General features: G+C 45.8%; 44 protein-coding genes and 4 pseudogenes. 39 read left to right on the top strand and 9 right to left on the bottom strand.

Annotated elements, in window-relative coordinates; genetic code table 11:
* The 4 genes from L693_RS0100310 to L693_RS0100295 form a co-directional block, all read right to left on the bottom strand.
* Positions 1-573, bottom strand: a 573-nt coding sequence (locus L693_RS0100310) for a FecCD family ABC transporter permease (RefSeq protein WP_025715565.1), incomplete at its 3' end; no start/stop codon positions are given.
* A complete protein-coding gene (locus L693_RS0100305) occupies positions 570-1,535 on the bottom strand; it encodes an ABC transporter substrate-binding protein (protein ID WP_025715564.1) in 966 nt (321 codons plus the stop codon). The genes L693_RS0100310 and L693_RS0100305, both read right to left, overlap by 4 nt.
* Positions 1,536-1,690: 155 nt before the next feature.
* On the bottom strand, positions 1,691-2,425 hold the full coding sequence (locus L693_RS0100300; RefSeq protein ID WP_025715563.1) for a response regulator: 735 nt from the start codon (positions 2,423-2,425) through the stop codon (positions 1,691-1,693).
* On the bottom strand, positions 2,418-4,091 hold the full coding sequence (locus L693_RS0100295) for an ATP-binding protein (protein ID WP_025715562.1): 1,674 nt from the start codon (positions 4,089-4,091) through the stop codon (positions 2,418-2,420). Before L693_RS0100295 ends, L693_RS0100300 begins: the two co-directional genes overlap by 8 nt.
* Before the next feature lie 162 nt (positions 4,092-4,253).
* Here L693_RS0100295 and L693_RS0100290 point away from each other — a divergent pair, with 162 nt between their 5' ends.
* Both L693_RS0100290 and L693_RS0100285 read left to right on the top strand, forming a co-directional pair.
* A complete protein-coding gene (locus tag L693_RS0100290) occupies positions 4,254-4,547 on the top strand; it encodes a putative quinol monooxygenase (protein WP_025715561.1) in 294 nt (97 codons plus the stop codon).
* Positions 4,548-4,598: 51 nt separating this feature from the next.
* Positions 4,599-5,423, top strand: a complete 825-nt coding sequence (locus L693_RS0100285) for an aldo/keto reductase (protein ID WP_025715560.1) — start codon at positions 4,599-4,601, stop codon at positions 5,421-5,423.
* A 148-nt stretch (positions 5,424-5,571) separates the two neighbouring features.
* On the opposite strand, the gene L693_RS0100280 is transcribed toward L693_RS0100285, so the two are convergent.
* Both L693_RS0100280 and L693_RS0100275 read right to left on the bottom strand, forming a co-directional pair.
* Positions 5,572-6,225, bottom strand: coding sequence for an SdpI family protein (locus L693_RS0100280; protein ID WP_025715559.1), 654 nt, complete (start codon positions 6,223-6,225; stop codon positions 5,572-5,574).
* Positions 6,222-6,533 carry an autorepressor SdpR family transcription factor gene (locus tag L693_RS0100275; protein WP_025715558.1) on the bottom strand — a complete coding sequence of 104 codons (312 nt, stop codon included), beginning with the start codon at positions 6,531-6,533 and terminating at the stop codon, positions 6,222-6,224. Before L693_RS0100275 ends, L693_RS0100280 begins: the two co-directional genes overlap by 4 nt.
* Before the next feature lie 220 nt (positions 6,534-6,753).
* Between L693_RS0100275 and L693_RS0100270 the strand changes: the two genes are divergently transcribed.
* From L693_RS0100270 to L693_RS0100230, 9 genes and pseudogenes are all read left to right on the top strand, one after another.
* On the top strand, positions 6,754-7,365 hold the full coding sequence (locus tag L693_RS0100270) for an alpha/beta hydrolase (protein ID WP_025715557.1): 612 nt from the start codon (positions 6,754-6,756) through the stop codon (positions 7,363-7,365).
* 73 nt (positions 7,366-7,438) lie between these two features.
* On the top strand, positions 7,439-7,663 hold the full coding sequence (gene tlp, locus L693_RS0100265) for a small acid-soluble spore protein Tlp (protein ID WP_025715556.1): 225 nt from the start codon (positions 7,439-7,441) through the stop codon (positions 7,661-7,663).
* A gap of 239 nt (positions 7,664-7,902) precedes the next feature.
* Positions 7,903-8,859 (top strand): annotated as a pseudogene (locus L693_RS0100260) (ABC transporter substrate-binding protein); the annotation flags it as partial.
* Positions 8,855-9,451: pseudogene (locus L693_RS0100255) on the top strand (carbohydrate ABC transporter permease); the annotation flags it as partial. The pseudogenes L693_RS0100260 and L693_RS0100255, both read left to right, overlap by 5 nt.
* A 181-nt stretch (positions 9,452-9,632) precedes the next feature.
* Positions 9,633-10,919, top strand: coding sequence for a threonine ammonia-lyase IlvA (ilvA, locus tag L693_RS0100250; RefSeq protein ID WP_025715553.1), 1,287 nt, complete (start codon positions 9,633-9,635; stop codon positions 10,917-10,919).
* A 195-nt stretch (positions 10,920-11,114) separates the two neighbouring features.
* Entirely contained in the window at positions 11,115-12,089 is a 975-nt protein-coding gene (locus L693_RS0100245; RefSeq protein WP_025715552.1) for a glycoside hydrolase family 43 protein, read from the top strand.
* A gap of 209 nt (positions 12,090-12,298) precedes the next feature.
* A complete protein-coding gene (locus L693_RS0100240) occupies positions 12,299-13,384 on the top strand; it encodes a FecCD family ABC transporter permease (RefSeq protein WP_025715551.1) in 1,086 nt (361 codons plus the stop codon).
* Positions 13,384-14,409, top strand: coding sequence for an iron ABC transporter permease (locus tag L693_RS0100235; RefSeq protein ID WP_025715550.1), 1,026 nt, complete (start codon positions 13,384-13,386; stop codon positions 14,407-14,409). The genes L693_RS0100240 and L693_RS0100235 overlap by 1 nt, the downstream gene beginning before the upstream one ends.
* A 37-nt stretch (positions 14,410-14,446) precedes the next feature.
* Positions 14,447-15,406 carry an ABC transporter substrate-binding protein gene (locus tag L693_RS0100230; RefSeq protein ID WP_025715549.1) on the top strand — a complete coding sequence of 320 codons (960 nt, stop codon included), beginning with the start codon at positions 14,447-14,449 and terminating at the stop codon, positions 15,404-15,406.
* A gap of 104 nt (positions 15,407-15,510) precedes the next feature.
* Here the strand turns inward: L693_RS0100230 and L693_RS0100225 are convergent, their stop codons facing one another.
* A complete protein-coding gene (locus L693_RS0100225) occupies positions 15,511-15,942 on the bottom strand; it encodes a hypothetical protein (protein WP_025715548.1) in 432 nt (143 codons plus the stop codon).
* 195 nt (positions 15,943-16,137) lie between these two features.
* Here L693_RS0100225 and L693_RS0100220 point away from each other — a divergent pair, with 195 nt between their 5' ends.
* From L693_RS0100220 to L693_RS0100210, 3 genes are all read left to right on the top strand, one after another.
* On the top strand, positions 16,138-16,434 hold the full coding sequence (locus L693_RS0100220; protein ID WP_025715547.1) for a hypothetical protein: 297 nt from the start codon (positions 16,138-16,140) through the stop codon (positions 16,432-16,434).
* A gap of 251 nt (positions 16,435-16,685) precedes the next feature.
* Positions 16,686-17,510: an alpha/beta hydrolase gene (locus L693_RS0100215; RefSeq protein ID WP_025715546.1), complete on the top strand. Its 825-nt coding sequence runs from the start codon at positions 16,686-16,688 to the stop codon at positions 17,508-17,510.
* A gap of 92 nt (positions 17,511-17,602) precedes the next feature.
* A complete protein-coding gene (locus tag L693_RS0100210; RefSeq protein WP_025715545.1) occupies positions 17,603-18,394 on the top strand; it encodes a dioxygenase family protein in 792 nt (263 codons plus the stop codon).
* 106 nt (positions 18,395-18,500) lie between these two features.
* Here L693_RS0100210 and L693_RS0100205 read toward each other — a convergent pair whose 3' ends face one another.
* On the bottom strand, positions 18,501-19,019 hold the full coding sequence (locus L693_RS0100205; protein WP_025715543.1) for a DoxX family membrane protein: 519 nt from the start codon (positions 19,017-19,019) through the stop codon (positions 18,501-18,503).
* A 290-nt stretch (positions 19,020-19,309) separates the two neighbouring features.
* Here L693_RS0100205 and L693_RS0100200 point away from each other — a divergent pair, with 290 nt between their 5' ends.
* The 6 genes from L693_RS0100200 (at position 19,310) to corA (ending at position 25,924) form a co-directional block, all read left to right on the top strand.
* Positions 19,310-20,359: a DUF3048 domain-containing protein gene (locus tag L693_RS0100200; RefSeq protein WP_442950160.1), complete on the top strand. Its 1,050-nt coding sequence runs from the start codon at positions 19,310-19,312 to the stop codon at positions 20,357-20,359.
* Positions 20,360-20,546: 187 nt separating this feature from the next.
* A complete protein-coding gene (locus L693_RS0100195; protein ID WP_007428879.1) occupies positions 20,547-21,161 on the top strand; it encodes a DUF47 domain-containing protein in 615 nt (204 codons plus the stop codon).
* Between the two features lie 14 nt (positions 21,162-21,175).
* Positions 21,176-22,165: an inorganic phosphate transporter gene (locus L693_RS0100190; RefSeq protein WP_025715541.1), complete on the top strand. Its 990-nt coding sequence runs from the start codon at positions 21,176-21,178 to the stop codon at positions 22,163-22,165.
* Positions 22,166-22,405: 240 nt separating this feature from the next.
* Positions 22,406-23,854 (top strand): amino acid ABC transporter substrate-binding protein/permease, encoded by a 1,449-nt coding sequence (locus L693_RS0100185; RefSeq protein WP_025715539.1) that lies wholly within the window; start codon positions 22,406-22,408, stop codon positions 23,852-23,854.
* Positions 23,847-24,575 carry an amino acid ABC transporter ATP-binding protein gene (locus L693_RS0100180; RefSeq protein WP_025715538.1) on the top strand — a complete coding sequence of 243 codons (729 nt, stop codon included), beginning with the start codon at positions 23,847-23,849 and terminating at the stop codon, positions 24,573-24,575. The genes L693_RS0100185 and L693_RS0100180 overlap by 8 nt, the downstream gene beginning before the upstream one ends.
* Positions 24,576-24,964: 389 nt before the next feature.
* Positions 24,965-25,924 (top strand): magnesium/cobalt transporter CorA, encoded by a 960-nt coding sequence (gene corA, locus L693_RS0100175; RefSeq protein WP_025715537.1) that lies wholly within the window; start codon positions 24,965-24,967, stop codon positions 25,922-25,924.
* Between the two features lie 6 nt (positions 25,925-25,930).
* Here the strand turns inward: corA and L693_RS0100170 are convergent, their stop codons facing one another.
* Complete coding sequence (locus L693_RS0100170) at positions 25,931-26,446, bottom strand: hypothetical protein (RefSeq protein WP_025715536.1); 516 nt, start codon at positions 26,444-26,446, stop codon at positions 25,931-25,933.
* Between the two features lie 227 nt (positions 26,447-26,673).
* On the opposite strand from L693_RS0100170, the gene L693_RS0100165 reads away from it, so the two are divergent.
* The 19 genes and pseudogenes from L693_RS0100165 (at position 26,674) to L693_RS0100080 (ending at position 45,268) form a co-directional block, all read left to right on the top strand.
* Complete coding sequence (locus L693_RS0100165) at positions 26,674-26,964, top strand: YerC/YecD family TrpR-related protein (protein ID WP_007428885.1); 291 nt, start codon at positions 26,674-26,676, stop codon at positions 26,962-26,964.
* Positions 26,964-27,731 carry a sirohydrochlorin chelatase gene (locus L693_RS0100160; RefSeq protein WP_081752053.1) on the top strand — a complete coding sequence of 256 codons (768 nt, stop codon included), beginning with the start codon at positions 26,964-26,966 and terminating at the stop codon, positions 27,729-27,731. The genes L693_RS0100165 and L693_RS0100160 overlap by 1 nt, the downstream gene beginning before the upstream one ends.
* A 206-nt stretch (positions 27,732-27,937) precedes the next feature.
* Positions 27,938-28,819 carry a diacylglycerol kinase gene (locus tag L693_RS0100155; RefSeq protein ID WP_025715534.1) on the top strand — a complete coding sequence of 294 codons (882 nt, stop codon included), beginning with the start codon at positions 27,938-27,940 and terminating at the stop codon, positions 28,817-28,819.
* Between the two features lie 407 nt (positions 28,820-29,226).
* Positions 29,227-31,077 (top strand): 23S rRNA (uracil(1939)-C(5))-methyltransferase RlmD, encoded by a 1,851-nt coding sequence (gene rlmD, locus L693_RS0100150; protein ID WP_025715533.1) that lies wholly within the window; start codon positions 29,227-29,229, stop codon positions 31,075-31,077.
* Positions 31,078-31,371: 294 nt separating this feature from the next.
* On the top strand, positions 31,372-31,608 hold the full coding sequence (locus L693_RS0100145) for a helix-turn-helix transcriptional regulator (protein WP_025715532.1): 237 nt from the start codon (positions 31,372-31,374) through the stop codon (positions 31,606-31,608).
* Positions 31,609-31,612: 4 nt separating this feature from the next.
* Entirely contained in the window at positions 31,613-31,891 is a 279-nt protein-coding gene (locus L693_RS0100140; protein ID WP_025715531.1) for a hypothetical protein, read from the top strand.
* Positions 31,892-32,094: 203 nt separating this feature from the next.
* Positions 32,095-33,540 (top strand): IS66 family transposase, encoded by a 1,446-nt coding sequence (tnpC, locus tag L693_RS0100135; RefSeq protein ID WP_025715530.1) that lies wholly within the window; start codon positions 32,095-32,097, stop codon positions 33,538-33,540.
* 214 nt (positions 33,541-33,754) lie between these two features.
* Positions 33,755-35,252 (top strand): annotated as a pseudogene (locus L693_RS0100130) (N-6 DNA methylase).
* A complete protein-coding gene (locus L693_RS29725; RefSeq protein ID WP_025715529.1) occupies positions 35,242-36,525 on the top strand; it encodes a restriction endonuclease subunit S in 1,284 nt (427 codons plus the stop codon). Before L693_RS0100130 ends, L693_RS29725 begins: the two are co-directional and overlap by 11 nt.
* Before the next feature lie 16 nt (positions 36,526-36,541).
* Positions 36,542-39,583 (top strand): type I restriction endonuclease subunit R, encoded by a 3,042-nt coding sequence (locus L693_RS0100120; protein ID WP_025715528.1) that lies wholly within the window; start codon positions 36,542-36,544, stop codon positions 39,581-39,583.
* 63 nt (positions 39,584-39,646) lie between these two features.
* A pseudogene (locus L693_RS0100115) lies at positions 39,647-39,867 on the top strand (YdbC family protein).
* Between the two features lie 30 nt (positions 39,868-39,897).
* Positions 39,898-40,617, top strand: coding sequence for a hypothetical protein (locus L693_RS0100110; protein WP_025715527.1), 720 nt, complete (start codon positions 39,898-39,900; stop codon positions 40,615-40,617).
* Between the two features lie 230 nt (positions 40,618-40,847).
* Positions 40,848-41,816, top strand: coding sequence for a hypothetical protein (locus tag L693_RS28645; protein ID WP_231503480.1), 969 nt, complete (start codon positions 40,848-40,850; stop codon positions 41,814-41,816).
* A 15-nt stretch (positions 41,817-41,831) separates the two neighbouring features.
* The gene (locus tag L693_RS29720; protein WP_155983739.1) at positions 41,832-42,350 is read left to right on the top strand and encodes a DUF4355 domain-containing protein; all 519 of its coding nucleotides are present in this window, start codon (positions 41,832-41,834) and stop codon (positions 42,348-42,350) included.
* A 28-nt stretch (positions 42,351-42,378) separates the two neighbouring features.
* Positions 42,379-43,209 carry a P22 phage major capsid protein family protein gene (locus L693_RS0100100; RefSeq protein WP_025715526.1) on the top strand — a complete coding sequence of 277 codons (831 nt, stop codon included), beginning with the start codon at positions 42,379-42,381 and terminating at the stop codon, positions 43,207-43,209.
* A 101-nt stretch (positions 43,210-43,310) separates the two neighbouring features.
* Positions 43,311-43,526, top strand: a complete 216-nt coding sequence (locus tag L693_RS0100095) for a hypothetical protein (protein WP_231503478.1) — start codon at positions 43,311-43,313, stop codon at positions 43,524-43,526.
* The gene (locus tag L693_RS0100090; RefSeq protein ID WP_025715525.1) at positions 43,519-43,830 is read left to right on the top strand and encodes a phage head-tail connector protein; all 312 of its coding nucleotides are present in this window, start codon (positions 43,519-43,521) and stop codon (positions 43,828-43,830) included. The genes L693_RS0100095 and L693_RS0100090 overlap by 8 nt, the downstream gene beginning before the upstream one ends.
* On the top strand, positions 43,830-44,120 hold the full coding sequence (locus tag L693_RS0100085) for a hypothetical protein (protein WP_025715524.1): 291 nt from the start codon (positions 43,830-43,832) through the stop codon (positions 44,118-44,120). Before L693_RS0100090 ends, L693_RS0100085 begins: the two co-directional genes overlap by 1 nt.
* A complete protein-coding gene (locus L693_RS0100080) occupies positions 44,117-45,268 on the top strand; it encodes an Ig-like domain-containing protein (protein ID WP_025715523.1) in 1,152 nt (383 codons plus the stop codon). Before L693_RS0100085 ends, L693_RS0100080 begins: the two co-directional genes overlap by 4 nt.
* Positions 45,269-45,350 lie beyond the last annotated feature (82 nt).

The raw sequence follows: 45,350 nt of genomic DNA, 5'->3' as shown, positions 1-45,350 counted from the left end.
GCCCGGGGGGAGCCAATACAGTACATCGGATATTTGCTCGTTGAACACGAGCAGTCCCTGGGTAACGGAGGCCAGCAGCAGGTGCACGGCCATCCCGGCCAGTGCCAGCTTGACTGGCGTCATGCCTGCCGTTCCGGCCAGGGCATACACGAAGGAGCCGCCCGCGATAGCTCCGGCAAAAGCAAAATATATGCTGCTGGATGATCCGATGTTTGGCAGCAGCACAACAGACAGCACGACAGCCAGCGAAGCGCCCGAGCTGACCCCGAACACCTGCGGCGAAGCCAGCGGGTTGCGTGTAATGGCCTGCATCAGCGCTCCGGCCACAGCAAGGCCAGCCCCGACGAGCAGCCCGATGACAGCACGCGGCAGCCGAACCGTCAGGATAATGAGCTGATCCTTGGACGGGTGCTCGGTGAAAAGCGCGGTCAGCATGGTGGGGATATCCATCCTGACAGGGCCAATCGCCACGCTCAGCAGCAGTCCAGCCAGCAGTGCAAAAAGAAGTGCAAAGAAGACCGGCTTATTCAGCCGGTCGCGTGAGGCTTGTCCGTTTAACGGGAGTCGTCTCATTTGCTTTGCGCGGGATACAGAAGCGAAATGGCTTGCTCCAGTATTTTCTCGGCTGAGCCGAGTCCGCGGTACCGGGTCCATAATGCCCGGTTCACTTCGTAAACTTCCCCTTTTTTGACAGCAGTGATATTTTGCCACAGTGGATTCTGCTTCCATTCTGCAATCAGCTTCTCATCAGCCTCCACCAAAAAGATCACATCTGGATCAGCTTGTGCAATTTGCTCCAGCGTCAGCTTGACGGTGGGCTCGCTTGTATTTTGAAGGGCATTGCGGATACCTGCTTGCTCCAGCAGTTGTCCATCAAAGGAAGAAGCCCCGTGAGCAGATAGGGAATCAGAGCGGAATACCCCAAGCAGCACGCTGCGTGGCTCCCCGACTTTAATTCCTTTCTTCAACTGTTCCATTTTAGCTTTATGTGCGGCTAGAATCTGTTCGCCTTTTTCCTTCTCGCCCAGCGCATCAGCAATGACACCGAAGGATGCCAGATTTTGTTCATAGGAGGAATTGCGGCTCTTCAGAACAATGGTGGGAGCAATTTCACTTAGTTCTTTGTATATGCTTTTATGACGGTTCAGATCGGCAATGATTAAATCGGGCTTCAAGGAGCTGATGGTTTCCAGATTCGGCTGCTTGCGCGTGCCTACAGGCGTAAAGTCGATTTTCTTGCCGAGCAATCCAGCAATATCATCGTCATTTTCCTGAGCTATCCCGACAGGTGTTACACCCAGTTGGACTGCCGCATCGACAAAAGAGAATTCCAGCGTTACGATTCTTTTGGGTTTACCCGTAAGTTTGGTTTCTCCCATCTCATGCTTGATGATTCGGGTATCGCCGGTTGCTTGAGGTGCTGCTGCGCTGTTATCTTTTGACTGGCCACCACATCCCGCCATAATGACCGTCAGTAGTGCAAGGATCGCTGTAAGCAGCATGCCTGTGCGTAGTGGTTGCTTTGGTGTTGCCATATGCTGTCCCCCGTTCCCAAATATGCTTATCATACTTATTGATAATCATTATCAATTAATCAACTGTTGACCATTCTAGCAATCGGGAGGAGGGACGTAAACAATGTGTTCATTTAAACCATTTTGGCTTATAAAGTGAATTAAGTTCATTAAAATTATGTTTGTTCATTTCCCCGCTGGCGCCGATAGATACGCTCCGGTCTACCAACCGTTCCGTATACCTGATCGTGGTGGGCGTCACCACTCTCTACTAAATGCTCCAGATACCTTCTGGCTGTGGAACGACTCATGCCCAGCTCACTCCCCACCATACCCGTAGTCAGCTCGCCCCGACGATTCAGGAGATCAAGCACCTTCTCACAGGTAACTTTATCAATGCCCTTGGCCCATAGCTCTATCGTTCCGGCACCTGCCATCCGACCAGTGCTGGTACTTTGAAGCAGCTTGTCAATTTCAGATTGCTCCACTGTCGACGGCTGCTCCTGCCAAGCCTTGACCTGTCGCTGAAAACGGGCATATTCCTCCAGTGTGGCACGCAATCTCTCAAACACAAGCGGCTTTACGATAAAATCAAACACGCCTGCGCGAACGGCTTGTATCACGGTTTCAGCTTCTTTGGCGGCAGTCAGCATAATGACATCGGTGTCTGGATAGTGTTGCTTGATGAACGATAGCAGCGTTAAGCCGTCGGTATCTGGAAAATAAACATCCAGCACGACTAAAGGCGGACGCAGCACGTCCAATTGAAGCTTGGCCTCAAACTCGTTCGTTGCTATTGCACATACAGTGAACCCGTCTACCTTTTCAATAAATCGTCGGTTAATTTCCGCAATTCGCGGATCATCTTCAATAACAAGAACCTCAATATCCGATAAAACCCGCTCATTCATGGGTGTAACCTCCTGTTGCTTCATCACTTGTTACTGATGTATTTAAAGGTATGCGTATTGCAAAAATGGTACCTCCACCTGTCCGTTCATGTATTTTGATAGAGCCGCCCATTCGCTCTGCATACTCGTGCACGAGAGCAAGGCCGTAACCGTGCCCTGCTTCTGCTTTGGTCGATGCTCCTTTGACGAACAGCTTTTCCCGGATATCCTCCGCAATTCCCGCTCCGTTATCCGCAACTTCGACGGTTATGGCTTCAGCCGTTTCTTCAAGCCGGAACCAGACCTGTCCCTCAGGGATTGAGGGCATCGCGACTGCCTCCATGGCATTATCCAGCAGGTTTCCGGCCATGGCAGCGAGAAGCGACCACTCCAACGTGGGAGATAAGGTAGAGAATGCACCGCTAACCGTAGAATGTAATACAATTCTCTTGTCCAGCGCCTGTTTTTTCTTGCCAATCAGCAAGCTGGCAATGACCGAATCAGGTAAAAGAGTAGAGGCGGCGGGCTTGTGCACACGATATTCCTCTGATTCCTGAGTAATAAAGTCCACCGCTTCGTCATAACATTCCAGCTGAATCAAGCCGGATATGAGATACAGCCGATTGGCGTATTCGTGTGTTTGTGATCGCAGCCCCTCCGCGTAATCTTTGACCTCCGTCAATTGCCGCGTCATGCGGAGCAGCTCTGTTTTATCACGCAGACTGGCAACTGTGCCGATCATTTGCCCGGAATGATCCTTGATCGGCACACGGCTGACGACTACCACTCGTTGCTGCACCTCAATTTCCTCATTGAGCACGATATGTTCCTGGTCCGACTTTATATTTGCATGATTCACGGTAAAATCGGCAACAAGTACATCTGCCAGTTTACCTGCGACACCCGCTAAGTGTCGAAGCTCGTAACCGTCTATGGTAGTCTCCAGGGGAAGGCCGAGCAAGCGGACAGCTTGCGGATTGGCAAATGTGACTTGTCCACGGCTATTAACCGCGATAATCCCTTCGCCTATAGATTCGAGAATGGCTTGCTTTTCCTGGTACAAACGTCCAATTTCCACAGGCTCCAGCCCATGCAGCTCCCGGCGTACCCTTCGCGCTATTAGCAGGCTGCCTAAAATGCCGATCATAAGCGCCCAGATCATGAACCACAGCCATGCATAGGTATATGTACGAATATTTTGCTCCACATCTGTCATTAAGAAACCTACGGAAACGAGGCCGATAGCTTTGCCTTGTTCATCATAAATTGCAGTCTTGGCCCGCAGTGACCGCCCGAGAGAGCCTGTCGATTCCGTGATAAAGGACTGCCCGTGCAGCACCTTATCATTCATGGGGTTTAGCATAGGCGTACCGATGCGTTCTGGATTGACATGCCACTGCCGGATAAGATGGCGATCTGCAATCGTAATAAAATCAGCGCCGCTGCTCGCTTGGACTGGCTTTACGGCCTCATGGATTCGCAAACGCAGCTGCGCCGTGTCGGTCTGCTTCAGAGCTTCCCTAACCTGCGCATCTACCGCAAGCGTATTGGCAACGGTTAGAGCCCTTTTTCCCATTTCTTCGTTTAGAGCGGAGGTGATCATATATCGAAAGGATAATCCCAATAGCCCGGTAACCACCACCACTAAAAGGGATATGAATACCATTAGTTTAGTCTGAAAACGCACATGCCTTCACCACCGTCAAGCAAGATAGATGAGGAGCTGATCAAGCTGCTCATCTCCTCAATAAGATCCATTTTACTGTATTATAGGAACAGCCGCACTTTTAATCTGTCGGATGAATGGTCTATAATAGAAATAGTTACATAATGCGAGGAGGACGAAATCATGTTTATTATTCATGCTGATATGAAAGTTTTACCTGAAAAAAGAGAGGCTTTTCTGCAACAAACACAGGGATTGATTAGCGCATCACAGGCTGAAGAAGGCAATGTACGCTACACGCTGATGCAGGATCTGAACGATCCCAACGCATTTACGATGGTCGAAGAATGGAAGGATGCAGCGGCTGTAGATTTCCATAACAAGTCTGCCCATTTCCAGGCATTTGTTGCCGCAGCTAAGGAATTGTTGTCGGCTCCGCTGCAAGTGAATGCTTTTCAGGATGCAACCAAACTGTAATCACCCCGCTATATAAATCGTAATCATAATCAGGAACAGGAGGAGATAGATATGGGGAACATTGCGGATACAACTGTACTGAATAACGGAGTTCAGATGCCTTGGCTGGGTTTTGGCACGTACAAGGCGGAAGGCAATGAGGTCTACGAAGCGGTCAAAACAGCTATTGAGGTTGGCTACCGTAGCATTGATACGGCGGCGATTTACGGCAATGAAGAGCTGGTTGGACAAGCTATTCGCGACAGTGGGGCGGCCAGAGAAAATCTGTTTGTTACCACAAAGCTATGGAATCAGGATCAGGGCTACGATTCAACACTGCGTGCCTTCGAGGAAAGCCGCAAGCGGCTAGGCCTGGACATCATTGATTTGTATCTTATTCATTGGCCTGGCAAAGATAAGTACAAGGAAACCTGGAAGGCGTTTGAACGCCTGTATGAAGAGGGAAGCGTACGCGCTATCGGAGTAAGTAACTTCCAAGTTCACCATCTCGAAGACCTCCTGAAAGATAGCAACATTGTACCTGTCATCAACCAAGTGGAGCTTCATCCGCGTCTGACACAGCAAGAGCTGCATCAATACTGCCGCGATCACCAGATTCAGCTTGAATCGTGGAGCCCACTGATGAAGGGGAAACTGACAGAGCAGGCGGATATCGTTGAGCTTGCTGATAAATATGGCAAAACGTCGTCACAGGTTATTTTGCGCTGGCATCTGGATCGGGGAATTGTGACAATTCCCAAATCTGTAACCGCGCATCGTATCCGCGAAAATGCCGATTTATTTGATTTTGAACTGACGGTAGAGGATGTTAACCGAATCAACGCACTTCATCTGGATGAGCGTGTAGGCACGCATCCCGACAAGCTGTTGTTCTAATATTCAAGTATTCTAATTTACAAATGCACAAGGAACCTCCAAATCTGCGTTAACCGTAGGCTTGGAGGTTCTTTTTTTATTTATGCATCGGGGATCTTCTCATACGCTTTCGTCGTTCTGAACAGAGTTGCTACGTCCTGCATGCCTGCTATTGATTTAATTTGCGATGCAGGAGGAAAGAATAGAGGATGGGGGCGACGACGGATATACCCAGCCCAGCGAGAAAAATGACTGTTCCTGCCACTCCATCGACCCATGCCGCCACCAAGCCCGAGGCACCACCAAGCATCATCATAGGCCCGGCGAAACGGTGCGTTTTACGCCAGACCTCCGGGTTGGACAGAGTCCACGGTGTACGGATCCCGAAGGTAAAGTTCGGCTGTACCTGCGTCATATAATTACCAAGCACCAGCAGCAACAGCCCTAATACCCCGTAAATTATAGCAGTCATCTGCAACCGATAATTCAGGTTATACAGCAGCATTCCCCAACCGGCTATAGCGATAATGAGCGAAGTGCCTACACGCGTAACCTCATAGGCTTTAGCAAATTTCTCGAAATTTACTCTGTTGGGGTCCATGTAGCGGGATAGCCGAAGGAGCAAAGGCACCAGCCCCAACAGCACCATCATAAGAATAGATCCATTTTTACTCATATACCCGTCTGCTGTATTGTTAAAGCTAAAATGTGAGGCCATAACAGCAGGGAGTCGGTCGTACAGCAGCAAAGCCCCTATAGCAGGTGATAAAGCAATCAAAGTCGTCAATACCTCCGTAAAGCTCCAATGTAATCGAAATTTCATTCAGATTCCTCCGTATCCTTGGTATCCTTCGAATTTTGTTTTACAGGGGCATCAGATTGGGCGATGCTGAACATCCAGCCGATGACATCTGCCACAACCGTTGTATGCAAGGTGTAAATAATGCTTTGCCCCTGTCGCTCGTCCAGCACAAGCCCCGCCTGCTTTAGCAGATTCAAATGGTGGGATATGCTGGGCTTGCTGATTTGAAAATGCTCGGCGACATCGCCTGCGCTCATGCTTTTCTCTTTCAAAAGCTGTAATATTTTGCGCCGGGTCGGGTCGGCCAAGGCTTTAAAGGCATCATTCAAAGTTTGCTCACTCCTTTAGATATTTAGATAATTTCCTAAACATCTAAGCCAATATTAAAATAGTGCTGTGTTGTATGTCAACGGATCAATGCATTATTTTAAAAAAAAATTTTAGAGCAGGTTTGCAATTGGATTTGTAAAAGATAGAGAAGTTAGGTATAATCAAAATACACAAGAAATAAGATTCTTAATTTAAAGTTAAAATAAAGGAGGAATAGATATGAAACATATTTTCCGTAGAGGAAGTAATCCAGAGGCCCCGGTGATTTTGGTACTGCACGGTACTGGCGGGAATGAACAAGATTTGCTGCCATTGGCTGATTTGGTTGCACCAGGAGCATCTGTGTTAGGCGTAAGGGGGAATGTGCTGGAAAATGGAATGCCGCGTTTCTTCCGCCGTTTGGCAGAGGGGGTGTTCGATATAGAGGATCTTGTATTCCGTACCCAGGAGCTAAGCGAATTTGTGGATACTGCTGCGGAGCAATACAATTTTGACCGTAGCAACGTCGTGGCTCTTGGCTATTCCAACGGGGCGAACATAGCGGCCAGTATGCTCTTTCACGATGCAAAAGCGCTGCGCGGAGCCATTCTTCATCATGCGACGGTGCCGCTGCGCGGGCTGCAATTGCCGGATCTCAGCGGTGTCCCTGTATTTCTGTCTTCCGGTGAAAATGATCCAATCGTTCCAGTTGGGGAATCCCGTGAGCTGCACGCTTTACTGGAAGGAGCTGGAGCTCAGGTGGAAGCATATTGGGAACGCAATGGTCATCAATTAACCCGTACAGAAGCCGAAGCCGCAGGGAAATGGTTTGGAGAGCACTGGAATGCATAAAATCATGCAATAACGATCAAGCTACCGATTAGCGCTCCAGTGAGCGATTCCATAATTAGGAGGCGGCAACAATATGGCAAAACCGGATAATCGGGCCGATAATGTTGAGCATTTGCAACAAAATATTCAGAATACACAGCAGAATCTTCATGAAGCTGAAGGGTATCTGAACGAGTTTTCCTCTGAAATCAGTGACGAGGAGCGTAAGCAAATCGAAGAAAAAAATAATCGCCGTAAAGAAAGTATTAGAGCGTTTCGAGCAGAAGTGAAGGACGAAGCAGCACATTCTCAAGAATAGCTAAAAAAGAGCGACCCAACTCCAAGTTTCAATTCGAGTTGGGTCGCTTTTTTATGCAAAAATCATCATAACCCCATCCGATTCATTTTCTCCCTATAATGCAATGAAGACGCTAGTTTTGTACTAAAAATGAATTTTTATAAATAATGTTGTTGTAAACTAATTTGGCTTGATATTAAACAATAAAAGTAAGCGCAATTATTAGCGAATCATTTTTCATCATGCGAAGGGGGAAGGATATGCTGCTGCGAAGAAAAAGCATGTCGTTGATGCTCATGGCGGTGGTTTTAATGGCTGGACTGCTGCAAGGTTGTTCCTTGAAGGCCGACGAACAGGATGGGCCGGGAACAGAACTGGTTTTGTGGACGTTTAACGAGCTGCATGAGAAGTTTTTTCTGCAAATGGCTGACCAATGGAACCAACTGCACCCTGATGAACAGATTAATTTGAAAGCGGATACATTTCCTTATGACAACCACCACAGCAAGCTGTCGATTGCGTTGCAATCGGGGGTGGGGGCACCGGATATCGCGGATATCGAGGTCAACAAGATCGGCAACTTCCTCAAAGGGATACCGCAGCTGGTCGCGCTCAATCCGGTGATTGACCCGGAGATAAAGAACATTGTGCCTTCCAGAGTCCAGATTTACGGTAAAGACGGTAAGTATTATGGCATTGATTTTCATGTCGGGGCCGAAGTGATGTATTACAATAAAGAAATTTTGGACCAGGCGGGGGTAAACCCGGATTCCATCGTCACGTGGGCAGATTATGCTGCGGCTGGCAAGCAAGTGCTGGCGAAAACAGGCAAGCCCATGGCGACGATGGAAACGAATGACCTGTGGAATTATTGGCCGATGATTTCCCAGCAGAATTCGGACTTTCTGGATGACAAGGGCGAGCTGACGCTGGATAACGAAACGAATATTAAAACACTTGCGTTTCTTCAGCAGATGGTGAAGGACAAAATCGCCATCCCCGCACCCGGCGGCGGACATCATATGGAGGAATACTACGGGTTTATGAACAAAGGCGGGGCCGCTTCGGTATGGATGCCGATGTGGTACATGGGACGCTTTACGGATTATATGCCTGACCTGAAAGGGAAAATCATCATCAGACCGTTGCCGGCCTGGGAAAAAGGGGGCTTTCGCTCAGCGGGTATGGGCGGAACGGGTACGGTGGTCACGAACCGTCTTGTTTACGGTGCTATGTCTGATATTGTCCGCGATGGTGGGCTACGGGCTGGAGATGTACCGTTTTAGACTGAAAAATGTGATTTTTACGCTGGTGCTGGTCGTGATGATGATCCCGGTCGAAATTATTATGCTACCGCTTTACAAGCTGATGATCGGCATGAAGCTGATTAATACGGTATGGGGGGTGATACTGCCCTTCGTCGTTGCGCCGATCCCGATCTTTTTCTTCCGTCAATATTTGAGTGGAGTACCCAAGGACTTTATGGATGCCGCACGGGTTGACGGGTGCTCGGAATATGGTGTTTTCGTGCGGATTATGATGCCGCTGATGGCGCCTGCATTTGCGGCGATGGCTATTTTACAGGCGATGAACAGCTGGAACAACTTCCTGTGGCCGATGATCGTATTACGTACCAACGACATGCTGACACTGCCGATTGGTCTGTCTAGTCTGCTGACGCCATATGGCAACAATTATGATGTACTGATCGCCGGGTCGGTTTTGGCTATTTTACCGATTCTGGTCGTGTTCTTGTTCTTCCAGCGTTATTTCATAGAAGGTATGACGGCAGGCGGAGTCAAAGGATAATCGCTACAACAAAAATGTAACATCGAAAAAAGCAGGTCGGGCATCCCGGTCTGCTTTTTTTGATATTACTGATTTTCATTCTCATTTTCATGTCTATGACCTGCACAAGCTGTAGGGAAACGTGGTATGATATTTGAAAGATTTCAAATATAGAAATATTCAGGCGGAGCGTGGAGAACCTATGGAACCAACAGAAACCCAGAAAACTGGCCCGGCCACAGCGTCAACCGTTGGTATGGAGGATATTGTACGGGCGCATCATATGCTGCGTGAGGTGATTGTACGTACACCTTTACAGAGGGATGCCGTCCTGTCGGCCAAATATAACTGCAATGTATATCTAAAAAGAGAGGATCTCCAGGTTGTGCGGTCCTTTAAAATCCGCGGAGCCTACAATATGATCCGCAGTCTGACTCCTGAGCAAATGGAAAAGGGCATTGTGTGCGCTAGTGCGGGCAATCATGCGCAAGGTGTGGCTTTTTCATGTAATGCGCTGGGCATCCACGGTAAAATATTCATGCCAAGCACAACGCCTAATCAGAAGGTGAAGCAGGTTCGTCGCTTTGGCGGTAACAGTGTGGAGGCCATTCTGACCGGAGATACGTTTGACGATGCCTATGACGAAGCCATGAAGGTGTGCAGTGAGCAGACGATGACCTTTATCCATCCGTTTGACCAGCCGAAAATTATAGCAGGCAACGGTACGATTGCGATGGAAGTCATGGAAAGCCTGGATACACCTGCAGATTATGTGTTTGTGACGATTGGCGGCGGTGGCTTGGCGGCAGGCGTAGGCACGTATGTGAAAACTGTCAATCCGTCCACCAAGGTGATCGGCGTGGAGCCGCTTGGGGCAGCGTCGATGACGGAAGCGATGCGTCTGAACAAGGTGGTTACACTGGACCACATAGACAAGTTCGTTGACGGAGCTGCGGTGAAGCGTGTCGGTCAGCTGACTTACGACATTTGTAAAAATACGCTGGACGATATTGTGAAGGTACCGGAAGGTAAGGCTTGTACCGCAATTCTCGAGCTATACAATGAAAATGCGATTGTTGTCGAGCCTGCGGGCTCGCTGCCTGTAGCAGCACTTGATCTGTATCGTGAGCAGATTCAGGGCAAAACGGTGGTCTGTATCGTTAGCGGTGGCAACAACGATATTGATCGTATGCAGGAGATTAAGGAGCGTTCCCTGATCTATGAAGGACTGAAGCATTATTTTATGGTGAATTTCCCGCAAAGAGCCGGGGCGCTGCGTGAGTTTCTTCAGGATGTGCTTGGACCGGACGACGACATCACAAGGTTTGAGTATACGAAAAAGAACGATAAGGAAAACGGTCCCGCGCTGGTCGGCATTGAGCTGTTTCACAAGGAAGACTATCTTCCTTTGGTTGAACGGATGAACCGCAAGGGAATTAAATATACAGAACTGAACAAAAACGAGGATCTATTTAATATGCTGATTTAACAAGGAGCCTGCGGGCTCCTTTTTGTATGTATAACGTTATGCGTAGTTTATGGATTTCTTTTTATTTGAAATAAAGCGTTTACAAAACTGAAGTCGATAAGTTAATATATGTGTAACTTCATAAGTGTAAACACTAACGTAATCTATGTTTCACCTGATTCGCATCATATAAAATAAATTTGGAGGTGCGTAAGCTTGTTAAAAGCTTGGAAAAAATCAGTACAAGGTAAATTGGTCCGAACGGCGTTTGCCGCCGTAACCTCGGCGGCATTATTGCTGTCAGTGGTACCATCTGCATCGGCAGAGCACTGGGCATTAACGGGTGATGTGGCGACACATGATCCGTCCATCACAAAGGAAGGCAATGCATGGTATATTTTCTCGACAGGGCAGGGGATACAGGTCCAAAGGTCGGATGATGGACGTAATTTTTACAGATTGCCGCAAATATTCCTGTCGCCGCCATCATGGTGGAAATCGTATGTACCTAAGCAGAAGACTAATGATGTATGGGCACCGGATGCTCAAAAGTACAATGGACGTGTGTGGGTTTACTATTCCATTTCTACCTTCGGGTCACGCACTTCGGCCATTGGATTGACTTCAGCAACGAGTATTGGTGCGGGAAGCTGGAGAGATGATGGACTTGTGCTGCGAACGACGGATTCTAACGATTATAATGCGATTGATCCGAATCTGGTCATTGACGCTTCCGGTGACCCGTGGCTTTCCTTCGGCTCATGGAATTCAGGCTTGAAAATTACTCGTCTGGAAAAGAGTACAATGAAACCTACGGGCCAGATCTATTCTATTGCGAAGCGTACTGCTGGTGGTTTGGAAGCGCCACATGTTACTTACCGTGACGGCTACTATTATCTGTTTGCTTCCATTGATAACTGTTGCAAAGGCGTAGACAGTAATTATAAAATCATTTACGGCCGCTCCAAGAGTATCACTGGACCGTATGTGGACAAGAGTGGTAAAAACCTGATGGATGGCGGTGGAACCGTGCTGGATGCAGGGAATGACCGTTGGAAGGGACCAGGCGGACAATCTATTTATAATAACAGTGTTATTGCGCGTCATGCCTATGATGCTACGGATAATGGGAATCCAAAGCTTCTGATTAGTGATCTGAAATGGGATTCAGCAGGCTGGCCTACGTACTAAAAAAGTGGGATGTCTGGAGCCATCCGTATAGTCAGCTCACATAGATATAAGCGAAAAACTGCTCCTTCATATGGGGGACAGTTTTTCGCTTGCAATGTCATAGAAACATGCTATTATGAATCAAGCTGATAATAATTATCATTATCGTCATTAGATTTATGGAGATTTTCGGATCTGGTGATTCGGGTATGGAGGGAGTGACCTCAAGAATGCGGTCAAAAGGTCGGACGGACGAACGTTCAGCTCATACAGAAAGCACAATTTTCGATGCAGCCTCTGTAGCTCGCCCGTTGCTCCGGTCAGGCAGGATTCGGCAGGTATTATTATTCATAGCTTCTGCGGTATTATTAGCGTTGTCCATGTTTGCCGCTATCTCTTTTGGAGCTAAGGACTTGACTTTAAGCACAGTGTGGGCGGCAGTATTCCACTATGATCGTTCGCTAATGACACATCAGATTATTCATGAGCTGAGATTGCCGCGTGTACTCGGTGCAGCCGTTATTGGAGCCGCGCTGGCGGTGGCAGGCTCTCTGATTCAGGGCATTACACGCAATCCGCTGGGAGATACAGGGGTGCTAGGCATTAACGCAGGCGCGATGTTTGTAGTCGCTGTGAGCTTTGCCTTTTTCCCTAATCTGCCTTATGGCACGTTAATCATATTGTCGTTCCTCGGTGCACTGATGAGTACCTTGCTGGTATTCGGCCTCGGAGCCTCTGCCCCGGGGGGATTGACGCCAATGAGATTGACGGTGTCTGGTGCTGTGACGGCTGCCCTGCTAGGTTCCATGACTTCGGGGATTGCGATTTATTTTGATCTGAGTCAGGATTTGGCCTTTTGGTATGCGGGGGGTGTTGCCGGAATTAAATGGTCGCAGCTTGAGATCCTTGCGCCGATTTTGCTGTTGGTGATTGCCTGGTCTATGGGGCTGGCACGTTCCATATCGCTGATTTCAATGGGCGATGAGGTGGCGTTGAACCTGGGAATCAATCTCAAGCGTATCCGACTGCTTGGCCTGCTGACCGTGGTGGTGCTGGCTGGGCTATCTGTGTCGGCAGCCGGGGCGATCAGCTTTGTAGGGCTCGTCATTCCACATATCGCCCGCAAGCTGATCGGTGTGGATTATCGCCAGATTGTTCCGCTGTCTGCGCTATTGGGAGCTGTGCTGCTGGTGCTGGCTGATTTGGGGGCGAGAATGGCAAATCCACCGGAGGAGCTGGCTATTGGAATTATGGTGTCCTTTATCGGGGTACCCTTTTTCCTCTTTCTCGCCCGTAAGGAAAGGAGGGATTTGTAGTGAGTCGCTCTATAGGAACGGGAGATGCAAGAAAGACAAAGGCTTGGCTCGTCTGCCTGATATTGGCGGGGATCAGCTTTGTTGTCATTGTGTTGGGCCTGAATACCGGAACGATCCGTATTCCACCCCTGCGTGTGCTGGATACGCTGTTTGGCGGTGGCAGTGGACGTGATCATTTGGTCCTGTTTGAGTATCGTCTGCCGCGTATCGTCGTAACCGTGTTGGCTGGAGCTGGATTGGGCGCAGCCGGAGCTGTCATGCAAGGCTTGTCACGGAACGCGCTTGCTGACCCCGGAGTGCTGGGACTTCACGCAGGGGCTGCGCTCGGGCTGGTGATGTTCGTCAGCTTTTTTCGCGACCTGGAGGGCTCGGCAGCCGTGCTTATCCCCTTGTTTACCTTTGCAGGAGGACTCATTGCAGCGGTGCTGATTGTACTATTGTCGTATAGCCGCAGCAGAGGAGTCGTGCCCGTGCGTCTGATTTTGTCCGGTATCGGTGTAGCCTCGGGTCTCAGCGCAATAACGCTGTATTGGTCGTTGCGCCTCGATGAGGATACGTATGCATTTACTGCACGCTGGCTGGCTGGGAGCGTGTGGGGCCGGGACTGGGTGCATGCAGCGGCTTTGCTGCCATGGATCGTCATTGTGCTGCCCTATGTTCTGTCACAGACGCGCAGCCTGAATAACCTGTCGTTGGGCGACGAGACAGCAGCCGGAATCGGCACGAATGTGAGGCGTCAGCGCCTGCTGCTGCTGGGCGCAGCTGTAGCTCTATCGAGTGCCAGCGTGTCTATGGCTGGAGGTATCGGCTTTATCGGGCTGATCGCACCTCATCTGGCTCGCCGTCTGGTCGGACCGATGTACCAGCATTTGCTGCCCGTGGCCTGTTTTGTCGGGGTCGTCATACTGGTCACATCCGACACGATTGGACGTTCGGTGTTTCAGCCGAATGCGATTCCCGCAGGGGTGGTAGTTGCGGTGGTAGGGGCCCCGTATTTTTTGTTCCTGCTGTCCCGAACCAAATGACAGAAGGAATACATATAAAGCATAGGAGAGAATAATCATGAGAAAATGTGGATTTAAGAAATCAGATTTTAAGCGTTCTTGGGCAGCAATGATTCTTGTTTTGTGTATAATGATGCTGTCCGCTTGTGGACAAGCAGCAAACAAAGCTGCAGAATCCAAAGCTACAGATAACAAAGCAGCCAGCAGCGGTCAGACAACCATTAGTGCCGATTCGCGTATTGCTTCGATGTCGATCCATTTGACAAACAATCTGCTGGCACTTGGCATTACTCCGGCTGGCTCGGTCATTGGCGGAGATGTGAAGGATTTTCTGCCCCATGTAAAGGATCGTCTCCAAAATACCCGCAAGCTGGGTGTTGTCACAGACCCGGATATGGAAGCAGTGCTGGAGCTTCAGCCTGATCATATTTTTCTCGACAAAAAATATTCGGGTGCCGATGTTGCCAAGTTTGAAAAAATCGCCCCAACCGAAGTTTTTGATCTAGATGAAGGCACATGGAGGGAGCAACTGAAAAAAATCGCTGTCATGGTTAACCGCGAGGCCCAAGCCGACGCTTTTCTGAAGGATTATGATGCACAGAAGGAACGGGTTAAAAAGCTGATCCACTCCAAAATCGGAGATGGAACGGTTATGGCTGTACGTGTGACGGCGAAGGAAGTGCGTGTCATGGGCATGAAACGCCCGGTAGGGCCGTTGCTGTATCAGGACTTGGGCTTGAAGCCAGCCAAGGGTGTAGAAAAAATCGACAAGGCCTATCAGGTCGTGTCTCAAGAGGTTTTGCCTGATTATGATGCCGATGCTATCCTTGTCATTATCAGTAAAGGCGCCGATGCGCAAAAGGTATACAAGCAACTGGAGGGAAACGCAGTATGGCAAGGACTCAAGGCGGTTAAGCAGGGTCATGTCTACATGCTGGACGGACAGCCTTGGCTGGACTATTCCGCGATGGGGCACAAAGTCGCCCTGGATAATGCAGAGCAGCTATTTTCCAAATAAGCTTTAGAATACATCAATCCGTATTTCCACATGCATCTTCTTGCAGACGGGAATACGGATTTTTTGGGGTGATGAGGCGCTTCAGTACAATGAGGATTTGTGGATCAAGAACGCTTTTTACGCAGAAAAAGGGGTTTGAGTCCGATGAAGCCGATGGATGCGAGAATTAGATTTAACCAAGGTGTTATCCTGAACACAGGCAGTATACTGCGCAGTGCCAATCCGGAAACAAGAATCACGACAACCAGCACCACATACATCAAAATGGATTTGAAATTCAGCTGTGGCTTGACTGGAGCATGGCCAGACTGTTGCGTTTCCTCGTCTTCTCCAGGGCGGTCCATAAAATTCATCAATGCTTCAACCAGCAGAATCGCTCCTGCGGCGATGATGATCAGGGTGGACAGGTTAACTTTTTCAAAGGGTGTGATATCTCCGCCTGTAAATGTGATGAACCCTCCGATCATCGCCTGTGTCAAAAAAAACATGGATAAGGCAATCCATGCAATAAGCGTATAATATTTTGCTTTATTCATTTTTTCCTCCTGCTTTGCGGGCGCAACCCGCTGATGGAACCGGTATTTTGCAATAAAAACAGTATACGTGAGGAAGCGCCAGATGGCAAAAGGCTTTATGTGCAGAATGTATATTAGCACTGCATTCTCCTCAAACTGGATAAAGGGTGAGCACATGGAGCAACCTGAATATAAACGTTGAGAGGATGTAGCATCATGAAACTGGAGAATCAGGCAGATTATTCAGTCCAAAAACGACTGGCAGGCGCTCCGAACGGGAACGGGGTCTCCTTGTCTGCAAACGTGAGTCACCGGAGCATTCAAGGAGCATCTCCAACGTACCGCATACTGGACGATACTGAAGTGACTCAGGATGCAGAGTTTGCAGGGGAACTGGGTGAAGAGAGCTATCGCAGCTTGTGGCACGAGGATCATAATAGCGGTGCCTCTTGTAAACTGGAGTGGGAGGGACGAGTCGAAACCCACCAAATGTTCAGGCACAGCTACGAATAGAGAATCTTCTACACGAATGTGGGGTGTTCACCCTAATAAGTATGTCGTCTGGCGTTCTCCGGCATCGTGTCGGGGAGCGCCATTTGTTTACTTTTTTATCAGTACGGATGACAGGTTGACAAGGAAGCAGGGCGATGATAGACTGATTTTACTATAAAACTTATTAAACTTATCGGAATTAAAGTGAATGGGTATTTTGCTGAGTATCCGTGTTACAATATACGTTTAAATTGTTCAGGGGGAGAATCATGATGGAACGGCAAATTGGAATTCGCTTTAAAAATGAGGAGTTAGCTGCAACGGTTCATTATCCGAGCAATCCGAGTGCGGGCGAACGGCAGAAACGGGTACCGCTCGTCGTGATATGCCACGGATTTGTAGGCAATCGTATCGGGGTAGATCGGTTATTTGTAAAGACCGCACGTGAGCTTGCAGCAGGGGGATATTTTGTCCTGCGCTTTGATTTTGCCGGGTGTGGGGAAAGCACAGGCGATTATGGCAAGCAAGGGCTGGAGTCCATGATTAACCAGACACGTACCGTGCTGGATTATGCTGTGAATTGCGCGGACATTGACCCGACCAAGGTGACGCTGATTGGTCACAGTCTGGGGGGCGCAGTTGCTCTTCTTACAGCTGTTCGGGACAAGAGAGTACAAAACCTGGTCCTTTGGTCAGCGGTGGGCTACCCGTTCAACGACATTGTTAAAATTACGGAACGAAGCGTGTATGATGAGTCTGTTAAAAACGGTCAGGCCGACTATTTGGGCTACAAGTTCACACCTGCTTATTTTGAGTCGTTAGCCCAGTTCCAGCCGTTTCAGGAGGCTGTCAAATTTAACGGGGATGTGCTCGTTATTCACGGAACCTCCGATGATATCATTCCTGTGGACTACGCCTTCTTATTTCAAAAGGTATTCTGGATGCGTCCAGAGGGACGCTGCGATAAAGAGATTATTTTCCAGGGAGACCATACCTTCTCTTCAGGTAAAGAGCGGCAACAGCTAATTGACCGGACGCTGGAATGGCTGGATGAACAGGAAAACATTCAACGGGATTGGCAGCACTGGATGATCTGATTTCAGACTGTAACGGATTGCATTGGAAATTACGCCTCCGCCGGAGTAAAATGGAAGAGTAATACTATACTGGCGTGTGGAGGTTGGCAGCGATGACATTACCCTCAATTTTTGTTGCGCACGGTTCACCGACACTGGCTGTAGAAAATAACGCATATACTAGCTTTCTTGCAGAGCTGGGCGCAAGCCTGCCCCGACCCAAAGGAATAGTCATTTTTTCCGCGCATTGGGATAGTCCTGATCAATGTATCGGCGCGGACGATCAGCATGCAGCGTTGCACGATTTCTATGGCTTCCCTGAGCAAATGTACACACTTGATTACCCTGCACCAGGCGATCCAAAGCTGTATGAGGAGATAAAGCATCTGTTCAGTCAGCATAACCTGTTTCATCAGCCGGTTCGGAACCGGGGACTGGATCATGGAGCATGGGTGGTTTTGCGGCATATATATCCTGATGCGGACATACCTGTCGTCCCGCTTTCTATTGATTCTCGGCGCGCTCCGCAGGAGCAGTATGAGATTGGGCAGATGCTGGCACCGTTGCGAGAGCAAGGTATTTTGATTATCGGCAGCGGCGGATTGGTACACAACCTGCGAACACTCAAGGAAACGAATGAGCCGGCCGAGTGGGCGGTTCAATATGATGACTGGATTGGACAGCAGCTTCAAGACTGGAATTTACGTCATCTATTCCAATATGATAAGAAGGCTCCTTATGCCAAGCAGGCGGTCCCTTCTTACGGGATTGAGCATTTTTCACCTTTGTTTTATGTGATGGGGGCTGCGGATGATCAGCGCTCGGCACGCAAGCTTTTTCAAAGCTATGTCCTGGGCTCGCTAAGCCTTAATTGTTGGGCTTTTGGTCAGGAAAATGATCAATAATTGTGAAAAGAACTTCCGAATCCACACAGTATGTGGGAATGGAAGTTCTTTTGTGTATTAAAAAAACAACCATTAGCCCGGAGGGTAACGGTTGTTTTGGGGTTAGTTAAGCTGTTTTTCGAGCGGGATCGGCTGGAAAAGCATCTTTATTTCTACTAAACAGTCTACGCAGGAAGGGCAGTACCCAACGGTCAAAGCCAATCCGTCCGGCATTTGCACCAGCAACCACCAGGAAGATTTCAAACAGCAGGTAGATTGCATTCGTGCTTACTGTACCCGAGAAGAGGAACGAGAAGTTCATGACCATGGCCATCAAAGCAGCCAGTGTAGTCAGTGTACCGAGCAGCAGGCCAACCCCGACCAAGAACTCACCCAGTGGGATCAGGACGTTGAACAAACCGACATTCGGCAGGGCAAAGGCTTCGAGGAACGATCCCCACCACCCTTGTACAGCGGGATGGTCTCCACCCGTTTTAGTAATGGCTCCCGAGATGAATCCACCGGCGTCAAATCCGCCAGTCAACTTTTCAAGTCCATGGCTCATCCATTCATATCCGAGATAAACCCGTACTACAGTCAGCAGCCACATCGCTGCTTTGTTTTCACGCAACCAGGTGTTAAACATTTAAACCATTCCTCTTTCTTATCTCAAAATGTGTTGTATTTCATTAGGTTTGGGATGATCATCTCTGCTACACCTTTATTGTATTAAGTTCAGTTACACTTATTTGTGATAAAAATCACAAAGTCTGAATATTTTTTAAAATTTTAATGTCTTCAGATAAGCATTCTATCGGAGGGGGATCTTCGATCAAAACAAAAACAGGAAATAAAGCTTATAATGAGAAAAATATCTAAAGTGGAGGGATAAACTTGTCCAGGTCCATTTCCGAGCGAACTCAATGGTTGCGTGTGATGGCTTCAGTTCTGTTATGCATGATGCTGATGTCTTGTTCTACTTTGTCCAAAACGGGTGAATCTGAGCCCGCCCCCCAATCGAACGAGCAAAACACAGAACTGGAGGTTGAACCGCCCAAAGAGCAGTCCATTCCGGCATTTACAGCTCCGCTTACCGGTCTTCCGGTGGAACAGCCTGTTTTGGAGCGACCGCTTGCGATTATGATTAACAACGCCCCGGCTGCACGTCCACAGGCAGGGCTTAGCCAGGCAGACATGGTATATGAAGTTCTTGCAGAAGGCGGAATTACCCGTTTGATCGCTTTTTTCCAAAGTTATGATGGAGATGTGAAGATCGGTCCGGTTCGTAGCATTCGACCGTACCTGATTGAGCTGGGCGAAACCTATGGTGCGTTGCCGATCCATGCAGGGGGAAGCACAGATGCCTATGCAATTTTACAGCAGCAGCGGAAGGAGCATCTGGATGAGATATCAAATGGAGGGGCTTACTTTTGGCGGAGCAAGGATCGTCGTCCTCCCCATAATCTGTACACGGATATAAGCAGATTGCGCAAAGGAATTGATCATAAAGGGTATGCCGAACAGGCAAAGATTCCCGTATACCCTTACCTTAAACCCGGGGAAGCCCCGGTCATGACAGACGAGAGTGCAGTATCCTTGCAAATCCGTTTTTTGCTCAAAAGCTATCGCGTATCCTACACCTACGATTCGGCGGATCAACAATATAAGCGTTTTGTGAACGAAAAGTCACATATGGATCAAAATAATAACCAACAGCTTTCTGCGGCCAATGTTATTGTGATGAGTGCCAGCCATCGAACGCTGGACGATGTAGGCAGATTGAGTGTCGAGCTGAACGGTAGTGGGGAGGCCATGGTGTTTCAACAAGGACGAGTCATACGTGCACAATGGCAGCATACGCCCGGTGACGCGGTTCGTTTTATGAAAAATGGAGTTGAAATTCCGTTGACGCCGGGTACATCCTATATACATGTGGTACCTGCAGATACTTCGCTAAATGAGCATGTAATTGTAAAAGCAATATAAAAACGGAATCACCCTGATTAGGAAAAAAATGTCGGATGATGACCTTCTGTGTCGGGTATTGTATACGTATATCCTGAAATTTGCTTTTACAAACATTACAAAAACATTGATGAGTGTGATAAGATAGCAAAGGTTGTCTATTGCAGTCGAAACAGGTTGCGGATATTTTCGTAAAGGGGTAATCGTTATGAGATTGAAGAAAAAGGATATATTCTTCGAGACGTTGGAAAATATGGCAGATACGATCGTGCAAGCAGCCGATTATTTTGCCCAACATACTTCAAATCTTCAAGATGTGACTTTGTTTACTAATGAAATGAAGAAGTATGAGAATAAGTGTGATGATTACACACACACGATTATTACTGAGCTGAACAAGACCTTCATCACGCCGCTGGAACGCGACGACATCATGGAACTGACAACGACCATGGATGATGTACTGGACGGTCTGGAAGCAACGGCCTCGCGTTTTTATATGTACAACATTACGGAGCCGGACGAGTATATTGTGCAGTTTGCTGATATTTTGCGCCAATCAGCTTATGAAATTCAGAAAGCCGTACATTTGCTTTCACAAAAGAAATTGCTGGCTATTCGTGAGTACACCATTCGCCTGAACGATTTGGAAAATCAGGGGGATGAATTGCTGCGTATTTGCATCAAAAACCTGTTTGCAACTGTAACTGATCCTATTGAGCTTATCAAACGCAAAGAACTGTACGAACGCCTTGAAACGACAACGGATTCATGCGAGGATGTTGCAAATATGCTGGAATCCATCATTATGCGTAACTCGTAAGGGAGTCCTTTTACATGGATACAAGTTTATTGGTATTGGGTATTGTTATTTTTCTTGCTCTGGCATTTGATTTTATTAACGGATTTCATGACACGGCGAACGCGATTGCTACTTCGGTTTCGACCCGCGCCTTAACGCCGCGACGTGCGATTATTATGGCTGCAATCATGAACTTTCTCGGAGCTATCATGTTTACGGGGGTTGCCAAGACGATTGGTGGAAGTGTTGCTGATCCCACCAAGCTTACGAATGGTATTGATGTTGTTATTGCAACGCTCATCGCTGCGATCATCTGGAATCTTTTGACCTGGTGGTTCGGTATTCCTTCATCCTCTTCCCATGCATTGATTGGTGCGTTGGCTGGAGCCGTGTATGTAGGTGCGGGCCAGGATAAATTAAATTGGAGCGGCTTTATCGGGATTGTTGAGGGACTGATTTTCTCCCCGCTGATTGCTTTTGTTGTCGGTTATATTGTGATGCTGATATTGAAGTACATCTTCGCTAAACGCAGTCCGCATACAGTGAACAAAGGCTTTCGTACAATGCAGGTTATTACGGCAGCCATTCAATCGTTCACGCATGGTACGAATGATGCTCAGAAGGCGATGGGGATTATCACGTTTGCACTCGTCGCGGCAGGCTATCAGGATCATTTGGAAGTACCAATGTGGGTAAAAATTTCGGCCGCAACAGCCATGGCGCTGGGTACATCCATTGGGGGCTGGAAGATCATCAAGACGATGGGGACCAAAATTTTCAAAATCGACCCCATTAATGGATTCGCAGCCGACATTTCGGGGGCTTCAGTTATTTTCACAGCCACCTTGCTTCATTTGCCTGTAAGTACCACTCATGCCATTACCTCGGCAATTTTGGGTGTAGGGTCTGCGAAGCGATTCTCGGCTGTACGATGGTCGCTGGCTGGTCGTATTGTCATAACCTGGGTGATAACGATCCCTATTTCTGCACTGTTGTCGGGATTGATTTTCAAAATTCTTTTCTAGTTTTCATTATTATTTCACGAAAAAAAACACACACTATAGGATACAGAATAAGCTTCCGTCCGCTTTTGCGGCAGGGGCTTATTGGCATTCAGGGGTCAAAACTCCGCCTTTAAAGTTCACATATCCAGATAGTCCCATGAAATGTTATTTCAAAAATAGCTGACATCAAAGTAGTCAATTTTTAATAACTCCTGTAAAATAAACAGAAAACTTTGAACCGTTCACTGACTGGAGGAAATTATGCAAAAATCTAGAAAACTAATACCACTCATAATTTGTTTGTTTTTTGTGGTTGCCCTGGCCGGTAACTTCGGGGTAGTAGCACATGCAGAAAATAAAGCAAAATATGATATTGGCACGGATACGACGTTCGCGCCTTTTGAGTTTGAAGATGTAAATGGAAAATTTGTCGGAATCGACATGGATTTGCTGGCGGCTATTGCCAAGGATCAAAATTTTGAGTTTACCATTAAGCCTCTAGGCTTTAACGCGGCAGTGCAGGCCCTTGAAACAAATCAAGTGGATGGTGTTATTGCCGGGATGAGTATCACCGACGAACGCAAGCAAAAATTTGATTTTTCAGAGCCTTATTTTGATTCAGGGGTCGTTATGGCGGTCCGTAAGGATAATGATACGATTAAACGCTATGAGGACTTGAAGGGGCAGCGTGTAGCCGTAAAAACAGGAACGGAAGGCTATACCTTTGCGGAATCCATTAAGGACAAATACGGCTTTACGATGGTACCTTTTGACGATTCTTCTCAAATGTACGATGAAGTCAAAACAGGGAATTCAGTTGCCTGTTTTGATGACTTTCCAGTATTGGCATACGGTGTGACACAAAATAATGGCCTCAAACTGGTGACGGATAAGGAAAAGGGCGGTTCTTACGGTTTTGCTGTCAACAAAGGTAACAATAAGGAACTGATCGAGAAATTCAACGCCGGACTTGTTAATATTCGCAACAGCGGGGAGTATGACAAAATCATGTCCAAATATCTGGGCGAATCCGGCAAAGGCGTGGCACCTGTCGAGCATAGCCGCTGGGAGCTGATTTCCGCTTCGCTGCCTGCGTTGATTAAAGGGATGGGGAATACGCTGCTGTACACCCTGGTTTCTTTGCTCATAGCCTTTTTGCTAGGGCTGGTGTTTGGCTTTATGAAGGTAAGCCATAACAAGGTGCTCCGTGGTATTGCGACGGTGTTCGTTGATGTATTCCGCGGTATTCCGCTGATTGTCCTTGCATTTTTTATCTATTTTGGTATTCCACAGGCACTGGATTTCAAAATGCCGCTTTTTGCTGCAGCTGTATTAACGTTGTCTTTAAACGCGGGTGCTTATGTAACGGAAATTATCCGCGGGGGTATTCAGTCTATTGATCCGGGACAAATGGAGGCGGCTCGCTCACTTGGTCTTCCTTATCGGACGGCTATGCTCAAAATCATTTTGCCACAGGCTGTAAAAATCATGATCCCGTCGTTTATCAATCAGTTGGTTATTACATTGAAGGATACGTCCATTTTGTCCGTTATCGGTCTGGTCGAATTGACCCAATCCGGTAAAATTATTATTGCGCGGACGTTCCAATCCTTTGATATTTGGCTGGTCGTTGCGATAATGTATCTTATTGTCATTACAGTCCTGACCAAAATTTCCAACCGTCTTGAAGGGAGAGTTCGCCGTGGGTAAAATTATCGTCAAAGATCTGAAAAAAAGTTATGGCAGTAACCAAGTGCTAAAGGGCATTGACATGCAAGTACGGGAAGGCGAGGTTGTATGCGTCATTGGCCCTTCAGGTTCGGGGAAAAGTACGTTTTTGCGTTGTATGAACATGCTTGAGGAAATTACCGCTGGTGAGGTCATCGTCGATGACTACAACTTGGGCGACAAAAGCGTGGACATTAACAAAGTCCGTGAAAATATAGGTATGGTGTTTCAGCATTTCAATCTGTTTCCACATATGACAGTGCTCAAAAACATTATGTTCGCACCGACAGAGCTGGGCAAACAAACGAAGGCAGAGGCCCGGGAAACGGCAATGAAGCTGCTGGATCGTGTTGGCTTGGTTGATAAGGCCAATGCACTGCCAGGCCAGCTTTCCGGTGGTCAGAAGCAGCGTGTCGCGATTGCGCGTGCGTTGGCGATGAACCCGGACATTATGCTGTTTGATGAACCCACCTCGGCGCTCGACCCAGAAATGGTGGGCGAAGTGCTTGGCGTAATGAAGGATCTGGCTCGTGAAGGCATGACGATGATGATCGTGACCCATGAGATGGGTTTTGCACGCGAAGTAAGCGACCGTGTCGTGTTTATGGATGGTGGCTACATCGTGGAAGAAGGAACACCACAAGAGGTATTTGGTAATCCGAAAAATGAGCGGACCATAAGTTTTTTAGAGAAGGTATTGTAAGTTAGGCAGGGTTTGCCGTGCGTACAGGTGAAGACGTAGTGTGAGACCGCTCCGCTGAACCTGCTCCTTTCTTGCAAAAGCCTGCCCCACTTCTAAATGAGTAGGTGCAAGGGAAAAGCAAAGGGCGCAGCGCTTTGCTTGCTGCGCCGGGGGAAATAGCGAGGTGAGCATCTGACCGCTTAGTGGCTTTTCGTGTGCTTCTTTAGTGAACGTGAGTGATTTTTCTTTTCATCATGAGGATAAAGGATATCTTGGGAGGCATGTTGGCCCGGAGGTATCCTTTTTTTATTTAACGTGTGGAATATAGTGCGTGAGATTTGTATAATTCAGAATGGCTTATATACAATATACAGCATGTAAGACAGCAGTGTAGACGAGGAGGACGTTCGGTGATACGTACACTGGCTATAGGTCATAACCATCAGGTGACGGTGGGACAGCCGCTGGAGCAGCTAGACATGGAAAATTACATATGGATATGGGTGGATTTTAACGAGCCTACAGATCGTGAGTCGGAGCTGCTGACGAGCTATTTTCATTTTCACCCACTGGCTGTGGAGGATTGTATGCATGTCCTGCAACGCCCTAAATTGGATTATTATGAGGATGTGCAGTTTCTGGTCGTGCACGCGCTTGATGTGGATACATTGGATGCGGAAGAAGTGGACTTGTTCATTAGCAGTCGTTTTTTGGTGACCTATCACCATCATGAATTGGATGAGATAGATCAGGCATGGGAACGGATTGTCCAGCATGCGAATGAACGCAAAATATGGTCACGCGGACCGCTGGCTGCGGCCTACACGGTGATGGACAAGCTGGTGGATAATTATTTTCCAAGTCTGTTCATGATTGAGGATGAATTGGCCGAGCTGGAGGGCCAGGGCAGGCATGAGTCCGTTGAGGAATTGATGAAGCAGGTGTTTGCCCTGCGCGCCAGGCTGCTCAAGCTGCGCCGTACAATTGTACCGATGCGCGATCTGATGTATCGGGTTCTGAATTCGCAGCATGTGCAGGGCAAAGGGGAACATATGGCCTATTTTACGGATATTTATGATCATCTGTTGAAGCTGACGGATATGCTGGAGGCCGACCGCGAAATGACGGCCGACCTGAGAGACAGTTATATTTCGCTCAATTCCAACCGTATGAATTCGATTATGAAGACGTTGACCGTAATTACGACGATTTTTATGCCCTTGACGCTGATTGTCGGCATTTATGGTATGAACTTTTCGTATATGCCCGAGTTAGGCTGGAAATACGGCTATTTCGGCATCCTTTTTTTCATGTTTCTGCTGAGTGTCGCAATGGTGGTCTGGTTTATGCGTAGAGGCTGGTTCAAATAAAATGGACTAACGACGTTTACGCTTGACCGAACGTTTGCGCGGAGTAGTGTTTTTTTTGCGTTGTGTTTTTTTTCGGCGGCGGCGTGAAGGTGGTGTGTATTCATCCAATTCCTCAGATACAGGCGCAGAATTTTTACTGAGGGATTTGCCGAATACGGGGAGCGAACCCATGAGTAGCTTCGCCATCGGAGCAAATTGCTGTACACTGCTCATAACTTTTTGTACCTTGCCAAGAGTGGCTACAATTCCGTCAATGCCACCCATGCGGTCGATAAAACCTTTAATTTCGTTGAGATTGTTGATATTTCCGAGACTGCCCAGCAGTCCTCCTTTGGCTGGGGCCGGGTCTGGTGTAACCACAGCGGAATCCGTAATACTGGCTGGCGCTTCATAAGGCACCAGACTGGAGGAATCGGCTTGTGGAGTCTCGCTGTATGGATCGAGTCCGGGATAGGGAGTAGAATTATACGGATCGGAAAGGGATCGCTGTAGCGGCCTCCGATGATAGTAGTGTCCAGGCATGAGATCACATTCCTTTGCAGGTTGATACTCTACTGTATGTTACAAACGCACAGTGGGTTTAGGCATGTGTCCCGAAATCAGGTATAAATGCGGATTTGGGCATTCGTACGGTATAATCCTATGTCATGTAATGTTGTTCTGTAATGCGTGAAACCGTTAATGCTTGAAAAACCTACTATTTCTCAGGTACAATGAGGAGAGATTGTAACCTTGGGAGATGATAATCCATGCAGCTCAAAAAGCTTAATGATAAAAGTATTGATCAATTGTTTGAAGCTATCTTAACCCTTAAAAATTTGGAAGAATGCTACGTGTTTTTCGATGATCTGTGCACGATAAATGAAATTCAATCCCTCTCCCAACGTCTGGAGGTTGCTCGTATGCTGGGCAAAGGCAGCACATATAACCAGATTGAAGCGGAGACTGGGGCGAGTACAGCCACAATTTCACGTGTTAAGCGTTGTCTGAACTATGGTAATGACGGGTACAAAATGACGTTGGAACGTCTGGGACGCTAATGCGGAGACCTGGGATACTGGTAATCAGCCATGGCTCGAGAGAGCCGTATTGGGTGGAACAGGTGGATCGGGCAGTCGCAAAGCTTCATTTGCCGAAGGATATGCCGGTAGAGGTTTCATTTTTGGAAACGGTTAAAGGAAGATTGATTCAGGATGGTATTGATCATCTGGAGGCCGTGGATGTAACGGATTTACTGGTGATACCTTTATTTATGTCATCGGGCAGTACACATGTAGATGAGATTAGCTATGCGCTTGGGGTCAAGGATGCGCCGGATAAAGAAACGGATTTGATGCCTTTTCGAAGAAAGGCGCGAGTGCATTTCGGTAGGCCGTTGGATGACGGAGAAGATGTTGCACGCATGGTGTGGGACAAGGTTCGTCCACTGTCAGCCCAGCCTGCGAAAGAGCTCATTTTACTCGTTGGACACGGAAGTGTGCATAATGGCTTTCTTCAGCGCTGGGAGCAAGGAATTTCTTCATTGGCCCGTACCGTGCAAAGCGTGAGTAGCATACGAACAGACTATGCTTTGCTGAATCCAGAAAGTGTGCACGACAAGGCAGCGTATTGGAATCAGAAGCGGGGTCATGATGTTATTGTGGCGCCGCTTTTTTTGAGCTCCGGATATTTTACACGCCATATGATTCCTAAGCGGTTGCAGGGCCTGGAGTACCGTTATTCAGGAGATCCTTTGTTGCCGCATCCTTTACTTACAACCTGGATGGACAGGCAAGTTTGCGAACTTATGCAAGGCATGGGTGAGTGAACAAGGCCAAGTCATTGGCAGTTGGGTTCAGGTAGTGTAGTTTAGCTACAGTATTTTTCGCCCTTTTATTCCCAAATTTAGGTCTGTGATGGCTTCTTTTATTGTAAAAGAGGTCTTTTTCCAGTATGATGATATTTTGTACAGACTGAATGTGATGACTGGAATTTGCATATAAATATCATTAAATATACGGGTGGCGTAACGGAATGAAAAGAGCTAGATTAATTTATAATCCGACCTCCGGGCGGGAGGAAATGAAACGTCGTCTTGCGGATGTTTTGCAGCGCCTGGATGAAGGTGGTATTGAAACCTCTTGCCATGCAACTACGGGTGAAGGGGACGCAACGCGTGCTGCAACAGAGGCCATCGAGCGTGGGTATGATATGATTATCGCCGCTGGTGGCGACGGCACCTTGTATGAGGTCATTAACGGGATGGCTGAAAGGGAAAACCGCCCGCCCTTGGGTGTGTTCCCTCTAGGGACGACGAATGATTTTGCCAGAGCAATGGGCATCCCCAGGCAGTGGGAGGATTACTGCGACCTGGTTATTCGTCAAAATCCGAAGCCGCTGGATATCGGAAAAGCCAATGACCGCTACTTTATCAACATTGCGGGCGGAGGGACTTTAACCGAGCTTACGTATGAAGTTCCCAGCAAGCTAAAAACGATGATTGGCCAGCTGGCCTATTATTTTAAAGGTATGGAGAAAATGGTCAGCCTGGCCCCGCAAGAGCTGATTATTAAAGCATCGGGTCAGGAAGTGATACACGACGAGTTCATGCTCTTCCTGATTGCGAATACGAATTCGGTGGGCGGGTTTGAAAAGCTGGCTCCCGGGGCGACAATAGATGATGGGCTGCTCGACGTCATCGCTGTACGCAAATGCAATCTGGCGGAAATGATCCGGCTGGTGACACTCGCATTGCGTGGCGAGCATTTGCAGGACAAGAAGATTGTTTATTTCAAAACAGATTATATGGAGGTAACCTCACCCGGCTATGTCCAGCTTAATCTGGATGGCGAACTGGGAGGAACTTTGCCTGCAACTTTCCAGAATTTGCCGCACCACTTGAATGTATTTCGGTGAGAATTTTTTGGGAAAAATCCACAAAGCGTATGTAATTAGCAATATAAAAATCGAAATGATTTATCTGACTTTGGAGCGACTGAAACCGAATTTTGCAAAAGTCCTGTGGTAGGGAATGATGTGGAAAGGTTTTTGTTTCCGAACGATAGTGTTTCCGATAAAATAATTTTTTGAAGAGATTGGCTTCTCCAGAAGAGATTTCGTCTTCAATAATAATAAAAGACAAGCCATGGTATACAGAGGTAGTTATGTCGCTTCGACCCTATTAGCAATTGATCCTTGCCGTTCTCCGTGGGGAGTAACGGCATTTTCGAGTTGATGTTTATATAGCTTGCAGGCCGTTTACATCGTATGTATTGAAGGAAGATAGGTATAAAAAAGATGACCAGAAAGAAGTGACATGAATCATGACAAGTAACCGTAGCGGACGTGGAAAAAGCCGCCGGAATGTAGCAGCTCCTGTTCAAGGAAAGCCACAGAAAAAGACTGTGCAGCCTAAAAGGGAGAGAGAGCAAGGGCGGTCTCAAGGTGGAACTGGAAAGGAACAGCTTGGAATCGGAATTGAAAATGGAAATTTTGATGGAAATATAAAAGATACGGATCGGAATAGAATGGAAAAAGGACGAGGGACTCGTCGTTCTTCCGGTGATGGACAGGAGCGGCACACATCCAATCGTAACCGTTCCAGTGCAGAGCGTGCTGATCTGCCTGTACAAAAAAACGATGAAGCCATACTCGACATTATCGGCATGAATCATGATGGTGAGGGTGTAGGGCGTGTCGAGGGCTTTACGCTGTTTATACCAGGCGCATTGCCGGGGGAAAAGGTACGAGTCAAGGTGCTGAAAACGAAAAAGCAGTATGGCTATGCCAAGCTGCTGGGCATCGTGCAGGCCAGTCCTGACCGGATTGCAGCGCCTTGTGCCATCTATGATCAGTGCGGCGGCTGCCAAATCCAGCATATGAGCTATGAAGCGCAGCTCGGCTGGAAGCGCCAGCACGTTGTAGACGTACTGGAACGTATCGGAAAGCTGAGCGTGGCTGCCAGCGCCGGTTCCGCAACGGATTCGGGTGCGAATGCAAACGCGACTACCGAATCCGGTAATCAGGCAGCGCAGGTATTGGCTGCTCTTACGGGTTTAGAGGCGAATACAGCTTCGTCCTCGGCAGTAAGTACGGACCCGAATGCAGACAGCGTGTCCGTAAATTTGGCGCGTGAGCAAGGCGTAGTCGTACATCCTACCCTTGGTATGAGTGAGCCTTGGCGATATCGTAACAAAGCCCAAGTGCCGATTGGTGTCACCGAGGGCGGGCTTGTCGGCGGCTTCTACGCGCGTGGCAGTCATCGTATCGTGGATATGAACACCTGCCTCATTCAGGATGAGCGTAACGACGAGGTTGTGGCACGTGTCAAAGAGATTGGGCGAATGCTGGGCATCAGTGCATATAATGAGGAAACCGGACACGGACTGCTGCGTCATGTTGTCGTAAAGACCGCTTTTCGCACAGGTGAAATGATGCTGGTCCTCGTCACGAATGGACGAGATATTCCGCACGTCGATGCCTGGATTGGCAGTATCCGTGAGCATATCCCACACGTGGCAAGCATTTGCCAGAACGTGAATACCAAGCGAACGAACGTTATCTTTGGCGACGAAACTCGTGTGCTATGGGGCCGTGATGTGATCTACGATTATATCGGAAACGTCCAGTTTGCCATTTCCGCAAGATCTTTTTACCAGGTCAATCCTGTCCAAACGGAAGTGCTGTATAGCAAAACCGTCGAATATGCCGGACTCACGGGCAAGGAAACGGTGATAGATGCGTACTGTGGTATTGGCACGATCTCATTGTTCCTCGCTCAGCATGCGGATCAGGTGTATGGGGTGGAGATCGTAAAAGAAGCCATTGAGGATGCGCGGAGTAATGCGCGGTTGAACCAGATGCGTAATGTGAAGTTTGAGGTAGGCGCGTCCGAGGACGTCATTCCGGGATGGAAAGAGCAAGGCATCACCGCTGACGTCATCGTCGTCGATCCGCCCCGTAAGGGCTGCGATCCACGCCTGCTTGACACCATTCTGGAGATGAAGCCAGAGCGGGTGGTGTACGTATCCTGCAATCCAAGCACGCTGGCACGGGATTTAAGGATATTGGAGGACGGCGGGTATAGAACGGTGGAAGTGCAGCCCGTCGATATGTTCCCGCATACGGTGCATGTGGAGTGCGTGGTAGTAATATATCGGGATAGGAAGTATTGATGCACGAGGGTTGAAAAGTAATTTGAATATTCCTGCATTCAGAAAAGTGCTTTAGGGTTGAGTGCGGGAATATATATTATTTACATATATAAAGTACGAGAGAAGTGGATGGAATTAATATATAGGAAGAATGCTTCTTCCGATTAATAATGAAGGTTTGAACCTCCTTTTATGGGAGGTTTTTTGTATGTTATTTATTGCAATTTGTTTTATTAATAGTCCAATATGTTATATTTACTTTACAATTTGTTATTCATATAATACTATAATTAATGAAAGGAGGTGAGAGTATTCATGTTTTCATTTGGTGTTATCTGCAATCAGGTTTATTTACTGCGTGCTGAACGGAGATGGACACAAACAGATCTAGCCAAAGAACTAGGTGTAACAAGACAGACGATTGCCGCAATTGAGAACAACAAGTTTGTACCTTCGCTTGAGCTTGCATTTGCCATAGCATATGTATTTGAAAAAGAAATTACGGAAGTATTTCAGTTTGAGGCCTATGAAGAAGATGAGGAGGAGGAGTAGCACGATGGATATTTTTATAAGCATCACTATTTTGGTGGGATTACTTTTAAACCTTATTTTGTTACTTAAAGAAGGAAAGGATGAACGATGGAATCATATTATTAGTGGCCCACTTAACATTGCATTTTCTTTATTGTTTATGGGGTACACTGTGGGTATTATTTTATCCGGGTATTTCCATTTCGACTTAACTACATACAAAATGTATTATGACTATCTTTTTTGTGGTGTATTAGTCCTCTATATCGTCCTTTTGCTGATGAGAAGAAGGACGTTGTCTTGAACTCAAGGATTATTATGACTCTATTGGACAAACCAATCATAATAATAGTTTTGTATCGTGCACGTCTGTTGAATAATCATAAATAAGGTTACTACTTAGGTCTCCCTGAAAATAAGGTAGATTTTTTGAGTTTTTAAAGAATTTTTATTGCCAAGTAATGAAGAAGTAAATAGAGTTATAGGGAGTAGATGAGGAGTGAGACCATGAAGCTAACACCACAACAAGTAAATACGATCTGCAAAGGAGATCAGGAAATTGCAGGCTACTTTCATGAGCTCCTCACTGTCGTGGATCGTCAATCCAAGCAAATCGAAAAGTTAGAAAAACGCGTAAACGAGCTTGAACGTCAGCTCGGTCAAAATAGCAACAACAGCAGTAAACCGCCTTCAAGCGACGGCCTTCGTAAACCCACTAATCTTCGTCAGTCGGGCGGGAAAAAGGGAGCGCCTAAAGGCCATGATGGATATACGCTCCGATCCGTGGACTCCCCTGATGAAATTGTCTTTCATCAGGTAACGACGTGTACAAGCTGCTCGCATTCGCTCGAAACGGTAACGGTTGAGGGCTACGAGAAACGTCAAATCTTCGACTTGCCGCCTCCCTGCGTGAGGGTGACTGAGCATCGGATCGAGAAGAAATGCTGTCCGTATTGCGGTCTGGAACAGAAAGCGACGTTTCCTGCGGATATTCAAGCGCCTACCCAATACGGAGAGGGCTTCGCAGCTTGGACAGCTTATTTGCATGCTTACCAGATGCTACCCCTTAAGCGAATTGCTCAGTTGTTTGCTGACTTGACAACGTATCGTCCTAGCGAAGCAACGCTATTATCCTTGCTGCAGACGATGTCTCGATCGCTCGAAAGCGTGGAGCAAACCATTCGCTCGGCGCTTTTTCGCAAAGCAACGGTAAACGTCGACGAAACAGGCTGTCGGATCGCAGGAAAGAATCACTGGGTGCATGTAGTGTCCAATGAACATTGGACACTACTTGGCGCGCACCAAAAACGCGGCAGCCAAGCGATGGATGAACTCGGATTCTTACCGTTCTATTTGGGAACGGTCGTTCACGACTGCTTACCCGCGTACTTCAAAGACTTCTACTACTTCGGCCATGCCCTCTGTAACGCACATTTGTTACGCGAATGCCAAGGCATTGCGGAGCATGACGGGCACGCATGGGCAAAGCAGATGAAAGAACTGCTACAGGAAAGCTGGAAACTCACGCAAGCTGCTCGCCGTGACCGCCGGCCCTTAGCCGCGGCTATCCTTGATAAAGCCAGCAAGCGTTATGACGACATTCTCGAGCGCGGCAAAGATGAATGGGCAAACGACGCCGTCCGTGCAAAAGCGGGTCCGAGAGGTCGGGAAATAAAGAGTAAGGCCGCCAATCTAGGCGAACGACTGAAGGTACATAAAGCGTCGATTCTCCGGTTTCTTTGGAATGCCGACATTCCGTTTGATAATAACCAGGCGGAACGGGACTTGCGCATGGTAAAGGTGAAGCAAAAAGTATCCGGTGCCTTCCGCACGTTCGCTGGCGCTAAGGTGTTTGTGCGAACGAGAAGTGTCATTTCCACGCTACTAAAACAGGATCAACCCGTCCTTGCTTCACTCGTCAATGCCTTTCGTGGTCATCCCATTTTGGGGTGACCTAAGCAGTAACTAAATAAGTAATGATTAATTAATTCATCACCTCTCCCTCACACGGCAGAGGTTTTTTCATGCGAACATATAATCGTTGATAGAAATATGTTACCCTGGTAGTGTATAATGATGAAAATTATTGTCGAACAAAGGGATTTTTCGGTGAAATCTGGAATAAGTCTAAAGTACTAATATATAACAAGCATAGGAGCAACACACAATGGCAAAGGAAAACTTAGTTACCAGCTTAGAAGATAAATTATGGGCGGCAGCAGACAAGCTGCGAGGCAGTATTGCATCCTCCAAATATAAAGATGTTGTTCTCGGCATCATTTTTCTAAAATACATCTCTGATCGTTTCGAACAACGCTACAACGAGCTTGTCGCAGAAGGCGATGGATTTGAAGATGATCGTGACGAGTACGAACGCTTCAATGTGTTTTATGTACCGGAAAAAGCCCGTTGGAAGCACATCATTGAGAATGCGACTAAACCGAATATTGGTCAAGTAATTGACGAAGCCTTTATTGCCATTGAGAAAGAAAACAAGAAGCTCGCTGGAGTCCTTCCTAAGATTTATTCAGGTGCAGATATAGACCAGCGGCGAGTTGGCGAAGTTGTCATGGTATTTGAAAACTCGGACACATTGCTGATTGAAGAAGATGCACTTGGGCGCGTTTATGAATATTTCCTTGGCAAGTTCGCTTTTATGCTTGGACAAGGCGGTGGAGAGTTCTATACGCCGAGTAGTGTTGTAAAACTTCTTGTTGAAATGATTGAGCCATTTGAAGGTACTATTTACGATCCATGCTGCGGTTCCGGCGGTATGTTTGTCCAAGCACAAAAGTTCGTGAAAGCGCATGGAGGTAATGCCTACAAGTTGTCCATTTACGGTCAAGAGTTAAATGCGGAGACTAGAAGACTTGCCACGATGAACCTTGCTATTCGCGGGATCGAAGCGAATCTTGGTAAAATCCATGACGATACATTCCATGGAGATCAGTTCAAGGACGAGAAATTTGATTATATCCTTGCTAATCCCCCATTTAACATTAGCGATTGGGGACAGGATAGGCTCTTGAATGATTCTCGCTGGAAATGGGGCATTCCGGCTAAAGGTAATGCAAACTATGCTTGGTTGTCTCATATGCTCACGAAATTGAAGCCATCTAAAGGCGTTGCTGGTATTGTTCTGGCTAACGGTTCTTTGTCATCCCAAACTTCAGGTGAAGGTAACATCCGTGCAAAGTTTATTGAGGAAGATTTGGTTGACTGTATTGTGGCATTGCCGGATAAACTCTTCTTCACAACCGGTATCCCAGTCTGCTTATGGTTCCTTCGTCGCGGCAAGAAACGCAAAGGTGAAGTGTTGTTTATTGATGCCAGGGATAAAGGGACAATGATTAGCCGCAAGTTGCGTGAACTCGAAGAAGCGGATATCAGGGTGATTGTGGATACGTACCACAAGTGGCTGAACAATGATGGATATCTGGATGAAGTCGGTTTCTGCAAATCGGCTGCCCTGGAGGAAATCCAGAAGCATGACAATGTGCTTACTCCAGGGTCGATATGTCGGAGTTAAAGAAATTATTGATGATGAGCCGTTTGAGGAAAAGATGGAGAAGCTTGTTTCCGAGCTTGCAGATTTGATGTCGGAGTCTTCTGTGCTGGACGAGAAGATCAAGAAGAGCCTGGGGGCTATTGGATATGAATTTTAATGAGTGGAAAGTGATTACGATCTCAAATTTAATTCTTTCTTCTAATACTGGATTAGATGCAATAAAAAGAGCACCTATTGTGGATTATGATAGTGGGGTGAAATGTCTTAGAATCCAAGATATTTCTCAAGAAAAGGAATTTAGGGATTGGGGATTTTGTTCTGTTGAAGATAAAGACTATATTAAGTTTCAGTTAAAGAAAGGAGACATAATAGTTGCAAGAACTGGAGCAACTGTTGGTGTAAATAGAATCATAAAAGAAAATCTAAAGTCAGTCTTTAATAATGGATTAATAAGAATAAAGGTTAATGAAGCAGTCGCTGATAATAAATTCCTATATTATAACATGCAAAGTGAAAAATATAGGGGGCATATTAATGCAATATCAGGCGGAACATCAACACAGCCAAACATGAAAATGAACGCTTTATTAGATTTTGAAATAAATTTACCAAATCTTCAAGAACAACAAAAAATAGTCTCCATCCTTTCTGCACTCGACAATAAAATTGAACTTAACAACCGAATGAACAAAGTCCTTGAGAAAGTGGCTCAGGCGTTCTTCAAGCAATGGTTCGTTGATTTCGAGTTCCCGAATGAAAACGGTAAACCTTATAAGTTTAGCGGCGGGGAGATGGAATGGTGCGAGGAACTGGGGAAAGAGATTCCGAAGGGATGGAAGATTGGTTCGATTTCAGATTTAGGAACTGTTGTTGGAGGTGGGACTCCTTCTTCAACGAATGAAGAATATTACTCTTATCATGGAGTACCTTGGATTATACCGAAAGACTTGTCCACGAATAAAAGTAAATTTATATTTCGAGGATCTCGTGATATTACGGAACTAGGTCTAAGAAATAGTGCTGCCAAATTAATGCCGGAAGGCACAGTACTATTTACTTCAAGAGCTCCCATTGGATATATAGCGATTGCTGGTAATCCTGTAACAACGAATCAAGGGTTTAAATCCGTGATCCCCAATGTCAACGTAGGGACTGAATATGTATATTGTTTTTTGAAGGAAAATCTAACGGTAATAGAAAATATGGCTACAGGCTCGACATTTAAAGAAATTTCAGGAAATGTGCTCAAAAATATCTCTGCACTATTACCTGAAACTAAATTATTAATGAAATTCTCTAATATTATCAAAATTTACAATAATAAGATAAAAAATAACGAGAAACAAATCAATTATTTAACCAATCTCCGAGATACCCTACTCCCCAAACTTATGTCTGGAGAAATCGACGTATCTGATATCGAAATATAAATTGGCGGTGATTTCCATGTTTACTGAAGAAAGCCTTGAAGCGGTCGTGCTTGAATTGTTACAAGACGAATTGGACTATACCATACTAAATGGCTATGACTTCGTGCGCGACTACCATACCGTTATTCTGGAAGATGACTTGCGTGAATCGTTATTCGCACTTAATCCCAATCTCCCCGAAGAAATTATTGAAGCCGCGCTACGCAAACTTGTCTACATGGACGACGCGAGTCTTGTCGTTGCGAACCAACAATTTCAAAAGTACCTCATTGAAGGTATCAGTATTGAAGTGTACGGCGAGGATGTTCCCTCTCGTGTCGTTAAGATTATGGATTTCGATAATCCGTACAACAACACATTCAAGGCGATCAACCAATTTACTGTGATTCATAAAGCGGAGAAACGACCAGACGTGGTTATATTCGTCAATGGCTTACCGCTGGTTGTCATTGAACTTAAATCTGCGGTTCGCGAGGACGCGACCATTCATGACGGCTATCTTCAAATCAAGACCTATCAGGACATCATCAAGCCGTTGTTCCAGTATAACGCCTTCAGTATCATCAGTGACGGAGTCAATGCTCGATTCGGTTCCATTACTGCGGAGTATGACCGCTATATGCAGTGGAAACAAGTGGATCGCAATTCCCCTATTATTGATGAACCGCATATTGCTCAAATCAATACTCTTCTTAAAGGAATGCTTCATAAGGAACGGTTGTTAGATATTGTTAGTAACTTCACTTTCTTCGCTGGCGGTAAAGCGAAAATCATAGCCGGATATCATCAATATTTTGGTATGAATAAGGCTATTGACAGCGTTGTTCGTGCTGTTGATGAAGATAAACGTGGTGGTGTCGTTTGGCATACTCAGGGTTCTGGTAAATCATTTTCGATGGTGTTTCTCTCTGCCGGATTGATTCGAAGACTAAATCATCCAACCATTGTTGTGGTTACAGATCGTGTAGATTTGGATGACCAAATATTTGGCACATTCAGTGATGCCAAAGAATACTTGCGAGTAACTCCCTCACACGCAGATTCAAAGGAAGATTTGAGTGAACTATTGGAGAACCGTTCTGCTGGAGGTATTATTTTTACCACGATCCAAAAATTCACTGAATCAACGGGCCTTTTTTCAAATAGACATGACATCATCGTCATAGCTGATGAAGCACACCGTTCCCAATACGGTATTGATCCTGATGTTAAAATTGATAAGAAGACACTAGAGGCTGAGCTTATTTATGGGTATGCAAAATATTTGCGTGATGCCTTGCCGAATGCGACTTTTATCGGATTTACAGGAACACCAATCGATTCCAATGATAAATCGACTATTGGTGTATTTGGTGAATTAATTGATGTATATGACATGACACAAGCGAAACTAGACGGAGCGACTGTCGATTTGCACTACGAAAATCGGTTGGCTAAGGTGCATCTTGACGAAGGGATTCTCGATCAGATTGACGCGGAAGTGGCGAAGATTGAAGCACAGGGACTAACACCTGAGAAAATCGAGAGGCTGAAGAAGGATCTGGTCACGATGGAAGCAGTCATTGGGGATGAAGATCGCCTAAATTTGGTCGTAGATGATATACTGGCTCACTATGAAATACGCAAAAACATACTCAAAGGAAAAGCGATGATTGTTGCTTATTCTCGTAAAATAGCTTATCGCATGTACCAACTTATTAAGGAAAAATCTCCTCATCTTGCTGATCATATTGGACTCGTTATGACTGATAGTAATAAGGACGAACAGGAATTACGAGATGTTGTCGGAAATAGATCACATCGAAAAGAATTGTTTAATAGCTTTAAAGATGAGGAGAGTAAATTTAAGATTGCCATTGTCGTCGATATGTGGCTAACCGGCTTTGATGTTCCGTGCCTTGATACGATGTACATCGATAAAATTATGAAAGAACACAATCTGATGCAAGCCATCGCTCGGGTCAATCGTGTCTATAAGAACAAGCAAGCTGGATTAATTGTTGATTACATTGGACTGAGCAAGTATTTGAAGGAAGCACTTCATACATACACTAGCCGAGACAAGAACAGTATTCCTGAGATTGAGAAGGCTAAAGAAATCCTGATGACCGAAGTGGAGATTCTTGAGGGGATGTTCCACAGGTTCGATTTTAGTGCATATATGAACGCAACCCCGAAGGATCGCTTTGAATTGATTCAAGATGGTGTTGAGCATGTGTTGAAGGACAGAGCCAAAGAAACGTTCCTCAAGCATGTCGCTCGGCTTCAAAGCGCCTACAACATTTGTGCAACTGCACTGGATTTTACTGTTCGAGTTCAAGTTAGCTTTTTCGTTGCTGTCAAATCGTTCATCATAAAAGTTGAGCGTGATGGAATGCCGAACGTAGAAGAATTCAAACGGAAGATTACAGCTATGATTGAACAGGCGATAATCAAAGATGGTGACGAGGTTGTATCCATTTCCGCGAAGAAGGAAAAGAGTCTCCTGTCTGTTGAAAACCTGCAAAAGATTATGGCGATGAAGCGAAAGAATATCGCGGCTACCATCCTGAAAAAACTGATTGACGACAAGATCAAATGGTTTGAGCAAACGAACATTGTTCGTGCTGGTTTCTTTTCCGAGAAGTTGAAGAACATTGTAGAGCGATACAACCAAGCAGAAGATATCAATGTGCTGATTACCGAGATGATAGACATTGCTAAGGAAATCGAATCTGCTATTAACGAGGGAATTGATATGCAGTTATCACCGGAGGAGCAAGCATTTTATGATGCACTCGCAAAACCAGAACTGGTGAAAATGCATTATCAATCTGACATTTTGCGTGAGATGGCGAAAAAACTACTTCAATTAATAGCCGAGAACAAAACTCCTGATTGGTATAAACGTAACGATGCCAGAGCCAATATGAGGTCTCTTATCAAAAGGCTGCTAAAGCTATATAAATACCCACCAGATGAAATACCAGATGCTACTGAATTGGTCATCAAGCAAGCAGAATTGCAGATGAAGTATAATTTGTATACTACACAACCTGACGAAGTAATTATCCGATAGTGGCTGACGGCAAGGAAACATATAGAACATGACCAAACGATGGTATAGAAAGGAGCATCAAGCATGGCAGAAATAAAATATACAATCACCCAGCATATCGGAATCCTGTCCAAAGGAGCAAAGGGCTGGAAAAAAGAACTGAATCTCATAAGCTGAATGATCGCGAACCAAAATTAGATATCCGTGAATGGTCGCCAGATCATGAGAAAATGGGCAAAGGTGTCACGTTGTCCAAGGAAGAGATTTTTGTGTTACGGGATTTATTGAATGGATTAGAGTTGTAGATTGAATTTGTCTCAAGGAGTTGAGCTTTTTTGAACTTGGATCAAGTACTATATACCTTAAAAACAGAATTCCCGAACAAAGCTATTGACCTGTCTGAGAGCTTGGAGCTTATAAAAGAAGTACTTAATGATACAATGAACAGTATAAACCATAAGTCAAACGACGCTTTCACTAAAAGAGACTTTGCTGCTAGACGGCAGTATGACGATATGGCGGTATTTATTCATGATTATGAACAGCAGATTGATCAATTTGTGGCTACTCTTAGTGTAGAGGCAATTGATTTAGTCAATGAAGACGACGATACAGATGAAGAAACCGAAAAGAATAAAATCCCCAATTATGCTGATTACATGGTGGATTCTAACGTTGAACATACTCTCTATGAGAATTTTACGCATAAGCGACCGTTTGCTTTTCGAATTAATGAGAAACAATTAATAGAAGTGAAAACTTGGCAAGAAATGCTTAAAAAAACTGCTGAATTGTTGCTTGCGATAGATAGCGAAAAATTTCTTGCTTTTGAACATATGTCTGGTATGAATGGAAAGAAAAATAAGTACATCTCAACGAAGCAAGAAGGAATAAGGAAACCTCAGTTAATCCTAGATAAAGTGTATATAGAGACACATATGAGCGGGAATGGTATACGAAATATATTGCTGAAGATGCTGAAAGCGTATGGGTTTAAGGCTACAGATTACAAAGTATATTTTCGCGCAGATTACACTGAGTTGAATCAGGAGTAATTTACATTGTATTTCCAAACAGCCGAGGGTATATAGCTCTCGGTTTTTCTTGTTACTTTGATTTCTTGTCCTCTATATAAATGATTCTCCAAATTCTCCTTGAAGTACAAACATATATCCGATACAATAAATACGAACGTTTGTTTCTGTTTGGCGCACAGAAACAAATTACCATCAAGAATGAACGTTCAAAATCTTATCATCCAAATCACTAAACAGGAGGTCAAAATTTGTCCAGTAATCCAACACGTAATCAATACCAAATCAAACTGTTCCACTTTAACGAGATCACTCATGCAGGTGACCAACTTTTTGCGCCACCATCTAACACTCGTACCATTACTGTATCTGACAGTATCTATCTCGATCAACTCAAACGAGTCGTAGCAGAACGTGATCCTTCCACCGATGTTACCGAAGTCATCTTTATGCTCAAAGCTGATCAAGTTGATGAAGATGATCCATTCCAACTTGCTCTGTTTGAACGCATGTTACGAGAGGGCATCTACTATAATGGAGGAAAATATGTCCGCTCGATCAAGTCACCTGCGATGGGACGTACACAGAGGACAGAATTTATTCAAGAAAAGTATGTTGCTGATCTGTATCGACACATTACACTAGGTAAAATGCCACCACTCACCAATATCCATAAGTGGGAAGCAGCACTTGGTGTGAGTCGTTCAGCAGCACAGCCAGTACCGTATGTTCCCCGGATTGTTGTTATTCCAGATTATGAAAAGGATACGATCATCGAGGATGTATGGAAAGTGGAAAAGTGTGCTGAAAATTTGGAGCAGCAGAAGTTGATATTCGATGAAAAGACGAAGCAACGTGAATATTTCAAAGCAAAGAAAGAATTGAAACCATCAAAGGAACATTTACATAAGTTAGAACGTATACCGAATAAAACGATCTCGTGGAATGGCCGCACAAAGTCTGCTCCTGATCAAAATGAATATAAAACTTTCAATGGATGGAATAAACATAATCGTCGTGTGAAGCTAGAAGCAATTCCTTTTCCTACTCGCTCGGTTATGTATAATGACGAACTATATCCTTGCTATTCCATTGAGCAAACGGAAGAAATCCCAATCATCGTTATCAATGAAGAGTCCATCGGTTTCAAGCGAGTGGAGTATCCAAGTTATAAAAATAAGAATGTTCAGTTTTTCGATGGTCAAGGTCTCATGAACTAGTCAAATGGAGCAGATCTGTGCCTATATATCCAATCCAACAAGGAAGGAAAAAGTTGGTTCGATAGCACGGTGGATAAACGATCCGCTAAATCACTGGAAACGTGGAAAGCAAATCATCTGGAGGATTTACTGAATGCTGAAATCAAGATGCGATTCCCGGCTAAGGATGAGAAAGAAATCGAAGTTGAGAAGCTACGAGCCGAAGTGGAAAATATGAAGCTAGAGAAGCAACGTGAACGGTTAACCAGCCAAGCGGTAAAAATAGCATCCGAGAAGAAACTTCCACTCCCGTTAGTGGATTTTTTTATTGGTGCAGATGAAGAAGCGACGACAGCGAATTTGGCTATGTTGGAACAATCGTTACAATTGGCTATCCAACAGCAAGTAGAGCAACGACTCAAGGGGGAAGGATATACCCCTCCGGCTAGTTCAACGAGTAGCACATTTACATTGGAATCGATTAAAGGGATGTCCCCAAACGAGATTAATCAGCATTGGGATCAAGTCAAACAAGCATTACAAAACAAACAATAATCAATAGAAAAGGACAGGGTGATTAGATATGTCAGTACAACATTTTATTCCTACCATTTGGAGCGCACGTTTAAATGAAAGCTTGAAGAAGAATCTGGTGTATGGGAACGTGGTCAACACTGATTACGAAGGTGAGATTCAAGGCCAAGGCTCCACCGTAAAAATTAATTCGATTGGGACGGTAACGATTGGCAATTATGATAAGGTGGCAGGAATCGGCAATCCGCAGGAACTGGATGCTATGCAGAAAACGTTAGTGATTGATCAGGCGAAGTATTTCAATTTTCAAGTGGATGATGTCGATGCCGCTCAAGCGAATGTAAGTCTACTAGATGGTGGAATCGTGGAGGCCTCCTATGGACTGGCCAATGTAGTGGATCAGTATCTTGCTGGATTTTATACGGAGGTTAAAGCTGAGAATACGATGGGCAATGATACCGCGCCTATTGTTCCAACTAAAGATACAGCCTATGATTTGCTGATTGATCTTGGCGTGATGATGGATGAGAACAATGTACCTGAAACGGAACGTTTTGTGGTAGTTCCTGCATGGTACTATGGCTTGCTTTTAAAGGATGCTCGTTTCACCAAAGACCCAAATATCATCCGCACAGGCTATGTGGGAGATATTGATGGCATGACCGTCTATAAATCAAACAATGTGCCAAATACCGGAGGAGCCAAGTATAAAATCATTGCAGGTCATAAGAGTGCGATTTCGTTTGCCGGGCAAGTGGATTCAGTGGAAGCCTTCAGACCAGAGAAGCAATTTTCGGATGCAGTAAAAGGTTTACAGGTGTTTGGAGCTAAGTGTATCAAGCCGGAGGCTCTTGCTGTACTCACGGCCAATAAGTCTTAATTGAAAATAGGATCATATGCAAACACATTATAATAGAAGAAACACGGTTAGGGTGTCCGTTTTGGATGCTCTATTTTTCATTTTTTGGAGGGTGATAAGATGTGGTTTTTGAATCAGGAAACAGGCTGCACATGGGAAGTCACAGATCAGGAGTTAATGCTGCGGTTACAGGCAGTGGGCGTTATGAGCAAGTGGATGAGCCTAAACCAGATGAGGCTGAGCAAGATTTACCCCAAACGAAAGTTCAAACTGTCAAGAATATGAAGCGTACCGAGAAGGCACAGGTAAAGGAGGGACAGGAACCAGCGCATGAGTGAGCTAATGGATTTAATGAAACAGCTATTAGGCATGGAATCAACAGACATATCAAAGGATGATATCCTGATCCACTATTTGAATAAAGCGAGGAGTAATATTTATGGCTATTGTAATGTGGTAGAACTCCCTGTGGAATATGATGATGTTATGGTCGATTATGCGGTGTATCTTTATAAGAATAGGGATTCGGTTGGACTTATAAATAAGCATGAAGGTGAACGCTCAGTCACATTTGAAACAGGCATTCCGGCAAGTATTCGACTTGCTCTTCCTCTACCTAAAATCAAGGTCGGTACAGATTAATGTTCTATGATACGAAGCTGGAAATTTTGAATGATGCTGATTTGAAACCTGTCCAGTTGATCATGGCAGATGTACAACCTTATCGCAAAAGCTTTTCATTTGAAGATGGTTACATACTAGAGACAACATATCGAGCTTTCTGTCCACTGGAAACCTTATTGCAATTATATGGATATGTTCGAATTAGTAAGAATGTCTTTATTATTTTGGATATGAAGGAATGGAGTGATTATGTGGAGTTGTACCTGTATCGCTGCAAGCAGGATTTTGGTTTGGAGGTGGAGGAGTGACGAGGAGTCTAGAGCCGATGATAGATTTCTTTCTGCGAGAAAAAGGCGAGCTTGTACATATCAATGGTATGCGACAGCTTGCTCTAATTCAGGATGCGACAAATACCATTCAAATGACCGATGAAAAAATTATTCGTGCAGCAACACCCTTACATACAGGAAATATCGTGGATTATCGCTATGAACGTTATCTGATCACCAGTCAGGTGGATCAAAATGAAAAGTCGTGTCGAGGCAAGATGCGAAAATGTAATCAACGACTAGCTTTAAACTGGAATGGACAGGTGAAATGGTTTGATGCTGTGGTAGAAGCCAGAACGTTTTCAACGGAAACAGGTAAAGTTATCTCCATGCCAGAGGGCAACATCCTGATTACCGTACAAGACAATACAGATACGAGGGGCATTACATTAAGCCAACGATTTTATATGACTCATCAGCCTTTTAAAGTGACTGGAATTGATCGCACGATGAATGGCATCATCCAGTTAAGCTGTACATTGGATAGCATAAATACAGCTTATGATGACGTGGAACATAACATTGCAGATAGATGGAAGTACGAGATTGCTCATACATATGCATTACATATTCATCAGGGAACGATGGCCCATGTACCTCTAAACGAAACAATACCGTTGAATGTGTCTGCTACGGATAATGGAAATGAGATAGCGAATCCGGCGATTACCTATATATCTAGTGACCCAAGTGTGGTTAGTGTAGATCAGCAAGGTCAGGTTATGGGTATCGCTTTGGGACAAGCAAGAATCACTGCGAAATTAACGTATCACCCAGCAGTACAAAGTAGCATTGAAATGAGAGTCGTCGAAACAGGAACGCATATCTATTCGATAGCCATTACTGGCAATGCAGTTCTAAAAACAGGCCAAAGTGCCTCATACGTCAGCCATATTTATGATCATGGAGTGGAAGTGTTTGGCCAGTCTGTGGAGTGGAGTCTACGAAACCAAGATGATTCGACTCCGATCATTGGTAGCGTGACAGCCAGTACAGGAAATAGCGTGACAGTGAAAGCCGGAAGCAGTAGTGGAGCGAACAATAAAGCCCTTGTACTGACAGCCACCTTAGTAAGTGATCCTAGTATTACCATAGAAAAGACCATTAGCCTTAAGAATTTATTCTAAGCTTTATAGCTATCGGCTTGCCCTAGAGGTGAGCCATTTTCATTTTAAAGGAGCACATACATATGCAACGAAAATCCATCGA

Origin of the sequence: Paenibacillus sp. 1-18 (genome assembly GCF_000520755.1) — a bacterium.
GTDB classification, from domain to species: Bacteria; Bacillota; Bacilli; order Paenibacillales; family Paenibacillaceae; genus Paenibacillus; species Paenibacillus brasilensis.
This window is presented reverse-complemented; position numbering and strand designations above follow the sequence as displayed.

What these genes read in the sequence shown, in the direction of transcription:
- L693_RS0100305 (WP_025715564.1), bottom strand. Translation starts at nt 1,535, where the DNA reads ATGGCAACACCAAAGCAACCACTACGCACAGGCATGCTGCTTACAGCG.
- L693_RS0100300 (WP_025715563.1), bottom strand. Translation starts at nt 2,425, where the DNA reads ATGAATGAGCGGGTTTTATCGGATATTGAGGTTCTTGTTATTGAAGAT.
- L693_RS0100290 (WP_025715561.1), top strand. Translation starts at nt 4,254, where the DNA reads ATGTTTATTATTCATGCTGATATGAAAGTTTTACCTGAAAAAAGAGAG.
- L693_RS0100285 (WP_025715560.1), top strand. Translation starts at nt 4,599, where the DNA reads ATGGGGAACATTGCGGATACAACTGTACTGAATAACGGAGTTCAGATG.
- L693_RS0100280 (WP_025715559.1), bottom strand. Translation starts at nt 6,225, where the DNA reads ATGAAATTTCGATTACATTGGAGCTTTACGGAGGTATTGACGACTTTG.
- L693_RS0100270 (WP_025715557.1), top strand. Translation starts at nt 6,754, where the DNA reads ATGAAACATATTTTCCGTAGAGGAAGTAATCCAGAGGCCCCGGTGATT.
- tlp (WP_025715556.1), top strand. Translation starts at nt 7,439, where the DNA reads ATGGCAAAACCGGATAATCGGGCCGATAATGTTGAGCATTTGCAACAA.
- ilvA (WP_025715553.1), top strand. Translation starts at nt 9,633, where the DNA reads ATGGAACCAACAGAAACCCAGAAAACTGGCCCGGCCACAGCGTCAACC.
- L693_RS0100240 (WP_025715551.1), top strand. Translation starts at nt 12,299, where the DNA reads ATGCGGTCAAAAGGTCGGACGGACGAACGTTCAGCTCATACAGAAAGC.
- L693_RS0100230 (WP_025715549.1), top strand. Translation starts at nt 14,447, where the DNA reads ATGAGAAAATGTGGATTTAAGAAATCAGATTTTAAGCGTTCTTGGGCA.
- L693_RS0100225 (WP_025715548.1), bottom strand. Translation starts at nt 15,942, where the DNA reads ATGAATAAAGCAAAATATTATACGCTTATTGCATGGATTGCCTTATCC.
- L693_RS0100220 (WP_025715547.1), top strand. Translation starts at nt 16,138, where the DNA reads ATGAAACTGGAGAATCAGGCAGATTATTCAGTCCAAAAACGACTGGCA.
- L693_RS0100215 (WP_025715546.1), top strand. Translation starts at nt 16,686, where the DNA reads ATGGAACGGCAAATTGGAATTCGCTTTAAAAATGAGGAGTTAGCTGCA.
- L693_RS0100210 (WP_025715545.1), top strand. Translation starts at nt 17,603, where the DNA reads ATGACATTACCCTCAATTTTTGTTGCGCACGGTTCACCGACACTGGCT.
- L693_RS0100205 (WP_025715543.1), bottom strand. Translation starts at nt 19,019, where the DNA reads ATGTTTAACACCTGGTTGCGTGAAAACAAAGCAGCGATGTGGCTGCTG.
- L693_RS0100200 (WP_442950160.1), top strand. Translation starts at nt 19,310, where the DNA reads ATGGCTTCAGTTCTGTTATGCATGATGCTGATGTCTTGTTCTACTTTG.
- L693_RS0100195 (WP_007428879.1), top strand. Translation starts at nt 20,547, where the DNA reads ATGAGATTGAAGAAAAAGGATATATTCTTCGAGACGTTGGAAAATATG.
- L693_RS0100190 (WP_025715541.1), top strand. Translation starts at nt 21,176, where the DNA reads ATGGATACAAGTTTATTGGTATTGGGTATTGTTATTTTTCTTGCTCTG.
- L693_RS0100185 (WP_025715539.1), top strand. Translation starts at nt 22,406, where the DNA reads ATGCAAAAATCTAGAAAACTAATACCACTCATAATTTGTTTGTTTTTT.
- L693_RS0100170 (WP_025715536.1), bottom strand. Translation starts at nt 26,446, where the DNA reads ATGCCTGGACACTACTATCATCGGAGGCCGCTACAGCGATCCCTTTCC.
- L693_RS0100165 (WP_007428885.1), top strand. Translation starts at nt 26,674, where the DNA reads ATGCAGCTCAAAAAGCTTAATGATAAAAGTATTGATCAATTGTTTGAA.
- L693_RS0100160 (WP_081752053.1), top strand. Translation starts at nt 26,964, where the DNA reads ATGCGGAGACCTGGGATACTGGTAATCAGCCATGGCTCGAGAGAGCCG.
- L693_RS0100155 (WP_025715534.1), top strand. Translation starts at nt 27,938, where the DNA reads ATGAAAAGAGCTAGATTAATTTATAATCCGACCTCCGGGCGGGAGGAA.
- rlmD (WP_025715533.1), top strand. Translation starts at nt 29,227, where the DNA reads ATGACAAGTAACCGTAGCGGACGTGGAAAAAGCCGCCGGAATGTAGCA.
- L693_RS0100145 (WP_025715532.1), top strand. Translation starts at nt 31,372, where the DNA reads ATGTTTTCATTTGGTGTTATCTGCAATCAGGTTTATTTACTGCGTGCT.
- L693_RS0100140 (WP_025715531.1), top strand. Translation starts at nt 31,613, where the DNA reads ATGGATATTTTTATAAGCATCACTATTTTGGTGGGATTACTTTTAAAC.
- tnpC (WP_025715530.1), top strand. Translation starts at nt 32,095, where the DNA reads ATGAAGCTAACACCACAACAAGTAAATACGATCTGCAAAGGAGATCAG.
- L693_RS29725 (WP_025715529.1), top strand. Translation starts at nt 35,242, where the DNA reads ATGAATTTTAATGAGTGGAAAGTGATTACGATCTCAAATTTAATTCTT.
- L693_RS0100120 (WP_025715528.1), top strand. Translation starts at nt 36,542, where the DNA reads ATGTTTACTGAAGAAAGCCTTGAAGCGGTCGTGCTTGAATTGTTACAA.
- L693_RS0100100 (WP_025715526.1), top strand. Translation starts at nt 42,379, where the DNA reads ATGTCAGTACAACATTTTATTCCTACCATTTGGAGCGCACGTTTAAAT.
- L693_RS0100090 (WP_025715525.1), top strand. Translation starts at nt 43,519, where the DNA reads ATGAGTGAGCTAATGGATTTAATGAAACAGCTATTAGGCATGGAATCA.
- L693_RS0100085 (WP_025715524.1), top strand. Translation starts at nt 43,830, where the DNA reads ATGTTCTATGATACGAAGCTGGAAATTTTGAATGATGCTGATTTGAAA.